Below are 57,671 nucleotides of genomic sequence, written 5' to 3' on the forward strand. Positions count from 1 at the left end.
CGAGCGCTTCGATAAACTCAGGATCGGTAAACTTCGCGCCTTGCTGTGCTGCTGCATTCTTGAACCATTCGGTGCCTGTCACACGGTCGGCAATAGAGCCGATAATGGTGGATTGAGCAACCCACGGAGCTTTGTTTCCGAGGGCGATTGGCGTTATGCCGTTATCGTTGAAGGTCTTAACCGCCGCCATCATTTCTTCCCAAGTCGTTGGGACTTTTACGTTATGTTTGTCAAACAAGGCTTTGTTGTAGTACAGAATCGAGGTTGCCGACATTCCCAGTGGAGCAGAGTAGATCTGGCCTTCCTCGAACTCGTATGGATCAAACGCTCCCGGCAGGAATTTATCCTTCCAATCCGAATGCGCATCTAACACTTCCGTAATCGGTTGAAGCAGCTTCGCTTGATGAAGCTCGGAAGACTGACTTCCTGCATAAACGAAGAACACGTCCGGCATCTCATTCGCAGCCGCAACGGTACTCAGACGTTGACGGTAGCCATCCGGTGGAATCGCTTGTGCATCGAGTGTAACTTCAGGATGGTCCTGAGCAAACTGATCGATAAAACTTCGGACTGATTTCGCACGCAGGTCATCACCGGCAAAGTTATGCCAGATGGTCAGCTTGACCTTTTCTTGATCACCTTCATTCCCTCCGGCCTGCTCTTTGCTTTGCCCGCCGCCGCATGCTGCAAGAACCAGTGTCATCATCAGCAGTACAAGACCTATTTTGCGTTTTGGTCTCATGGTCAATCCCCCTTTAATTTATACGAAAATGATGAAGCATCCTAAGATGATTAGTCCAAGTATAAAAGAGGATGTAACGCTTACATAGGGGATATAATTCAGTCCATAGAGGGACAAAATTCAGGATTTGCCCGATACTCCGACGGCGTCTGTCCCGTCCATTTCTTGAACAGGCGGTTAAAATACTTAATATCCTCATAGCCGATTTCATTTGCGATTTCACTGATTTTGGCCGGCGTTTCCCTCAGCAGAGTCATTGCTTTCCGCAGCTTCGCCTGGGTCACGAATTCAATGTAATTCTGCCCGGTCTCCTTCTTGAACATCTCGCTGAAATAATTGGGATTCATATGAACATGCTTGGCCACTTGCTGAAGCGACAGGCTCTGCCCCAGATGCTCATGAATGAAGGAGATCGCCCTGTGAACAGGACTGGTTGTCGACACCATGTCCCGGTACTGCTTCATGATGAGTCCAAGGGAATCGATCAGCACCTTCTCCGGCTTCTTCGTTAAATCGCGGATATCAAAGTTGTCCTCAATCTTCACCGGACTGGTGTAGCCGATGGACGTTGCAGCGCGTATCAGCCAGCGCTGTCCCGAGACGAGCAGGGAATGCAGATAAGCCTGAACCGAGCCGGGTGTCGCCTGGCTCTGACTTTGGATGCGTTCCAGCACATCCGCAACCCATGCCTCCAAATCGACGGATTGCCCTGAGCGCAGAAGGGAGGAGAGCTCGGTTTCTTCTTCCATCGAACAGACCGTCTCAATGCCTTTCCGCCCTTCGATGTCCTCATAACGGATATGCCGTTCCGAATGGAGCAGCCACTCGTAAGAGCTGGCCTCCACCGCCGTCTTCAGCGCGCGATCCAGCTCACGAACACTGGACACCGGTCGGCCGCTGGCTGCCTTAATGCGGCAGGCGTGAGTCGATTCCAGCTTTCGCAGCGCGGAATCCACGCGCCCCCAGCCATCGCCTGGCTCTGTGCGCACCAGCAGAAGCAGGGAACCATTCCACTCCAGCCAGGCACCATGCAGCCCTTCTGCCAGCTCCGTCCCGAGTAAGCTATGTCGTTCGCCAAGGGTCAAGTGCTCCAACTCATCCTGATGTAACGGATGAACCGACAGCATCCAGATCTGCAGAACGGAGCCGGGCGTTGTCAACCTCAATTCAGGATATCTCTCCCACAATTCATTCTCGGCATGCTCATCCAGTGAAACTCCCGATGCAAGCAGCCTCCTCAGGAACCCCCGGTTGACCACCATTTCCTGGGCCTTCCCCTTCGCTTGATGAAGTCTGTGCTGCAGGATTCGCTCTCTCGCTTGAACTGCAGCTTCGATAATTTCCCCGGGTCTGCTCGTCTTCAGCAAGTAGTCACTCACGCCTTCACGCATCGCCTGCTGTGCATACGTAAATTCATCAAAGCCCGATATGACAATGATTTCGATCTCGGGAAACCGCTGCTTAACTTGATGAGCCATGTCCAAACCGCTCAGGCCGGTCATGCGAATATCAGTAAATATAATTTCGGGCATATCGACGGGAATACGCTGAAGGGCTTCCTCTGCCGAAGCCGCGGGCGCCAGCACCGTAAAGCCGTTATCCGCCCAATTGATCACTGTACTCAGCCCATTTCGAATGATTACTTCATCATCAACGATCAGTACCTTCAAGGTCGTCATCCCCTTTGCTGGATATTTCAGTTTGTTGAATATCAGTTAGGTCCGGTATCGTAAACATAACCCGTGTTCCGGCCCCTTCCGTACTGTCCACACGCAATCCTGCATCCTTGCCGTAATGGAGGAGCAGCCGCTTATGGACATTTCGCAGCCCGTAGCTTCCGCCCGGGGTTTGTCCCTTCTCGTATTGCAATGGATTCTCTACCAGCTGATCCTGAAGCCATTTCAGACGATCGGGCGTCATCCCGATTCCATCATCCTCCACCACGAAGTGAATCCCCTCGCTGCCATGCCGACCTTGTATCGTAATCGTCCCCATTCCGTCACGGCTCAATATGCCGTGCAGCATGGAATTTTCGACGAGCGGCTGCAGCAGCAGCTTCAACATGGTGTGCTGATGAAGTGTCTCCTCGACATGAACCTCAAACGAGAATTTCTCCGGATACCGAATGGTTTGGATGTTCACATAGTGACGGACATGCATAATCTCCTGCTGGATCGTGCAGTATTCCTGGCCATTGTTCAAGCTGAACCGCAGGAAATCACTGAGTGATCCGACCATCTCGGCTATCTTCACATCCTGGTTCATCAGCGCCAGCCAATGAATCGAAGACAGCGTATTGTATAGGAAGTGGGGATTAATCTGCACCTGCAGTGCATGCATATCCGCCTCCTTTTTCAGCGACTCATTGAGTTTCACTTCATCGGTAAGTTTCACGATCCGGGAACTTAACCGGTTGTAACTGATAATAAGCTGTCCAACCTCATCAATTGTCTTCACCGGCAGCGCAGGCAGCGGCTCCTCCGGGCTCGAATTCTTGAGAAACTTCGTTAACACAGACAACGGATTCGTAATCTTCTGAATCAAGAAGAGAACCAGTATAATGGCGAGCAGGATGGCCACGGTTACGGCAACCGCCGTCAATTTGATGAAATACTGGTTCTGGGAACGGTATTCCTCTGAGGGAATGATGCCGACCAGCTTCCAGTTCACACTCGACATTTTCTTATAGAGAATGGTCTTCTTATTGCCGCCCTCTCCATAGTCCATATTTCCGCTAAGCCCCTCGAACTCTTCAATCGAAGGATAATAGTCTGCCAGGGTAAGATTCGTCTCCATATCCGGCGGACCGGCAATAATCCGGTTGTTCTCATCAAGCAGGAGGACAAAGCCGGTCTTCTCCAAGACGGCCTGCCTGAATTGATTGGCAATGACGCCTTGATCCAGGTTGATCTGCAGATTCCCGATCGGCTTGTATTTATCCGTGCTGCGAATCGGCCTGGCCAGCGTGATGACCTTTCTCATGCCTTCAAATGTCCACTGTCGGTGAACAAAAGACCACCATTTGGGATGATGCTCATAATAATCCGGGATCTCCTCGGTAATATTCCGGAACTCGGAACGCACTAATGACTTATGCGAGATCGGATCCTTGCTGCCGAGCGGTTCGACAATGATATTGGCGATATAATCCTTGGAGAAGGCCAGATTCGTCAGGAAGTTAATGACCGTTGTCTGCTGGACATAGTTGCTCTCCTCTGTCTTGAGGTAGGATTGGACCCCGGTGTGCCCGATGAGGAATAGCGAGATATTCTCGACGTCCTTCACCATCGTGTCCAAGTAAGCTTCCAGTTGGCGGAGCGTATTCATCCCCGTAATCTTGGCTTTCTCTTCCGTCAGGCTCTTGGCCATGTTAAAAGAGAAAATACCAAGAAATAACAGCGGCACCAGCGTAGCTATAATAATAAGCAACGATAATTTATGCTTTAGCGATTTCCCAAGCCATTGCTGCATAAATACACCCCGTTCGAGTCCATATGGTATGGGCTTGTTATATTACTTAACATTGAAGGCGTTTACTTCAAAAACATTCTCTTTCCGTTGCAAAAAGGTGTCAGGTTTATTAACTATCTTAGAGGAATCTTAAGACTCAAGTAAATGGTAATAAAGACCTATGAATAGAGATAAAACCATCTTTCATATAGGGTATACTCCCCATGGTCGCCGACCCGCTTCGGTGATGCAAACCGCGTTTACTCTTTATAAGCACAGCAAAAAAAGGGCGCTGCAGCGCCCTTTTAAATAGAAAAGCACATCACCCGATCCAAATTCCAACCTTCTAGTTCATGCTTATATCCTTCTGCTCGTATGCATATATATGTAGTTCTAAAGTTCCGCATCGATAAACGGTAATTTACCTCTGCTCTTCCAAACGATCATATTCCATGCGATCCACCACAAATCGATTCGACTCTTCATCATACCGGTAGGTTATTTGGAGATCACCCGCAAAACCGGCTGGACTTATGCTCCCAGCTGCGAGCGTAACAAGCCGCCCTTCTTCGATGCTGTGTCTGACCACAGCTCCAAAACCCAACTTGTCATTCAGATAGCTTTTATCCTCGGAGTCATCCTCAATTCTCTGAACGGTTTCCTTCCCGTCGATCACAATCTTCACGGCGATGTAATCCGCAAACTTCTCGATGCTGGACTCCACATGACCTGCTACCGCCTGATCCAACGATTCCATAGGAATTTCCTTCAGGGTTTCAGCGTCCACCACATGTGTCTTGCCAATATAAATACCCGTCCCAGTCCCATCCACATAGAACACAACCACTTCCGGCTTGCCATCACCCGTCATATCCCGATATTGAATGATCGGTTTACGCGTACCATCACCACCGTACCAATCCGCAAAAACTTGCCTTCTCCCTTCTACCTCTACCACCATTCCTTCATATCTTCCGTATTTCGTAGCGCTTACCGGGTACAACTTCACATCAGGGTTCTCCTCTGCTGTCGAAACGTCCACCTCCGGCGTATAGACGTAAATCATTCTTTCCTTCGAATCCCAGCCTACCTCTGCATTGTGCAGCTCCGCTATGAATCGAACCGGAACCATAATTCGGCCATCCTTTAAATACGCGGGAACGGACAGCGAATACGCCTTCCCTTGCCCCTTGGCCTCCCGGCTTCCCATCTTCAGCGTGACTTGATCTGTGCTTGTGCTGACGGTTACCGTCTTGGTCTTGTTGTTCCATTGAAGCTGCGTGGGCTTCAAGTATTCCTTAATCACGCGCAAGGGAACCAGCGCCGTCTGATTCACGATAACAGGATTGACATCGAGCGTAACCATCCAATGATTAATGTTCAATTCCATTTCCTTCTGCGGTGCGGCTTTGGCCTGTACCTGTGCCTGTACCATCGTACTCATCAGCATCGTGGACGCCATAGCGCCGATCACCGCCATTTTCGCCCATTTCCGGGTTGTCATGTTCTCTAATCTCCTTGGCTAATAATATATGAAATAATTCGTATATAACTAAGACGCAAGTTGACCGGTATTGGTTGTCCATGTCACGCAAAAAATAAGCCGCTCAAGCATATCATCACTTGAGCGGCTCACCCGGATTGGTCGGAGGAAATCTATGCGATCATGATCGGATAACTGTCAGGCCTACGGACGCGGCTTCCGATATTTCTCCGTGCGTTCATCCTCGATGACACCCTTCCAGTTTAAACCGAAGGCAAAATCATAGGTGTGATTCTCGGAGTCGGTATGGCATTCCATATCAAACGCCACATCCTCAAGTTGTTCCTCCACGGTCTTCATATTGGCCGGCATCTGCATGGGCAGCAGGCCTGACGGCTCCACTTCACCCGCAAGCACCTCCATGATGGCTTGATCCAGAACGCCGAAATTCACAAGAATCGCATCCACTTCGGCTTCAAACTCCTCAACCACAGTCGGATTGGACAACAGCATGGATACGATGACCGGTTTGCCGTTCAGCGCTTTCTTCGTTTCCAGTACCATGTCGAGATCGGCCGCATTCTGAGGCGTAACGGATTTGCCCCGATAGGAACGGTTCAGCACATCCGTTGTCCGTGTATCACCGGCCAGACTCACTTCACGGGCATGCTCTGCCGTATACGTCTTGTACTGCAGGCTCATCGGCACGTAGCCGTTGCCTCCCTGATCCTCATCTTCTTGGCTATACCCGGTTCCGGATTTCGGCGTACTGATAAAGACAAGCCCGAAATCCGCCTCGTCCGGATGCTCCGCGAGTTCGAAGTATTTGGCCACGATGTCCAGATTAACCGGATACTCCAGGCTTTCCGGCGTGGGGTTGCCAAACCAATCCTGTCCTGCAGCCATAAAGCGCTTCGGAATGTAGACCTTGCTCTTCCGCTCGACGGGAAGCACGCCATTTTTATTTTTCAGCATGACGATCGATTTTAGCTGGGCTTCATAACCTTCACGCATAAACTCCGGATTTCCGACCATACGGGAGCTCTCCAACGGATCAACATAAGGGTTCTCAAACAGCCCCAGTCGAAACATATTGCTCAGCAGGCGCACGGCCGATTGTTCGAAGCGTTCACGCATATACGTCTCGCCATGCTCCCGGACACCCATGTGATAGGCAGCCAGCACCGGTTCCATCTCATTGTTGCCGCCAAATTGGTCAACGCCTGCCATCAACAGCTTGTAATGCCGCTCTGCTACCGTCAATCCTTCGACACCCCACGGCTTCCCGCTTAGGAAAGAGTCACGGGGACCGGACTCATCGGCCGTAATCGCCCAGTCCGTGCAGACAACACCGTCGTAGCCGTATTTTTCCCGGAGCAGGTCCTTGATCAGATAGGAGTTATATGAATTGCCAACGTTCTCCCCGTTGACGGTATCCTGGTTCATCGAAATGGTGTAATACGGCATCACAGCGGAAGCCATTCCCGTCTTGCCCTCCAGCTTAAAAGCCCCGTCTACAAACGGAATGAAGTGCTCGTGAAAATTATTACCCGGATAAACCGCATATTTCCCGCTGCTGTAATGCGCGTCCCTGCCTGCCTCGCCGGAACCGCCGCCCGGCCAGTGCTTCACCATGGCGTTGACACTGTCGTACCCCCAGCCTTCGGATATCTCCCGGTCCCCCTCCGATGTCTGAAAGCCATCCACGTAGGCGCGGGCCATATCGGTTGTCAAACGTGAATCCTCGCCGAAGGTGCCGTTAAAGCGGAACCAGCGCGGCTCTGTTGCGATATCGATCTGTGGGGAGAGCGCCGTTGCAAGGCCCATGGCACGATATTCTTTGGAAGCCATCTCGCCAAATTTCTTCGTGATGTCCGGATCAAACGTAGCGGCCAGGCCCAGCGTCTCCGGCCACATGGAGATCCGTCCTCCCGAGCCGGCGTTAAACTCCGAGCTGGCATCCGTGCTGTGCCTTGGGTCCGAGCTGTTATTGGCAGGAATGCCAAGTCCCGTGCCTTCCGCGTATGCCTGCACCTTATTGTTCCAGCGTGCCGCCACTTCCGGACTCTCGACCGTGGTCACCAGCACATGACGCACATGGTCCTGGGCCAGAAAGGCCAGCTGCTCATCCGTCAGCTCCCATGGCTTTACGCCGCTCTCCTCGTAGGATTTACCGCCATAGGTAGCCGAGAACCAGCCCCCGCTGGCAGCCGGAATCGACTGATGCCTGCTGTACAGCATCAGGCCGGCGATTTGCTCTATGGTCATTTTGGAAGCCAAGTCCTTGGCACGCTCCTTAGGCGTCAACCGCCAATCCTCATATCGGTCCAGCCTACCGTCACGGCTCAAATCCTTGAAATACAGTCCATCCATCTCGATAATTGCCACACCTGATTCGGGCGAGTATCCCAGCTTAGGACCTCCCGGATTGTCGATATAGCGAATGTTGTCTCCATTGCCCGGGATCGTTTGGGTTGTCAGATTGATCTGATGGTTCATTGTGATTCCCTCCACTCCAAGTTTGTCTACTCTTTCGCTCTGCGCCAGCTATGGACTTCCCGTTATACGTTCTGTACGCTCGGTGCCGTGAGGTCAGGGGAAGGATTCATATCTCCTTCCGTTGCAACCGGCTCCCCGATTTCAGGCAGCGGCTTAATGGATATCATCCCGATCATCATGAATACGGAGAGGGCGATATAGAAGAAGGTCCAGTCCCCGATACCCATCATGGTGCCTGCACCCAGCAGGAACGGCGCGATCGCAGGCACGATGGATTGCGGCAGCGCATTCGCCACGTTCATGATGCCAAAGTCTTTTGCAGAATCCTCCTTGCGGGGCAGAATCCGCGCAACCAGCGCCATATCCACAGCTGAGAAGCATCCATAACCGAGACCCAGAACCGCGGAAGCGATAACATAGGCAAGATAATTCGGAACAAAAGCAAAGACCAGCGTGGCCAAAATCATAATGAAAGCCGACATGTACAGAAACGGTTTTTGCTTACGGAACTTATCCGACAGCATCCCGCCAAATATGCTGGTAACCGCCATTGCCACCATGGAGATGATGTTCACGGTTGCCACACTGGCTGTCGCCTGAGCTTCGGTATAGCCCATCCGGTTGACCAGCATAACGGTAAAATAAAGACTGCTGCAGTAACCCATCATCAGGAGAAACTTCGAAATAACCGCCCAGGTGAAAGCCGGATACCGGCGCGGGCTTGGGTAGACTTTGCTGAGCTTTTCGCCAAACGGGATTTTCTCTTGCTGCTTATGGACGATATCCACTTTGCCTTCCTGGATCAGGAACAGACTGAGGACTGGACCAACCACTCCGATCACCGCGAGCAAAGTCCACTTCGCTGCGGAAGAAACATCCGTCAGGAAGGTCATCATGACCATGCCGACCGCAATCGCTACCGGCAGCACCAATCCCAGAAGCCCGGATACCGTGCCTTGTTTCTCCTGCTTGACCTGATCCGGGATGAGCGCGGTGTACGCCGCCATTCCGAAGTTAAAGAACAATTGCGCAATCGCCCAGCCGATAATAATGAGCCACAACGAGGACGTCATGCCGATCATGAGAAGAGACGCGCAGCCGAACAAAGGACCGATCAGAATCCATGTACGCCGCCGTCCAAACGACAGGTTCGTACGGTCACTGATGGCGCCGCCGAGCGGATTGCCGATAAGAGCGAAGAATGCCCCGATACCTGCCACCAGACCATAGGAGGATGTATATCCGTTCGGGTCGATTTCAATCATTTTGAAAGTCAGCAACAAGGTTGCAGGTGTCATTAATGCCAGCATCATGCAGCCATAACCTAGCATAATACCGAAAGTCAGTCTGCCAAACGATGTTTGCACCTGCCCTTTCACCTTAGCTTCAGCCATTGATATAACCCCCTAATTATTATGAAAACGATTACAGTTTTATTATAAAAGAAACCGCCTTCATCAAGACAGGCGGCTGCTTACAGAGTTCTACGCTTATTTTTAACATCTTTTTGTAAACGTTTTCCTAACTTCAATAGAAGGAGATTAAGAATTGACACAATTCAATCATACGTAGGTGTCAGCTCTATGAGCGCTACCCCGTGGGGCTCAAGATTGAAGCAGACGGTTAGTGCTGCCCCGGGCTCTGCATCGACATATGACACGTGCCGGCGGGGACAGGAACTCGCCTTAAGATACTGCACGTCCTCCTTCGTTAGGGATTCCGGGGCTCCCATCGCGACCCAGGCATCATAACTGCTTCCTTGGTTGCGGTCGATCGTATGCTTCACCATTTTGAACCGGCCATCCGGAACGTTCATGAGGGCTATGTCTATTTTTAATGTCCGCTCATGCTTGAAGCCGTTATAACGATGCGTATGATCAATAAAAGAGATATCGCCCATGGCGTACAGGTCGTCGAAGTGGCAGTAATTATAGGTGAGAATCTGATACCCGCCGTCTCCGGCCGTCACGATATATCCCTCACCCTGAGCCAGTACGGTGTGACCCAGCTTCGATAACAGCTCATAGGCATGCATCGCAGCCTTCGGGATCCCATATTGCGCAATCAGGCCGAGGCCTCCATGGAACAGCTCCCGGGACGGAAAGGTCTCCTCAATGTTGTCGCTGAGGACCCAGTACCCGAATCCATGGATAACATCCAGATTATCGAGCAGATTCTTCACGATATAAGCGGCCTTGTACACCGTATCGTTCGTGAGCTCGCGGTGGTATGCCGTCGAATTCCATTCGGTAAGATAAATCTCGCAGCCCGACAATCCGTACGCTGCAAGCAGCTCAAGCTCAGCGTTCAGTCTCTCCTTCAAGAAATCAGGATTTGGCGATATCCCGCCAAATTCCTCAAGCAGCTGGTAATAGGGGTCGGTATCGAGCATTTGTCCGATAAACTCCGCGTTCACCATATCCTCGATGCGCTCGTGCGGATAGAAGTGAAGCGGAATAAAATCCGGCTGGCAGGCGTGATGTCGGCAAAACTCGAAAAAATCCTTAACGATGGAGACGGAATCCACCGTAATGATCCTTCCCGGAGCGCCGATCTGGAGCGACTGCGATATTCTTTTCACCGTCTGATAGGTCCTTAAATACAGCGCCCTGTATTCATCCTGTGAGGCAGGCCAGAATATATGGAACTCGGGCTCATTCCAGAATTCAAACTTCCAGCTCTCCACCTCCGCCGCTCCGTAACGGTTCATGCAGTGCCTAATCAACCGCTCCACAAGCTCACACCATCTATCCACGGATTTGGGAGGACTGGTGTAACTGGCCCGGTAGAATACCGTTTGGTCCGGATCGGAGGCCAGAGCGGAGGGCATGAATCCCAGCTCGATAAAAGGCTTCAGTCCAATGGACAGCAAGAAGTCAAACAGCTGGTCCACATAACGAAAATTATAACGGGACTGCCCTGCCTCGTCCTCATGATAGACCATCATCCCGTCATCAAAGATGCCGTGGAACCGCAAATACTGAAAAGGACTTCGCCGCTGCACATACTTCAGATGCTGCTGTACATCGGCATGCAGCCCCTCCTTGGCTTTTCCAATGGTAATCAGGCTCTTCCAGGTATGCTTAACGGTTGTTCCAACCCGTGCCGCATCGATTTCATAAGCTCTTGTTTCCAGGGTCTCCACCTTCCGGACCTCTCTGGACTTGCTTCGCTCCAGAAACTGGTGGATGATGCCCAGCGCACTCGAATGATTAAAATTCAGATAATGGGAGGAAATGTCCTCCTTCTTCCGGGGGGCCATCTCCGGACGATACTGCTTGCGGTACTCATGCGGCGTCATATGGTATCGGTTCTTAAAGGCGGTATAGAATGACTTGGCATTCGGAAAACCGTGATTCAAGGCCAGGTCCGCAATCGGAAGCTCCTCGCGTAACAGCAGGTCTTCGACCGCATGCTTCAGACGGATGCTGGTCAGATAGGATTGAAAATTCAATCCGATGTTCTCACTGAAAAATTTGGACAGATATGGCACCGAGAGAAATTCACGCTCCGCTAGGGACTGAAGCGATATGGCGTCTCTGTAGTGCTCATCGATATAAGTGATAATGCGCAGCATGCGCTCCATATACTTCTCGTTCATCGCGCCGCTGGAGCCGCTTGTCCGAAATTGCTTCATGAGGATGGAGAATACGGCCAGCATTCGAATGCCCATGTCCAGTTCGTAAGCTTCCCCCTTCTTATTGCTCAGCTGCACCATCTCGGCCAGCAATTGCAGAATTTGATCAAGCGCGCTGCGCTGCTCAGGTCGTACCGTTCCGGATTCGCATTGGAACGAAATACGCTCAATCCCCTTAATGTTCTCTTTGAGATAAGACAAGGGAATTAGAAACGTAGCGATAATGTTTTGATCGAGACCCATCACTTCATGAACGTGACACGGATTGATCAGGAACACATCGCCCTCTGCCAGCTTGTGCTGCTGACTCCCTACTGTGACCTCAAGATTCCCGCTCAGCACAAAAATAATCTCCACACTGTTATGCCAGTGGCTCGGTACATAATTCACCCTGTGCAGGGACACGTCAAAAGGCAGCTCGTCTCCCGTCTCCACCAATTCATAGATGGATGTCTTCAATTCATTTTCCTCCTTTTCTTTGCTTTAGCGGAAGTTATGTATTTTTGGCTTCATATGCAAATTTCATTACAACGTCCCCTGCATTATGTTAAAGTTAGATCGTATTGTTATATTCTGGAATGCGAAGCATGCTGAAATTGCCCTCTCTTCTAATCTTATAGGTATGTAGACCTATGATGCAAATACCAGGAGGATCCTATGAAAAAAATGTTTAGCCTTTACCGGAAAGTATTCACGATGAACCGAATGGGTTCCTCCTTAAGGCAGGCCTATGGCTCTTACCCGATACCTCTGGTGATCCATCGTTTGCTTGAGCTTAGCCAAGAATACACCGCAAAGGGCTTTGACATGAGCTGGATCGGCTTCCGGATGACCGGTTCCTATGCGCCGTATTCCATTACTCCTCCTGACTTGATTCCCTTCGCAGAAACCGGCGGGGGTGGCATTCATTTTGGCTTCTTGACCGATTTCGGCAAGGTAAAGAATCTTGAGTCTGCCGCCATCGTCTGCGTTACCCCAACCAACGATCCCCCGATTCGTTTGATTGCGCGCAATATGGCGGAATTTCTGGATCTGGTGGTCTCTGTTCCGCATGCAGAGCATCTGGAATCGTGGTGGGCGTCTACGGATGAAGAAATGAAGCGTCAGGAAGAAGCACAATTCGAGGCGGAATCTCCCGTTCCAATTACCCAAACCCGGAAGGAGATTTTCGAGCGTCTGAGATCTGAATTCGGGGCCAAACCCAGAGCCGTTCTCCCTTATTTACGGGAGGTCCTTCGGGAAAGAGAGTCGAGCTGTTCCCTGTTAACATTAGATGGATTAGGCGTTATGGACGAAGATGCGCCATCGGAACGCTTCGACTTCGATGCAAGCAGAGCCGAGACGAAGAGGGAGCTAAGCCGGATGCGCACCTACCTGTCGAATGCATCCAGCACGGCAGCGAAACTGGCGTTCATCCGTGACGCCAACTATTGGTATGTCCTGGACCGCGATCAACCGTCGCCTGTATTCAAGCTGCTTCGGGAGACCATGCTGTCGCTTGATCTTCAGGATGAGGCAGCAAGACTGTTTGATATCGACTTGTAAAAAACACCTTGAGGGGAGGTGAGTTTATGGAATTTGGCGGGATGTCCATGTTTGGCATATGGTCGATGTTGATCATTATCGTTTACGGACTTTTTATACTCCTTGGATTATGCGCGTTGTATCTGCTCATCAAGCTGATGATGCGGGCCATAACCGCACTTGAACTCTACATCGATGAGAAAAGAAACCGACGGCTGTAAAGGTGGAGCTTCGGAGTATGCTGTCATAAAGTCCAGGAAACCAGAAATGAAAGGATAAGCCAAAAAGCCAATGCTCTATGCATTCTGTCCCTGCACTAGGTAATACTTCGATATGGGGTGCTTCGGGATAGGGTTTCTGCGGTTTTTTAGATGTGGCACGGATGCTTGAGTTTTTTGATTCCTTAGGCCGCCAAATTCTGCTTCTGCCCACACCAGCCTCCTATTCCGATAATCTCGGAGAGGGGGCTTTTTTATGCCGCTTTTTTACATGGATGGATCATCCATGACAGGGCCTAATCCAAGGCAACCTTACCTGCTTCCAGGGAACCGAACGTACATTTCATCAATAAAACAATGACACAGCCTAGCATTATTGTGGATTACTCCTGCTGCGATGCCATCACGAACGAATCCTTGGATTGAGCAAGTAATTTCACACCAGTGCCCTTGAGAAGCCCGTACAGCTGTGGACGGGCTTCTCAGCAAGAAGAAATTCCCCGCTGGTTTCTTCATCTATAGGAATGTGATAGATTTAATGGATAACTTAGAATGATTTCTCTTAGGAGACCGCCTTATTATGAACCCAAACCTAACGTTAGATGATATACAGTGGCAGACGCTCATTCAGCAGACAGCCGGTTATTTCAGCGACCTGACCCTCAAACGGGGATTTCAATACTACAAGCAGGGCCGTGTCCATGCAAGCGAGCTGACAGACTCTTCCGGGATTATAGAAGCCGCTGTGGACGGGACGGAAACCTACCGTACCCGGCTTCATATTCATTCCCTGAATGACAGCGAGTGCAGCTGTCCCGTTAAGGAAGGCTGCAAGCATATGGTGGCCGTTCTCCTTGACTATGCCCAGCTTCAGGGGAGGTCTGTTCATGCTCTGGTAAACGCGCATTCCACCTCGTATGCCCCCGCCGCTTCTTATGCTCAGAACGAAGCTCGCTCCGGTCACATACAAGGACGCCCTGCCGCCAGTACCTCGAAATGGCGAGTGCAGGCAGACCATTTGCCCGAGCTGCCGATCTCCGCATGGCATGAGCTGTTTGAATTGTGCACGGCATCCCTGGGAGCTAACACGCAGAATTCGTTTTACGCCAAAAATGCGCTGGCCTCCCTGCACCATATCAAACCGCCGATGCCGGCGGATATGGATCCATTATACGAGCTCCATGCCCATCTCTTTATTCTGGAGAAGCTGGTCAAGCAGCCCGCCAGTGCCTGGAATGCCTCAGGCTCTTACATTGGCTATCATACGCAGATCGCTGCAGATCATATTCAGGCTCGAATGGAACACATCTTCAAGGAAGGTCTTGAGGGCATCGAGCCCAAAGAGGCGTTCGGACAGCGATTGACCGAGACCAATGCCTATGTCCGGCAGAGCATGCTGAGCGAACCGAGGAACCGTAAATTTTATGCCCAGGTCTACATGCAGCTCTGGATTCACTGGATCTATCCGCTTGCGAAACATAATGCCAGCTTGATCCAAGCGGAGCTGGAGCAGCTTCAGACAGCCGAAGCGGAATTCGGCAGCACGCTCTCACGGGCCTCATGGTTTACGGCGCAGGGCTTAATGTCCTTCTATCTTAGAGAAGATGAAACGTCCTGGAATCTGCTCCGGGAAGCAGACAAGATCAGCAGCCTTCCCCCGGCTGCAGTCCTCGGCTTCTTTGACATGCTGCACGCCGCCCAGGAATGGGACAGGCTGGCCCAGTGGCTCCCCGAGATCGGCCCCCTGCTCGGCAGTCACCGAAACGAGCACCTCAGCAGTTATCAATATTACTGGGATGCCGTTATTCAGCATCTGCCCGAGAAGGCTGAGCGGATGTGGAACAGTCTCGCGGCTATGCTGCCTTACTCGAAGGACATCTACCAGAATGCCTTAATCACGCATGGCAGATGGCGGGAATGGATCGACTACCAATTAAGCACAGGTCGGGAACCGCTGGAGCTTCGGGTCAGCGAGCTTGTCCCGATTGAGAAGAATGCGCCCGAATTGCTGCTGCCTTTTTACCATCAGGCGGTCGAACGGTACATCCTTCACAAGAACCGCGCCGGCTATAAAGCAGCCGTCAAGCTGCTCAAGCGATTAGCCAAGCTATATAAGAAGCTCAAGCAGCAGGAGCGCTGGGATCTGTTCATTGTCGCCTTGTCGGTGCGTAACAGCAGGCTGCGCGCATTTCAGGAAGAGCTTCGGAGAGGAAAGCTGATATCATGAGCAGACACACGGAAACCATCACAGTCCATATGGCATTAAGCGAATACGGAGATGCCGTGATATACGGCTCTACCGTCATGCGTGGTTACGTGTCCGGGACATATTTGAAGCATCGATTATTCGCATGGCATGAAGTCTCCTTCTATGGTACAGAGCTTACCGTTCAAGCCGTTCAGGATATGGAAGTGGTCATTCTGCCTTCCGAGCAGGTAATCCCCTTCTTCGCGGACGGGCGGCTGCTCGAACATATTGAATGGGTATGGGATGAGGCGTGCCTCCCCTTCGTTGAGCTTGCGCCTTCGCTTGCGAATTGCATCCAAGACAAGAAATACGCGCCAAGCTTGAGCGCCTTCAAGTCAGGCAAGCTGCAATGGGTGTGGGATGCGGAGGCTTTTACACCGGAAGAACTGAACCGTATCTCCCTGCTCCACGAGGACGAGATGTGGGATGAGGGCTTGCGAGCCACGTTCTCTGCCGCTGTTCAAGATCAGTGCTATGGCAGTGAAGAGGCGGCGGCTGACCTGCGCAGGGAATATCCCCTCCTCTTCTCGCAAAACCGCACAGCAGCCGAAGGTATGGATGACAAGCAATGGCTGATTGCAATCGGTTGGCGACCGGATACCGCTCCATTCCGACCGCTTCTTCAACTGTTGGAGCCGGACGAAGAAGCCCCCGAGTGGCGGCTTAAGCTCGTACTGCAAGATAAGCAGGACGCCGCAGGGCTTGCAGCCGTTCGCCTGGTTGAAGACGGCCAGGCATTCGGCTCCTGGCCGGAGACATGGACGGCGCATATCAAGGAGCGATCCCCCGGCTGGCTCCAAGGTCTGCAAGCAGCACTGCCGGCAAGGGTGCTTCATGCACCGGAAGATGATGTGCTCGGAAAGCCTCTGTCCGACGAAGCCGCCTGGCAGTTCCTGACTGTAGACAGTCAGCGGCTACTGCAGTCGGGCTGGCTTGTGCTGCTGCCTGCCTGGTGGGAAGCAGCCAGCCGGAAGAAGCCCAAGCTGCGGGCAAAGGTACGCTCCGGCGAAGGCGAGAACGCGGAGCGAAGCAGCGGCGGCTCCCTGTTCGGTCTGGATGCACTGGTGAATTTCGATTGGCGCATCGCCATCGGGGAAGCAACCCTGTCCGAGGACGAATTCGCGGAGCTGGTTGCCCGGAACGAACGGCTTGTCCGGTTCCGGGGCCAATGGATTCCGCTGGACCCGGCTCTGGTCGCTCAGATCCGCCAGATGATGGCAGGGGTGGACCGCGAGGATGGTCTGTCCTTTCAGGATATTCTGCATCTCCATCTGCTTAGCAACAGCGATGATACGGAGCCGACCCCGCAGAACGGAGAGGAAGCGCAGGACCCGGAACGGATCAAGCTCGAGGTTGAGCTGAACGAGCATCTCGTGAAGCTCATCGGCCAGCTCGGCCGGCAAAACGAATGGCCGAGCCTGCCCGTCCCGGATGGGCTGAAGGCTGAGCTTCGGACTTACCAGCATGACGGCTTCGCTTGGCTTGCCTTCTTGCGGCGATACGGCCTTGGAGCCTGTCTTGCCGATGACATGGGCCTTGGTAAAACGGTACAGTTTATTGCCTACCTGCTGCATGTAAAAGAGATGACGATGCAGCGGGAAGAGAGACGGCTCCCTTCCCTGCTGATCTGTCCTACCTCGGTGCTCGGCAACTGGCAGAAGGAGCTGGAACGGTTTGCACCTTCACTTCAGGTCATGCTCCACTATGGCGGCAAAAGAAGCACCAGCGAGGATTTCTATAAGGAGGCCTACCAGGCCGACATTATCCTGACTTCATATGCTACAGCGACGCTCGACCAAGAAATGTTACGGGATATGAAATGGGAAACAATCGGCATCGACGAAGCGCAAAACATCAAGAATGCAGACACCAAACAATCCGCCGCCGTGCGAAGCCTCCCGGCAAGACACCGTGTTGCCTTAACCGGCACGCCGATTGAGAACCGGCTGTCGGAGCTGTGGTCCATCTATGACTTCATCAATCCCGGCTATCTTGGAAGCCTGCGCGCGTTCAACGCCCGGTTCATTCAAGCAATCGAGAAGGACAGGAACGAACAACGCACGGCGGATCTTCAGAAGCTGATCAAACCGTTCATGCTTCGCCGCAAGAAAAAAGATCCCGCAATCCAGCTCGATCTGCCGGACAAAAACGAGATGAAGACCTATATCCATCTGACCGCCGAGCAAGGAGCGCTCTATGATCAGACGGTGAACAGCCTTCTGGAGCGCATGCAGAAGCTCGAGGGCATCGAGCGCAAAGGCGCCATCCTGGCTGCCCTGACGCAGTTCAAGCAGCTCTGCGATCATCCCGCTCTGCTTACAAAGGAACCGCTCCCGGAGGTGCCCGGGGGCGGCGGCTTGCTGGATACCGAAGCCGTTGTTGGCCGTTCGGCCAAGCTGGAGCGGCTTCTGTCCATGGTCAAGGAGCTACGCGACGAAGGGGAGCGTTGCCTGATCTTCACCCAGTATATCGGCATGGGCGAGATGATGCGGCAGGTGCTGCATCAAGAGCTTGGAGAGCCTGTACTGTACTTGAACGGCAGCACGCCCAAGCGGACGCGCGACCGCATGATCGAGCAGTTCCAGTCCCAGACGCTTCCGGCCGATGAGCAGCCGAATGTTATGATTCTCTCGATCAAAGCCGGCGGAGTCGGCCTGAATCTGACCGCCGCGAATCACGTGTTCCACTTCGACCGCTGGTGGAACCCGGCGGTCGAGAATCAGGCAACGGACCGCGCCTATCGGATGGGTCAGACCAAGGATGTCCAGGTGTACAAATTCATCTCCATGGGCACGCTCGAAGAGCGGATCGATGAGATGCTGGAGAGCAAGCAGCAGCTCAGCGATCAGGTCATCGCAAGCAGCGAGGGCTGGATCACCGAGCTGTCCACCGATGAGCTGAAAGACCTGTTCACGCTGCGGCGTGACTGGGCGTAATCTCAGCTGTTAAGGCGAACCCATATACAGCAAAGAGATAGCCAAAAAGCCCCGTGTGCTAACACGGGGCTTTTTCGATTAAACAACTTAAGAGCTTAACCGGCTCCTTGCTTGTTTGCTTCATGAATTTGGTGGGTGTGGGCACTTAACTAACGGACTGAGCAGACGTTATTTTGCATAAACTCGGCAATTTTGAAATCTAACGGACATGAAATACGCTAATTACGGTAAAAGACAGTAGACTCATCAGATACTGGCCCCTTAACGTCTCTCCTGTCCGTTACGTTTAAAATAATGCCGTTATTGTCAGAATAACGGCGTTGAGGTCCGTTGCACGGTAGTTTGTGGAGTTGCCAGAGTACCGGGAGTAGCAGAGTAATAGAGTGCTTAGGTTACCGGAGTTACAGAGACTGGGAGTTACGGGGTTCTGGGGTTCTGGGGTTCTGGGGTTACTGGGGTTACTGGGGTTACTGGGGTTACTGAGCTAACGGGTTATTGGAGTTATTGGAGTTTCCGCAGCCCGGGATTACTGTGCTAACGGAGCTATCAGAGATACCGGAGTTACTGGACAAAACTGGAGTTATTGGAGTTACCGTAGCCCAGGATTACTGAGCTAACGGAGCTATCAGAGATACCGGAGTTACTGGACAAAACTGGAGTTATTGAAGTTACCGTAGCCCAGGATTACTGAGCTAACGGAGCTATCAGAGATACCGGAGCTTTTTTTGCCTTACGTGTGACTTTTGGTAGGTGTTGACACTCAACTAACGGACTGAGCAGACGTTATTTTGCATAAACTAGGCAATTTTGAAATCTAACGGACATGAAATGCACTAATTACGGTAAAAGACAGTAGAATCATCAGATACCGCCCACTTAACGTCTCTCCTGTCCGTTACGTTTAAAATAATGCCGTTATTGTCAGAATAACGGCGTTGAGGTCCGTTGCACGGTATTTTGTGGAGTTGCCAGAGTACCGGGAGTAGCAGAGTAATGGAGTGCTTAGGTGTTACCGGAGAAACAGAGACCGGGAGTTACGGGGTTACCATGGTTACCATGGTTTCCAGAGTTACTGGAGTTACTGGGTTTCCGGAGTTACTGAGTTACTGAGTTACTGAGTTACTAAGTTACCGGAGTTGCAGGGGTTACTGGAGTTACTAGTGTTACCGAAGTAACTGAGCTACCGTAGTTAATGGAGTATTGGGAGCTACCAGAGTTACTGGAGCTGCCGTAGCTTCCAAAGTTACCGATGTTACTGGCGTTACCAAAGTTACTTGGCGTTACTGGAGTTACAGGATTCCCAGGGTACGGGGGTGCGGGGTTACGGAGTTATTCGAGTTGCCCGGGTTTCCAAAGCCACCAGAGTTACCGAGGTTAGGAGGTTCCGGAGCTACTGGTGCTACCGGAGCCACCAGATCTACCGAAGTTACCGGCGTTACCACAGCAACCTCACACCAACAATGGCCCCGCTGGACAATCACCAGCCAGCCAGACCACCACCCCCTCCGCTCACTTCTCCTCCATCAGCTGCCGCAGCTTCGCTTCCGTGGTCGTATCCGGCGCGGGTGTGTAGATGCTGCATCGCAGATCATCATTGCCGTACACCTTCAGCGACGTGAGTTCGTATACCATCTTCCCGGCTTTGGCATGCCGGAATTCCAGATGCACCTCCGGAGCGTAGCTGACTTGGCTCTGCTCCCACATCCGGTTGAAGTCCGGGTGCCCCTTCTTCATCTCCTCCAGAAAACGGTCATACCACTCATCCTCCACGTACTGCCCGTAATAGGTTCGGAACATGGAGAGGAAGCCGCTGGCGAACTGCTCCCAGTTCACCGCCAGCCGCTGGAACTCCCTGCGGGTGAAGAGCAGCCGGATCATGTTCCGCTCCTCGGGAGGAATGCGGTCAAAATCAAGGAATACATACGCGGCCGCCCGGTTCCAGCCCACGATGTTGCACATGCGATCCGATATCATGACCGGGCAGTACTTCAGCTCGGTGATGATTTTTTGCAGGGACGGGCTGATATGCACGGCCTCCTGCTTGACGGAGTAGGGCTCTGCCCCGCTCTCGAACGCAAGCGAATACAGGTATCTCCGCTCATCAGCATTCAGCAACAGCGCACTGGCAACACAGTCCAGCACAGACGAGGATACCTGAATATCGCGCCCTTGCTCCAGCCAGGTATACCATGTCGTGCTGACACCTGCCAGCTGGGCAACCTCCTCCCGGCGCAGGCCCGGTGTTCTCCTTCGGGTGCCGGAAGGCAATCCAACAGACTCGGGGGAGATTTTGGCACGCTGACCTTTCAGAAAAGCCGACAAGGCTTGAAGCCTGACTTGGGAATTCATAGGGTACGCCTCCTTCATCCAACTCAGGATAGCAGTATTTATACTAGGATAAACGATATCTTGTAATAGGATACTCTACGTGACATTATAACCTTAAGATTGACAAGTTATAAAGGCTTGCCGTTAGTAAAGTCTTAAAGGAGGCTGTTATTCCATGGAAAGAGTCGTTATTACCGGCATGGGTGTCATCTCACCGCTGGGAAATGATGTTGAGACGTTCTGGTCCCGGCTTGTTCGGGGAGAATCCGGTATTACACATATAGATGCATTTGACACATCAAGGCAAAAAGTAAAAATAGCAGGTGTCGTAAAGGAGTTTGATCCAAACTCGATGTTCGGTGTAAAAGAAGCCCGGCGTATGGACCGCTTCTGCCAGTTTGCACTGGCTGCGGCAGATCAGGCCTTGCATAACACCGGACTTGATCTTGACCAGATCAACCGGGAGCGCATGGGGGTATACGTCGGCTCCGGCATCGGCGGTATCCAAACCTTGATGAATCAGAGCGAAACGCTGGCTTCACGAGGACCTGAGCGAGTCAGTCCTACTCTGGTGCCGATGATGATTCCCAATATGGCGGCTGCCCTCATCAGTATCAAATACGGTGCGCTGGGCTCTACGCTGGCTCCGGTTACAGCGTGCTCGATCGGCAATACGGCGATTGGCGAAGCTTTCTTTAATATCCAGGCGGGACGGTCCGATGTCATTATCGCGGGAGGCTCCGAAGCGGCCGTGACCGATATCTCGCTGGCCAGCTTCTCGAATGCAACCGCCCTCTCCACCCGCAATGATGATCCCGGCCGAGCCAGCCGGCCGTTTGATGCGGCCCGGGACGGATTCGTGATGGCGGAAGGGGCCGGTATCCTCGTGCTGGAGTCGCTCTCCCATGCCCTGCGCAGAGGGGCCGGCATTTTGGGTGAAGTAATCGGGTATGGGGCCGGCTCGGATGCCTACCATATGGTGGCAACCCCGGAAGACGGCAACGGTGCAGCCCGGGCGATGAAGCTGGCACTGACGGAAGCGAACCTCTCCCCTTCCGATATCGATGTCATCAGTGCCCATGCCACAAGCACAGTGATTGGCGACCGGTCCGAGACGGCTGCAATCAAGTCTGTATTCGGTGAAGCTGCCTACCGCATACCCGTGACCGCCAACAAATCGATGACCGGACATATGCTGGGCGCATCGGGCGGCGTCGAGGCGATTGCCCTCGTGAAATCGTTGCAGGAAGACGTCATACCGCCAACCATCAATCTGGATGCAGCCGATCCCGGATGCGATCTGGATTATGTGCCTAACGAGGCGAGATCAGCTGCGCTTCGGATCGGCATGTCCAACTCCTTCGGCTTCGGTGGACACAACTCGGCGATTGTTATCAGAAAATATGAGCATGAATAACAGCAAAAACCGAAGACCCCCGTATTGGGGATATTCGATCTCATCTTAAACTCCCTGCAGAAAACGGGGAGTTTCGCGAAACTCTGAGGCCCCAGTGAAACTGGGGTCTTTTTCTTGTTGCGACGGCTGAAGGGTTCGCTGAATAATGAGGCAGACGCTGTTTTTAAATTTTTTATGGAAAATCAAACTTTTTGAAGGACTTGCACGTCATGCATCCGTAAGTCAATTGCAATTGATGGTTACCCGCGCGGGCCCAAAGGAGTGTCATATTTACATGAGAGGCGGACGGAAGCTGGAGAAGCTTCTTATACAGTGCATAACCGAAAATCAGGATAGCGCCTATCGACTGGCATACAGCTACGTTAGAAACAAAGAGGATGCCCTCGATATCGTTCAGGACGCCATCCACAAAGCATTTTTATCCATAGAAAAACTGAAGCAAACGGGTTCATTAAAAAGCTGGTTTTTCCGGATTATTGTAACAACCTCCCTGGATCTCATAAGAAAACAGAAAAAAGTCCGCGTCATGGACGACGAGAACCTGGAGTTTGTATTACCCAGCAGCCATGATCATTATCCCAATCTGGATCTGGCCCAGTCCCTGGAGGAACTTCCCGACAAATATCGAGCCGTGATCATTCTCCGGTATTTTGAAGATATGAAAATCGAAGAAATCGCCGAAGTGCTTCATGAGAATGTCAGCACGGTGAAAACACGGTTATACCAAGGACTGCAGAAGCTGCGCGTGAATTTAAGTGAGAAAGATCAAGAGGAGGAACAACGATAATGCATGACAAGCTGAATAGGATGAAAGAACAGTACGAGAGCACTCCTATTCCTGATGAATTGAGCTCGCTGGTTAACAGGACCATTGCAGCCAGGCGAAAAAAAAATAAAACCCTGCCCTGGCTCGCCAGCGCGGCGGCAGCATGCATTCTGCTGTTTGCCGGTGTGAACACCAGCCCAGTCCTCGCCCAAGCCATGTCGGATGTGCCGGTTCTAGGCAATATCATCAAGGTCATCACCATAAGGGAATATACCGAGCAGGATGACCAGACGAACCTGCATATGGAAACGCCGGGCATAACCAATCTGGGTAATGCAGAGCTGGAGCAAACCTTGAATAACAAATACCTGGAAGAGAACAAAAAGCTGTATGACAACTTCAAAGACGAAGTGGCCCAGCTTCATAAGGAAGGCGGCGCGCATCTGGGACTCGACAGCGGCTATGAGGTTATCACTGATAATGAACAGCTGTTGATCCTTTCGCGCTATGTCGTCGAAACGGCCGGCAGTTCGGTCGAATCCAGACAATACGATACGATCGACAAAATCAATCAGATGGTGATCACGCTGCCAAGCCTGTTCAAGGATGACCGTTACATCCAAACCATCAGCGACAATATCAAGGAACAGATGCGCCAGCAGATGCAGGATAACCCGGATATCGTCTACTGGGTAGAGCAGCCGGGCGTGGAGCCTGAAATACCGGAGGATATTTTCCAGTCCATCGCTAAAGACCAAAACTTCTACATTAATCAGGACGGAAAACTGGTTATCAGCTTCAGTGCGACACGTTACTCTATAAGTGCCTAATGGCATGAAAAGAGTGGGTTCTTTTCAAATAAAAAGAATAACAACTGATTATTCGAAGGAAGGAATGAAAGCCTTCATGTTGAGCTTAAACTTCCTACCTAATACTCCTACAAGCAGAAACAAGAGATAGCTTGTCTCTGTTTGAAGCTAGGTGAAGTCGGCTGAATCGGGCCTAAGTTTCACTTTGAGAAATATGGTCTGAAATAGGTCGGGGTGCTGAAAAGCGCGTCATGGTGAGAATGTTACACAAGTAACTGACCAAGCGATGAATGTACGGGTCTAGAGGTATAACAATTCGAAAGAATTGTGCTGCACTAGCAGCGTAAACTACCGAAAAGTAAGATTTGAAGTTATGAAATTCGGGATACCTAACAAAGAGGGTATAAGGTTTACAGGCTTATAGTCGCCACCTAAAACGCGCATGGATAGCTAGAATAATCGGAACGTGGAAAGCAAGAGACATTTATACAACTCCGTTGTTAAACCTCTATCAAGGGAATGGTTCATGGCAACATGATTTACTCTTGTGAGAGTAGGGGCACAGTACCTATGAAAGAATGGAAACATTCCGGAGGGATAGCCCCAAGCCTTATAAATCTAAGTTAAATTACTCAAGTTGCAGATGATCGGTCAGGTAAGAAAGTGGGAAACAACTTTTCAAGGAGTTGTCCACAATCATCACATATTTGCGATACGCTGAATACTACGGGATGCAATCGACCTTTGATACTCTTTACCTTAAAAGTAAAGAAGGTTGCTCGTTTAACAGGCTATATGAACTGATTACTTCTGATAATAATATACTTCTAGCCTATCGAATGATTAAAAGCAACAAAGGATCAAAGACTCAAGGCACTGATCAATTTAGCATTGATGATTTCAAAAGCTACAGTCAGGATGAATTCATCAATACGATTCGTAAAACACTTGATCACTATAAACCGAAACTAGTCAGACGTGTCTTCATCCCGAAACCCAATGGCGATAAACGACCATTAGGTATTCCTAGTATGCTGGACAGATTAATACAGCAAATGGTCAAGCAAGTTTTAGAACCTATCTGTGAAGCAAAGTTTTATAAGCATAGTTATGGGTTCAGGCCTCTAAGAAGCACGCATCATGCAAAGTCAAGATGCGATACATTAATTAACAACGCCCAACTCCACTTTGTTGTTGATATCGATATAAAAGGCTTCTTTGATAACGTAAACCATACACTGCTTCTTAAACAACTTTGGAATATAGGGATTAAAGACCGGAGAGTACTGGCCATTATAGGAAAAATGTTGAAGGCACCCATTGAAAAGGAAGGAATACCTCGTAAAGGTACACCGCAAGGTGGAATTCTCTCTCCCTTATTATCCAACATAGTACTTAATGACTTGGATCACTGGGTTGCAGGGCAATGGGAAAATTTTAAAACCAAACATCCTTACACACAAAGAAATAAATATGCCGCCCTGAAGAGGACAAAACTCAAAGAGGGCTTTATCGTAAGGTATGCTGATGACTTTAAGATCTTTGCCAGAACCTCACAAGACGCCTATAAATGGTACCATGCAGTAAAACAATACCTTAAAGAACGACTTAAACTAGATGTCTCTCCAGAGAAATCAATGGTCATAAATCTGCGCAAGAAATCATCCAATTTCTTGGGCTTTAAGTTTAAGGCCGTTCCTAAAGGCAAAAAGCATGTTGCTCATAGTTTCATCTCTGATAAGAAGAAGGATCAGATCAAGAAACGAATAAATAAATTGATCACTGAAATTAAGCTATCTCCTACTCCAAAAACGATCTCACAATGGAATAGCTTTGTCCTAGGCCTACATAACTATTTCAAATTCGCATCACATGTAAGCATGGACTTTCAGGAAATTGCCTTTCGCAAAAGTCGATTTATGTTCAATCGTCTCAAATCCATCAGTAGATACGGAAGACCAAAACGGCCGCCTCCAACATACTCTAAGTTTTATAAAAATAATAATAAAACTTGGGAGGTTGCAGGAACGCTACTCTTCCCTTTACAGGACATTTCTAAAAGTAAACCACTAAACTTCAGCCAGGAATCAACCCCATATAATGCTGAAGCCAGAGAAAGCATTCACGTAAATCTCAAGTTTCACGTCCAAGTAGAGTTATCGAAACTAATTCGATCGGACGTCTGGGATAGGACTCTTGAATATTCCGACAATCGGCTTTCAAGGTACTCAGGAGTTCAGGGATTATGCGAAGTCACGGGTTTATTCTTACAGGCAGAAGAGGTTCATTGTCATCACTACGAACCTCTATCCCTGGGTGGCACAGATAAGTACAATAACCTACGCATTATTCACAGCGATGTACACAGGTTAGTACATGCCACAGAAGATAAAACGATTGAATATTACAAAAGTATCCTACAACTTACCGACGCTATGATTGATAAAATCAATCTCTATCGCAAAGCATGTAAACTTGTGAGCATATAACTTTAGCATATAAGGTGGAACGCCGTGTGCGGTGAAAATTGCATGCACGGTGTGGAGGAGGGGAAAAGGTGGAGATAATATCAAACCCTTACCTATTCCAATATGAATACGATGTCGCACCCGGCTATCTGGGCGTTGTGGAATTTACGATTCCAACGGAAGCCATCGCAGCCGAGCTTGTCAGCAACGAGTACATCCGGTAGATCACACATGGTAGATATCCATTATAAAACTGGAGGTAATAACGATGAAAACAATGAAACATACAACGACCCCGTTGACCAGAACCTTGGCGGCTGCCGGATTAGCAGGCATTCTCATGATATCCGCTTCAGGGCTGCCGTCCAGCCACGTCCATGCCGAAACCCGGACTGCAGCGAGTACGGATCAAGCAGAAACGCCGGCCATAACCCCACCACTCGTGACATCCAAAACGCTGCAATCCAAGGAAAAGTGGCTGGAAACCGACATCAAAATCCCTGTATTTCAGGGTCTGGCCGACACCAAATATCAGGAGCAGCTGAACGACATCATCGAATCCCACGCTTCCAAGGATATGGCCAAATGGGAGAAGGAAGCGGCAGAAACAGCCGCCAGTGCTCAGAAGAACGGCTATACCATGCGCCCTTATCAGCTGACGATCACCTATGAGCTGACTTCGGATGGCACGGATGGCGACTTGATCTCCCTCAAAGTCATTACAGAGGGCATGGGAATGAACAATGGTGTCCCCCGCGTGGATACGTACAACTTCCGAAACGAAGCCGAAGCACAGCGCGTGACGCTGGAAGACCTGTTCGGAAGGGATTACAAAGCCATTGTGGATCAAGCGGTCAAAACAGCAATTGCGGCAGATCAAGAGAATTATTTCCAGCATGAGGACGGGTTCCAGGGCATCGATGCCGGGCAAGCCTTCTATGTTTCAGGCGGAACCGCCTATATCGTGTTCCAGAAATACAGCAGCGCACCCGGGGCTGCAGGCATGCCGGAATTTGCCGTGAAGCTGCCTGGTCAAGGTCAAGCAACGGAGGAACAAGCAGCTGCAGCTGTGATGAAATCAGGCGTTTATTATAAGGATAACAACGGCAAAATCATGGTTCCGGCAGCTCAAGTGCTGCGCCAGCTGCACTTCGACGTCAAGTGGAACGGCAAGAACAAAACCGCCGAGATTTCCAAGGGAGCCGTCTGGAGTGCGGTGACTCTGAACAAGGATGCTTACTCTTTTGGCAAAATGGCCCCGCGCCCGCTCGGCTCTGCTCCTGAAATGAAAGGCGGCCATGTGTATGTTCCGCTGGCCTTCCTGACGGATATTTTGCATCTACAAGCCAAGCAAGACAAGCACGGCGACATTACGGTGACAGCAGCGCAATAACTTTTTATGCTGATCTTATGTCATTAATTTCCATCCAACTGCACGGCTGCTCCTCAGCCAGAACACCATGCCACAGCACATACAGAGGCCCTCTCAATCCCTTGAGGTGGGCCTCTTTTCGCGCTGTGCGATGGGCGGATGGGCGGGTAGCCCTGCGACCTGCCAGCATGACATCCTGGTGATTGTGCAGAAGCTCAACCATGCGTTTTTTTACGAAAGCGTCATAAGCAATAAGCATTCAGAGGTATTCCTTCACCTGTATACCGGCTTGTCATCTCTGCATAAAAGGTCGATAATGGAAGCAGATTTCTATCGTACTATGGGATTGAGGAGGGTATGGGATGGAATATGTCTATTTGGGAAGAACCGGACTTGAGGTATCCCGCTTTTGCCTGGGAACCATGACTTACGGAGACTGGGATTTGGACGAGAAAACCTCGCTCGGCATCATCGACCGTGTGCTGGATTCCGGCATTAATTTTATCGATACTGCGGATACCTATGGCAAAGGTACGAGTGAAGAAATTATAGGCAAAGCCATTCAAGGACGCAGAGACGATGTTATCATCGCGACCAAATTCAAGGTGCGGACCGCCGAAGGACCGAACGGAGAAGGCGCAAGCCGCTACCGTATCATGAAACAGGTTGAGGCAAGCCTGAAGCGACTGAATACGGACTATATTGACCTGTACCAAGTACATCGGCCCGATCCGCATACCCCGCTGGACGAGACGCTGCGTGCGCTCGATGATCTGGTTACCCAAGGGAAGGTAAGATATATCGGCTGCTCGAATTTCGAGGCTTGGCGAATCCTTGAATCCCTATGGACCAGCGAAAAAATGAACCTGGAGCGTTTTGTCACCAATCAGCCTTCGTACAGTATCTTCAACCGCTACATCGAGCAGGAAATCCTGCCGGCTTCACAGCGTCACGGGTTGGCTACACTGGCCTATTCCCCGCTGGATGGCGGCTGGCTCTCCGGTAAATACCGGGCCGGGCAGCCGCTCCCGGACAACTCGCGCGGTGAGCGCATGGACATGGATTCACCTGATAACCGCGCCAAGTTAGAGAAGGTCGAGCTGCTTGCCCAGCGGGCGGGGGAGAAGGGAGTCAAGCTGGGACAGTTTGCACTGGCATGGCTTCTGCAGCGCAACATTGTTCCTGTTGTCGGTATCCGTAACGAGCAGCAGCTTGCAGATAACCTCGGTGCGCTGAAGGTGCAGCTGACCGAGGAGGATTTGAAGCTGGTCGACCAGGTGTCACCAAGTCCATACCGGGACTTCTCCCAGGACGGCAGCTTCTGGTTTACCGAGCCTCGGGCCTACCGGTTTAAGTAAGCCTGTCCATCCAAAAATCGGCAAACATATGAAAAGCCGCAATCGCACGTAATTCTGCGATTGCGGCTTTTTGAGTTACAGCCTCATGCTATAGATCATCAACAAACTCCAGCTTCCCGAACCGGGCAGGAATATGGTAATTCACCTCTCCAGTTGGACTCCATGCCTGATATTCCCGGATGCCTTGAGGGTCTTCGTCGATCCGGTAAAAATTCACGTTCCAGCTCCGCCCCCTCTGTGGAGGATTACCGAAGTTCACGGCAGGAATTGTAATCTCACAAACCCAATTCCCCTGCTCGTCATGATCGACCGAGGTCACAAGACCGGTTAGATCCCACTTGATATCGCTGGTCGTAATCGTCTTCCCGCCGTCGTTGCGGATAAGGGCATCAAATACAACATTGTTCGGGCTAACCTCAAGCTCTATGTATTCCTTTCCACTCCCGGCATCATCCACGAACAATTCCACAACATCCTGTTCATATAGCGGCTCATCCCTGTGAAGATACTCGGATACCATGTAGGAATCCTGACAAACAAATTGCACATGAAAATATTCAGGACTCCAGCAGGCACGGACCTCGGTCGCTTCTTTTACGGCATGCCCGGTCACCGTATCGTGGAGAACAACCGCTTCATAGCGACTCCAATCGATCTGTTCCCGTTCCTCTCCCTGCCGGGTGAATGAAGCCGGCCTGCATGGATAAACGGCGGCATTGTGCATGATAACCCCTCCACAAAATTCAATTGCAACTCATCTCTCTATGATAATTCATACCCGTTGGGTTCACCATGCCATGCCAGGAATAAAAAACTTCGGAAAATCCCAGCTTTTGCTCTATATCCCCATAGTGAAAAAAAGCGCATGCTGTGCTACAATATTAAAATTGCAAACTCTAGGGAGGGTTATGGATTCGCCATGCTCATAATTGGTATTGCCGGCGGCACCGGATCGGGCAAAACGACGGTTGCCCGCTCTGTCATTGACCGTCTTGGTTCAGATAAAGTGACTTTCATTTCGCAAGATAACTATTACAAGGATCATAAAGAGCTCAGCTTTGCGGAACGCGAAGCGATCAACTATGATCACCCGTTCGCCTTCGACAACGAGCTGCTTATCGAGCATCTCGGCATCTTGAAGGGCGGGGAGCCCGCTTATGCACCGGTCTATGATTTTACTGCACATGCCCGCTTCACGGATCAGACCCTTGAGCTCAAGCCAAACAACATCGTTATCATTGAAGGACTTCATGTGCTGTCAGACGAGAATCTGCGCAAGCTGCTTCACATTAAGGTGTTTGTGGATACCGATCCCGATGTGCGCCTGCTTCGCCGGGTCGTTCGTGATATTGAGGACCGCGGCCGGACCATCCAGTCGATTCACAATCAATATCTGACAACGGTCAAGCCTATGCACGAGGCGTTTATCGAACCCTCGAAGAAATACGCCGACCTGATCATTCCGGAAGGTGGAGAGAATGAGGTTGGCATTCGCCTGCTCTCCATACTGACCGAGAAATATTTGACCGGCGATCACACATTGTCAGGAGAATAGCCCTGGCACGCGCGCCCTATAAATCTCCCCGTAGGGAGACGTCAATAACGCCCGCATTCCTGTTGCTTACAGGTTTGTGGGCGTTTTGGCGTTTATGTTTTTCATAAGCGATTAATTCCCTGACGGTTTGGGCTCGTTCGTGCACGGATCATAATCGGCAACCACCAGCACATCCATATGCCTTGCATATCTCAGCAGGCTTCGGATCGATTTCCGCTCGGCGTACAGCTTCCATCCCGTGATCTTCGGCTGACCGATGATCAATTGGGTAGCCTTCGCCTTATCAGCCGCCGCGACCCATTGGGATGCAACTTCACGCGCCTTCCCTCTTCTTACAGGCAGTACGCCGAATGTTCCTCCAAGTCGTTCTGTCAGCGTTTGAAGAGCCGTTAAGCGTTTGGAGTCAGCACGGGATGAATGCGCACGCCCCTCCTGAAGGAGCGTCACATACCAGGCCGCCTTCAGCCGATGGGCAATCCGGAAGCCGCGGCGGATGAGCCGCTCCCCCTGAGGTCCGCTGCCAACCATAACATAGATAACCTCCTCGCGCCGCCACGGTCCCCGAAGCGAGCTGCTTCGCTGCCATGACTCCAGCCTCTCATCCACATCATCTGCAATTTCCCTCAGGGCCAGTTCCCTTAGAGCAATCAGATTTCCCGTCTTGAAAAAATGGCTGAGCGCCTGGTGGATCTTCTCCGGCGCATAGATTTTGCCATCCTTCATCCGCTGCTGCAGTGACTCCGGCGTGACATCGATGAGCTGAACCTCGTCCGCCAATTGCAGAATATGGTCCGGAACCGTCTCGCGGACACGCACACCGGTAATTTGCTCCATCGCGTCATTCAAGCTCTCCAGATGCTGCACATTCACGGTCGTAATAACAGAGATGCCAGCCGACAGTATATCCAGCACATCCTCATATCGCTTCCTGTGCTTGCTTCCGGGAACGTTTGTATGCGCCAGTTCATCCACCAAAACCACATCGGGCCTTTGGCGGATGATCTCATCGGTATCCATCTCTTCAAGGCGTGAGCCCCGGTAATCCATCACTCTTCGTGGAAGAACTTCCAGTTCACCGACCTGTAAAAGCGTATCCTTCCGCCCGTGCGTTTCCAGCAGTCCGGTAAGAACCGTCAGTCCCTTTTTCAGCAGATCATTGCCCTCCCGCAGCATCGTATACGTCTTGCCTACACCCGGGGCTGCACCGATATAGACTTTGAACCGCCCCCGCTTGACCTGCTCGATCTTCTGATCCAGCTCCTGTTCATTCAAGCGATGAAACGATTCGGACGAACGCTGCGGTGGATGAATCTGAGCCGGGATGATTCGTTCTCCGTCATGCGCTGCCCGGTCCGCTACGATAAAAATATCAATCCCGCGCGTTTTCTTAAGCAGCTCCTGAATCATCGATCCCTGCCGCAGCTCCTGCCAGGGGGTCTGCTTCGAGTGACCCAGCACAATACGGGTGACATGATGCTCAAGTGCATATTGAACGAGTTCACCTGGCAGCTCCCTTCGTGAATGAAGGGGCAGTTCTTCCAGCTTGGCGCCAATCCGTTCCGCAAGCTTCAGCATGGAGCGCTTAAAAGCCGCCTGTTCCTTCGTAAGCTCCTGCTTCTGATTCACAAACGTTACCGCCAACAGTTCGCCGTTCAGTCTCTTCGCAATCTGCTGACCGCGGCGCATATAGATGGACCCGTTCCAATGGTACTGTGTGGACACCAGTATCCGCTCATCGGCCCCCGATGGGCCGATGAGTCCCTGTTCCTTGCGGTACCGCGCAAGCGAGTTGTTCACGCCCTCTGCAACAAGACGGAGGGTAAGCTCCCGAAGCACGGCCAGATTGCCCTGCTTCCATATGCCTCCCCCCGCAAGCAGGCCTTCCTGTGCCCGATCCAGCATCGTTTCAGGTGTTACATCAATGAGCACCACCTCATCGGCGGTCTCAAGGGTATCGGCGGGCACCGTATAACTGGCCTTGATGCCCGTCAGCTTGGTGGCAATGCCGTGCACATCCTCAAGCTCATACACATTCACCGTTGTGATGACACTGATCCCCCGGCTTAACAGGAACTTTATGTCCTCCAGCCGTGTGGCATGCCTTGCCCCTCTCCGGTTCCGGTGGGAAAGGCCATCCACAAGCACGACCTCCGGATTGCGCTTCAGCAGCAGATCCAGATCGAGATCCTTCTTCTCTATGCCGTCCTGAACCCAATGAATGCTCGGCACCCGTTCCAGATCCTGTGCCTGCTCCACCGTCTCCGGACGCTGCATTGTGGATACGGCACAGATGACAACATCAATGCCTTGCTGTCTCAAGGTCTGCCCCTCGCGAAGCATATGATAGGTTTTTCCCGAGCCGCTCACGGCCCCGATATACACTTTGAGCCGCCCCTGGTGGAGCTTCGAGATGGACCTTAAAATTTCCTCCGGCGATTTTCTCCGAAAGTGATCCATCGTCAGCTAAGAAGCTCTCTGAGAGCCAAGTTCAGCTTCAACACATTCACGCGCGGTTCACCGAATACACCTAAATCCCGTCCTTCCGTATGCTTCTCCACCAGCTGCTGAAGCTCTGCTTCCGGAATTTCGGTCAGCTTGCTGATCCGTGGAATTTGAATATCCGCTGCTTGCGGCGAAATGTGAGGATCCAGTCCAGAGCCGGAATTCGTTACCAGGTCCATCGGGAGCTCGCTTACCGGAACGTCCGGATTATTCTCCTTCCATGCCTCAATCGACGCCTTTGTTCGATCGATCATCTCGGGATTGGAAGGTGCATAGTTATTGCTGCCTGAGCCAGCTGCGTTGTATTCGATGCTGGACACCCTCCCATGGAAAAATTGCGGGTCCGTAAAGTTCTGGCCGATCAGTTCCGAGCCTACCACCTTGCCGCTCTCATCCGTAATCAGGCTGCCGCCGGCTTGCTTCGGCATCAGCAGCTGCGCTGCACCTGTAGTGACCAGAGGATACAGAACTCCGCACAGCACAATGAATACAAGACTTGCTCTAAGCGCAATGCCTACGGAGACGCGAGCGTTGCCCGCCTCAGCATGAGGCGTGGACGTTGACGATGTTTGCACAGGATTATTCATTATTCTTCGACCCTTTCTTTCATATCTACCTTGTATAATCAACCTTTGGTTTATCTCTATATACCCGGTTTAACCAACACGCCTAAATCCATAGGTGGACAATCATGTCAATCAGCTTAATCCCGATGAACGGCACGATCACGCCGCCTAATCCGTAGACAAGTACATTACGCTGCAGCAGCTTCGATGAGCTCATCGGCTTATAGGCGACACCCTTCATCGCAAGCGGAATGAGCAGCGGAATAATGATCGCATTGAAGATCAGCGCGGACAGGATGGCCGACATAGGGGAACCGAGTCCCATGACATTCAATACGTTCATGCTTGGAATAGCAGCTGCAAACATGGCGGGAATGATGGCAAAATATTTGGCGACATCGTTCGCAACGCTGAACGTGGTCAGCGCGCCTCTTGTCATCAGCAATTGCTTCCCGATGGCAACGACCTCGATAATCTTGGATGGATCTGAATCCAGATCCACCATATTGGCCGCCTCCTTCGCGGCGGTGGTACCGCTGTTCATCGCAAGCCCGACATCGGCCTGTGCAAGGGCCGGCGCATCGTTCGTTCCGTCACCGGTCATGGCCACCAGCTTGCCTTCGGCCTGTTCTTTTCGAATGACGGCGATCTTATCCTCCGGCTTGCTCTCTGCGATGAAATCATCCACTCCCGCTTCGCGGGCAATCGTCGCTGCAGTCAGCGGATTATCGCCTGTACACATAATGGTCTTAATGCCCATCCGGCGCAGCTGTTCAAACCGTTCCTTCATTCCCGGTTTCACAGTGTCCTTCAGGTAGATCAATCCATAGATGCGGTGATCCACAGCCACAGCCAGCGGGGTTCCTCCCTCCGTAGCAATTGCATCACTGTTTGGCGTCAAGTCCGGAGGTATGGAGCCTCCTTGAGACAGCACCCAAGCCTTGACGGCATCCACTGCACCCTTGCGAACTTTTCGGCCATCCTTCAGGTCCATGCCGCTCATTCGGGTCTCTGCCTTAAATTCGATGAATTCGGCTCCCGCCGTCATACTCTCATCCACCTCAAGGCCTTCCTTCTTCAACAGCTCCAGAACGGAGCGGCCTTCCGGTGTTTCGTCCAGCAGCGAGCTGACCGCTGCCCACTGGGCAACCGATGCCAGCGTTTCGCCACGGGCCGGGATCAGTTGACTTGCCATCCGGTTGCCAAACGTAATGGTTCCGGTCTTATCCAGGATCATTGTATTAATATCTCCGGCCGCTTCCACCGCTTTACCCGACATCGCCAACACATTGAACTGGGTCACCCGGTCCATGCCTGCAATCCCGATGGCCGACAGCAGCCCGCCGATCGTGGTCGGAATCAAACATACCAGCAGCGAGATCAATACCGGGACAGACAGCTCGATGCCAAGATACTTGGCAATCGGAGCGAGTGTAACCACAACGATCAGGAAGATCAGGGTCAACACAATCAGCAGTGTGTTCAGCGCTATTTCATTCGGCGTCTTCTGCCGCGAAGCTCCTTCAACCAGTGAGATCATTCGGTCAATAAACGATTCGCCGGGATCGCTGGTAATCCGAATTTTGATTGTATCGCTGACCACCCGGGTTCCCCCGGTGACCGAGCTGAAATCGCCGCCTGCTTCTTTGATCACCGGCGCGGATTCTCCCGTAATGGCAGATTCGTCGACAGATGCCAGACCGGCGATGACCTCTCCGTCACCAGGGATCATCTCGCCCTGCGTAACCACCACGATATCCCCTTTGCGAAGATCGGTAGACGGCACGGACTGAACCCCTCCGCCTTCCATCACTTTATGGGCGGTCATTTCTTTCTTGGATTGCTTAAGAGAATCGGCCTGAGCTTTACCCCTGCCCTCGGCAAGGGCCTCGGCAAAGTTCGCGAACAGCAGCGTAAACAGCAGAATCACAAACACCGTCAGATTGAATCCGGTACTGCCTTCTGTACCGAAATAGGATGGAAACAGTGTCATGAGCAGAACCACCAAGGTTCCGGCCTCCACAACAAACATCACGGGATTTCTCATCATGAAAGCTGGATTCAGCTTGATGAAGCTGTCCTTCAGCGCTTGATTGACCATTTCTTTGGACATCACTTTGGTTCTCGTATTATTCATGGTAATAGGCCACCTTTTCTAATTAACGGATCGTCAGATGCTCAGCAATCGGGCCGAGCACCAGCACAGGCAGGAAAGTCAATGCGCCGATGATCAGAACCACCGCGAGGAGAATGCCGGCAAACAGCTTATTGTCTGTTCGGAACGTCCCGAGTGTCTCCGGTACCCATTGCTTCCGCATCAGTGAACCGCCGACCGCCAGCAGAGCGATCATCGAGATATAACGGCCGAACAGCATGACGAGCCCGGTTGTGATGTTCCAGAACGGCGTGTTATCTGCAAGTCCTTCAAACCCGGAACCGTTATTGGCTGCGGATGACGTGTATTCGTACAACACCTGTGAGATGCCATGGAAGCCGGCATTGGTAATGCCCGCCTGCCCGGCATCCGTCATCAGGGCAAGCGCCGTCGGAGCCAGAATGATAAATGGGTGCACCAGAATGACGATGGCGATCAGCTTCATTTCCCGCGCTTCTATTTTTCTGCCCAGAAATTCAGGCGTTCGCCCAACCATAAGCCCGGCCAGGAACACAGCCAGTATCGCATACATGAGCATATTCATCAGCCCGACGCCTTTTCCGCCAAAAACAGAGTTCAGCATCATCAGGGACAGCGGCGTAATTCCGCCAAGCGGCGTGAGTGTATCATGCATGTTGTTAACTGAACCGGTCGTAGCCGCCGTCGTCACTGTAGTAAACAGCGAGGACTGGGCGATCCCGAACCGGACTTCCTTACCTTCCATGCTGCCTTGGGATGCATCAATCCCCAGTCGGTTCAGTGCCGGATTGCCGTTTGATTCAGCGGCATAGTTCAGAGACAAGAAGCCGATGAACAAGGTCATCATCACAGAGAATATAATCCAGCCCTGCTTGCGGCTCTTGGCAAACAAACCAAATGTATACGGAAGCGCAGCCCCGAGACTCCACATGCACAGGATCTCAATCACATTGGTCAGAGGGGACGGATTCTCAAACGGATGGGACGAATTGACCCCCATATATCCGCCGCCGTTGGTACCCAGATGCTTGATCGATTCAAGAGCAGCCACCGGACCTACCGCAATTTGCTGCTCGCTTCCTTCCATCGTGGTCACGCTGAGCGCAGGCTTCAGGGTCTGAGGCACCTGCAGGGCGACCAGCACCATTGCAATGATGAAGGCCGCCGGAATGAATACCCGGATATGAGCCTTCACAAAGTCCTCGAAGAAGTTGCCGACGGTTGTCCCCTTACTGGTCACTGCCCGGATAAAAGCGATGGCCACGCACAGCCCGGTCGCCGCCGATGTAAACATCATCATCGTAATGACAGCCATCTGCGCAAAATAGGATAGCCCCGACTCTCCGCTGTAATGCTGCAGATTCGTATTGGTCATAAAGCTGATGATCGTATTGAATGACAAGGTTGATTCCATATTATCGATTCCGTTCGGGTTGAACGGCAGTACCTTTTGCAGCCGCAGAATCAGGTAGCCTGAAGCTACCAGTATGATATTCGTAATGACAAAGCTGAGAGCATACCCTTTCCAGGTCATCCCCTTGCGGTCTTTCAAGCCAATCAGTGCAAATATCGGCTTCTCTGCCCAGGAGAACCATTTATCGGTTCGGTTATCTTCATTGCGAAATACCTGATATAGATAGGTTCCGAGCGGCTTAACCAGCAGCAGCAGAACCAGAATAACGATGGCAATTTGTATAATGCCCATGACGAGTGCCTTCCTCCTTCAGCGGTTCCCCTAGAATTTTTCAGGGTGAACCAGCGCATAAATCAAATACAGAAAAATAAAGAGCGTACATACCAATAATATGATCACAGCTGATCAGCCTCCGGTTCTGAAACCACGCGTCCACACCAGGACATAAACAGCATGAACAGTCCGTAGGTCCCTCCTAATATGAGCACCATATAAAAATCCTGCATAATCCAATCCTCCACGAACCGTATTTGGCATTAAATCTGCAACTAGCTGACAATGGACGAAATCAGGAAAGATACCTGATGATGGTTCGTATGAAGCACCACATCGGCGCCCAGTCCCTTATATATCAACCGCGGATTGCTGGAGTGGGTAATGACGTAAATCGACTTTGTTGTCCATGTCCGGCAAATCCGCAAATAGCGGCAGCACAGATTCAAGCTGCTTTCGAACAGAAACACCTTGCTGACGGGAAACTCGGGAATGATCCAGGTTGACTCGTCTCTGGTATCAATCAGAATAATGTCTTTGCAGCCCAGTTCCATCATCCTCTCCTGCTCGGCCCGATTGTTGGCTATAGCTGCAAACGAAATATGTTTGTACATCAACTGGCGGATAAATTCCTCCCCGGCCTTATTCGGGGCGGATACCAAGATGAAATCCTGCGGTTTCTCCATGTGTTTCTCCTCCTAAGTTTCAGAAAGAGAAGGCAACAAAAAGAAGCCTGCGGGAGGAGAAGAACTCTTCCCGCAGGCTTCTTATTCATCCACGGTGAAATACACCGTGGCTAAAGTCCACGACAATCGTTGCCTCTCTCGATACGCTTACGAGGTTAGCTGACGGATTCGGGCGTGAGAGTCGCCCTACCCATAGACCGTTATCTTGTCTATGGGATTCACCCCTGAGAGATCAAGTTCATCTCCCGACTGGTTCCCCCGTTCCTTTTCCATTCAAGGACTCAGCGAAAATTGAAAACGAGTAGCATGTTATTCAATTAGCTATTGACTTATATTCCAAGCCTGGCAGAACTGTACAGCCGTCAGAGTCAAGCCGTGAGAGTCGCTTGACCCTGAGCCTCTGGAAGACCCATGGTGCCTTCGCCGAGGTTCTCATTCATAAAGGAGAACCGCAGCTCTCACACTGCCTTGTATCCTTATGAATCTTATCGACCGGCTGCCGCTGTGCCCTGCTCTTGGAATCATCCGTCAATTCATAGTTCGTATCATACGTCCGGCCGTGCGGGATGTAAATGAGCTCAGAAACACGTGTGGCTGAATGTGGAACAAGATCTAACCAGTATGTCTTCATTATCTCTCGAATACTGCTCCATACTATGTATTTCTCTTGTTTTCTCGAATTTATCGCAATCCATCGAGATACTGAGATTTTGCCATGATAATAGATGACAATACCAAATGTACACGTTTTCTTTTACGGATTTCATCGATTTTCGGAATGTATGCGTCAAATACGGTCATTTACTTTTGGCTGCCTCCGGCGTATGATTCATCCATCTATTCGCAACACACGTTATACGCTGAGCTCCCGACAGATCGGGAGACGGGGGAACCAATATCACCGATAGGACTTCTGTTGGTGAATGGGGTGAATCCGCGATGCCTGACCAGGCATTGTGGTAGGGCGCTCTCAAGCCCGAATCCGACAGCTAACCTCGTAGGCGTATTGAGAGAGAACACGATCCAGCCAAGCTAAAGCGGCCGCTTCATCGGCTGCTAACCGGAAAAAGGCCTGGAGAGCGGGGTTTCTCTGCTCACCAGGCCTTTTTGTCTTGCATATAACATCTTATAAGGGAGCGTAGATCATGACGAAACTCATCGAATTCGAAGCACAGGCAACAGCCATCCAAACAGCGCCAACAATATGTGAAGAGCCCATCCGCTATATGGAGATGTTCCGTTTCGACTGGGGCTCGGCTGAACGCTTTATCCCCTGGAGTGATCGAAGCTGGAACTGCGGCTTGTTCAAAATCAGCTGCGGAGAAGCAGCCGGTTATGCGGAATATGCCCTGCCGAGCACGAGAGAATTCGCAGATCTGGTCCGCTGGGCATCTGTATTTGCAAGGCTGCGGGGCATGCCCGTGACTGAGGCCATACGCTATGCTCAGAAGCAGCAGCAATGGGGATCCACTCGGATGCTGCTCGCCGTATCGGCGTTAGCCGATCTGGAGGCGGACCTGCACCAGCATGTAACTCGCGAACGGTTAGGCAGCCTCCCGCTGGAGCGGTCCTTCCTGATGGATTGCTCGCAAGCTTATTATTTCTTTTAAGGTAAGGGCGGTGTTCACACCCCTCACTTGAACATATTTTTCAGCACCATCATGAGGTTAGCCGGCTTCTCCGCCAGCCGCCGGGTGAAGTACGGGTACCACATCGTCCCGTAGGGCATATAACAACGGATGCGATAGCCATCCTCTGCAAGCGCAGCCTGATCGTTCATTCGCAGCCCGTACAGCATCTGAAATTCGAAATCCTCTTTCTCTATGCGGCTCTGCTCGGCAAACACCTTGACCCAGTCGATGATATTGTCATCGTGCGTGGCAATCGCAGTGTACGCTCCCTGATCGAAATGCATTTTGATCAATTTTTTATAGTTATCGATCACTTCGCGTTTCTGCTGAAAGGCAATGGTTCCGGGCTCTTTATATGCCCCCTTTACCAGGCGCAGATTGACCCCCGCCTCCATCAGGCTTCGCACGTCTTCCTCCGTGCGGAACAAGTAGGCCTGCATCACGGTGCCCACATTGGGCAGCCCCTCCTTATGGAGCCGCAGCGTCATATCGATTGTCGCCTGGGTATATGGCGAATCCTCCATATCCAGACGCACGAAATTGCGAAACTCTTTCGCCTTTTTCACCACCGACTTGATATTCTCGTAAGCCTTCTCAAGGTCCAGTGCCATGCCCATCTGCGTCGGTTTCAATGACACATTTGACTGCACTCCCCGCTGTGCGATTCCCTCCACAAGCTTCAAATATTCCTCGCGGTATTCGGCCGCTTCGTCCTGCGTCGTAATGCCCTCCCCCAGATGATCCAGCGTGACGAGAATGCCCTTCGCATTGAGCCTCTCGATTTCATCCAAGGCCTCATCCAGCGTATTGCCGGCAATGAATCGGCCTGCCAATTTCCTTCCGTATTTGATCGACAGCCACTTCACGAGTTTATTGCCGGACACCGTCAGGATCACTTTACGGTAAAACTCGGTTCCGTCCATGCATGCGCCCCCTTTGTAAGGTAAACCAAATGCACCCTCTACCTTAACTCATATGCAAAAATCATGACGGCATGCAGGAAGACATACATATCACGCAGGCAATGGCCGTGTCGGAGCGATTCTGGCTTTCCGGCATGCAAAGAAACCTCTCCATTACGATAGTGGAGAGGTTTCTTTGCATGCCGAAGATTCTTTTATTGAGCATTTTAAAATCATTATAGTTCCGATTGATTTTTCGATTTGCAGACAATTGAAGTAGAAAAGTTCGCCATATGTAAAAGAGATAACTGTAAATATTATAATATACCATTTTTACTATTATAAATTCATAATCACACTATTTTTTTAGAGAAAACACAACTTTTTTCATTTGTTAAATTTTAGGATTTTAATATATATTATTCGTGTTAATTACAAAAAATAACAGTAAGGGGTTGATTTTTTGAGTTTTTGGGGAGTAATTAAAAAAGTAGCCGCTTTTTTGGCTTTGGTAATGTTATTAAATACGGTATTTGCAGCAATTACTGTATCCGCGCTTCCTGCACATAGCGAACTGCAAAAGACTCAAGAGGAATTAAAACTATCAGAAAGCGAGATTCAAGAACTTCTATTATTTATTCAAGAACATTCTACAAGCATAGAGGAAGCAATCCAAACAGACAACAATTTAAAATTAAAAATGGAGGAATACGACGAGTACAGCAAAGAATTTGCCTTGATACTTGCTTTTGCAGATATAGCAAATAGTCAGACCTCAACGATTAGTCACTTGTCAGATCCCAGTATTCAGAGTGAAATTTCACCGGCGATTTGGCCTATTGTTTGGGCGGTTGTTGCTGCTATAGTAAAAGCAGCTGTAAAAAAGAAGATGGGAAAGAAAATCCAGCAGCAACTCGGTGATCGTTTCGATAGAGAAGTTTGGCCTCAAATAGAGCCAGGAATTAAAGCGCAATATGAAAGATATGGTTATACTAGAAACAAAGGACCTGAGTTACCTTCCGCACCGAACGGGATTAATCAGGGCGAGCAAATTATTTCTTTATTTGGTCAAGATGGTACAGAATATTTGAGACTAGATGTCTTTACTTCCCAATCAAGAAATCATACTCGGTGGCACTATCATACAAAAGATGATTGGCCTGATCATAAAGGAAATATTGATTTATACCATAATTCACTTCCAAAGTGGGGTTCAGAGTAAAGTTGCATAAGAGACGATTTCTATTAACGTTTGGTCGAAATTTAGACCATAGTAATATCGACTACTTGGTAAAAAGCCGATTATCCAGGTATAAGGGCGGAATCCAGAAAGATTATTTTAATACCGTTCTTAAAAAGGGCGCCGAAGTTATTCTAAACTACCAGATTATCGATACGAATTTTGATCGAATATCGTCCAGGTATTATTTGGACGACTTTCATTTGACGGAAGCTCAAAAGAACGGCTTCCTGCTTTCATTAAGCAAGCTGAAAGGCACCCATGTCTGGTGCGATCCTAGGATTCAAGGTCATGCGTTCTGTGTAGTGGGTGATATTGAGTTCAGTTTTTATGTGTATCGGTCACTTGAAGGCCAGGAATACCGCTTTCCTCAATACTACAATCATGACGGTAACGCTGATATTATTGTACATTCTCAGCTGCCTAAAATGCCCGAAGAAGAACAATATTTGTGCTTTCCGACTGATTGGAGCCTAGAGGTCAAAGATGAAATAACGATCAAATGGATACAGAAGCTGATTAATTGTAGTTAACGATACTCTAAACCCAGCCGACTCGAACCAAGAAGGTATAAGAATATACTGAAAAAGCTGAACTAGCATCATCTAGTTCAGCTTTTTACATAATTTCAGTCTGTAAAAGGCCAGGTTGATTAAACTTTAGCCCATTGGTCTGATGACGACCACATCATATCCGTTTGGAGAAAAGCAAAAATCACATGTTCTACGCCTTGGCCTTGCCGTTAATCTCCCGGACCACTTTGCCCTGAAACGATTGGTTCATCCAGTAAGCGAGATGAATCCCCTCCTCATTGAAGGTACAATCCGTGGTTAAATAGAACGGCGTCTCCGTCAACCGGATCGTCAGTCTCAGCGTCTGGTCGTTCCAGGTCATGGAGGCGGCATAGTCGTTATCCTCGAGCATAATCAACTTCGTGGTTCCTGACTTCCACTCATTGCGGCCAAAGGCAATCGAATTCGTGCCGTCTTCCCCCGCAAGCTCCATTACAGCGCCATCTTCTTCGAACCGAATGGAGATCGAATGCAGCTTATCCTCATTCTCCTCCAGCTCATACACAATTCCGGTAATGTCCTGCTCGATCGGGGAACGCGCTTCTTCCCTTGGGGGATCCAGCTTGAGCTCTTGCAGCACTCCGGCAAGAGAGGACTCGGCCCCCGTGTCAGCCGGCAGCTTATCAGGTCCCATGGCAGGCAGCAGATGCTCCCATACCACGTCCAGCACTTCCTGCATGTCCCCAAGGCCGGAGGTAATGGCGATGATCGCATCCTGCTCCGGCAGCACGACGCAGAACTGGCCGAATGCGCCATCACCTCGATATCCTCCATGACGGCACATCCAGAATTGATAACCGTAGCCTTCGGTCCAATCCGATGTGGAGTCCGCAGGTCCGTTGGATATCTGCTTCGAGGTTGCCTCTTCGATCCAGTCTTCCGGAATCAGGCGGCGGCCTTCCCACACCCCCTTCTGAAGGTAGAGCTGGCCAAACTTGGCGATGTCCTCGGTCTTCACCTTAAGCCCCCATCCACCGGTATTGATTCCCTTCGGACAGCTTTCCCAGGTGGCTCCATGTATGCCAAGCGGTTCGAACAGACGGGGCTGCAGATAATCCAGCAGCGTGATGCCGGTTACCTTCTGCAGAATAGCCGAGAGCATGTAAGTCGCTGCGCTGTTATAGACAAAATGAGTTCCAGGTTCATGCTCGACTGCTTGTTTGAAAAAATCATCTACCCAGATATCGGACTGCATGGCAGGCTCCTGGGCATGCCCCGTTCCCATAATAAGCAAATCGCGTATCGTCATGGCGGACAGATTTGAAGAAGGTTCCTCCGGCGTATTTTCCGGAAAGAATCCGATCACCTGATCCTCCAGCGTGACCCGGCCTTCCTGGGCCAGAAGTCCAATCGCGGTAGAGGTGAAACTTTTGCTTAACGAGAAGAGCATGTGCGGCTTGTCCGCCTGATACGGCTTCCACCAGCCTTCCGCTGCGACATGCCCGTGCCGCACCAGCATGAAGCTGTGCAGCTCAAGCTCCTTCTCCTGAATCGATGCGATAAAACGTTCAATAGACTGTGATGAGATTCCTTGGTTTTCGGGGGTACTTCTTGGCAATAACGGAACCGTATTCATATTCATCTTCCTTTCGCCTCTCCCTGTATTAACAAGATACATTCATCCGTACGCTTCCATTATACACCGGATAATGGAACCGCTTCATCATATCGAATCGCACGAAAGCCCCGTCGTTCGCTAATCTCATTCAAGTCCTCCCGTGCAAGAAAGGAAGCCTCCTCATTACGCCCGCGCGCCAGTTCCTCCCCATCCACTTGAGCATTGCCGCACTGCACCATTTCCTCCGAATACAGTGCCGGATGGGACAGGAAGAAGTACTGGTCTTCCGTCAGACCGCTAAGCACCCTTTCAAACGAATCGGCGCCGTCCGGGACACCACCCGGGAAGAAGTTGTAGTAATCGCGATGGTTGATAAGCCCCTTCGCTTCAATCCAGCGGTCCAGCTCTTCCTGCAGCCCGGGTATAAAGCGTTCCGGCAGCATATGAGAGTCCGCGTAAGAAATCTTGAACCCTGCTGCGGTCAGTTTATCAAGCTGTGCTTCGCATTCCACGATAATCTCCTGCAGTGAAGGCGGATGATCCCGGAACAAGATCGGGTCCTGATAGAAATATCCGGCCCGATCGACAAGCGAAGGAACCTGTTCCTTCGCGGCAACAGGTCCCCAGCGTACGTTATCCCACTCTGCATTCAGCGTCATATGAAACCCGAAGCAGATGTCCTTGCGATGCGCCAGCAGCTGCGCGGCCTCGGCTAGATAGGGGCCGGGCGCCATAATGGACACATTTTTAATAAAACCGGCATCCACACTTCGGGCAATCGCAGCATTGGCTGAACGGCTGGAAGCGTAATCGTCCGCTCTCGTGATGATCCGCCTCATTTTACCGCACCTGCTGCAATCCCCTTGATGATGTATTTCTGCGCAAAAATATAGAATATAACCACCGGGATAATGGTCAGTGTCAGACCTGCCATCGCCTGGTTCCACACAATCGTGAATTCCCCGAAGAAGTAGAAGGTGGAGAGCGGAATGGTCCGCAGCCCTTTGTCGGACAATGTCAGCGATGGAAGCAGATAGTCATTCCACAGGGCAATGACATTCAGGATGGCAATCGTCACACTGATGTTCTTCAGCAGCGGAAACACAATTCTCCAGAATACACCCAGTTTGGAGCAGCCATCGAGCGTTGCCGCTTCCTCCAGCGCCACCGGCACGGATTTAATGAAGCCGTGGTAGAGAAAGACCGCCATGCTCGAAGTAAAACCGATATTCATATAAATCAGACCCTCATGGGTATTAAGCATCGGAATGTGAAGATTGCTGCGAATCCAGTCCATGACCTGCATCAGCGGCATCATCAGCGTCTGGAACGGAATCAGCATCGTTGCCACAAATGTGAAGAAAATGACTTTGCTCAGCTTGTTATCCGTACGCACCAGCATCCAGGCCGTCATGGAGGCGAGCACGATGACAATGACAACCGAGATGATGGTGACATAGAGCGAGTTGCCCAAAGCGGTGAAGAAATTCATCTTCTCCATCGCCGATTTATAATACTCGAAGCTGAAGGAGGAAGGCAGCGCAAGCGCATTCTCATACAGCTCTGCACGATCCTTGAACGAGTTAATCAGCATGAGGAAGACCGGGGACAAGAAGACCAGCGCAAAGAGGAACAGCAGAATGTCGAGCAGCCATTTACCTGATTTCTTCATTACATCTGCACCTCTTTTCTCTTCGTGATGATGACTTGCGTCAGCGTGAGTCCAGCAACAATCAGGAAGAAGATGATCGCTTTTGCCTGACCTAAGCCATAATTGCCGTAAGCAAAGATCTCATTGAAGATATTCATCGCAAACATCTCTGTCGCATTGCTCGGTCCGCCCTTGGTCAGGGACAGATTGACATCATAGATTTTGAACGCACCCGACAAGGTCAGGAACAGACAGATCGTGAAGGAAGGCATCAACAGCGGGAACACAATGCTCTTCAGACGCTGCCACAGACTGGCGCCATCCACCTTGGCCGCTTCCATCAGCTCATCCGGAATCCCCTGGATTCCCGCGATATAGATGATCATCGTATAACCTGCCAGCTGCCAGGTGAACACCGCAACGATGGCATACAACGCAAACTGCGGATGCAGCAGCCAGTTAAAGAACACACTGCCGAGCCCTGTTTTCTCTCCCAAGAAACTGAAGGCATCCGTAAAAATAAACTGCCAGATGTAACCCAGGATCAGACCGCCGATCAGGTTCGGCATGAAAAACATCGTCCGCGCCGCGTTTCTTGAGCGGAGTTTTGTCGTAACGAGCAGTGCAAACCCAAGCCCCAAAATATTGACGCAGACCAGCGCAAGCAGCGTGAATTGAACCGTATGCCAAGCCGATGACAGGAATCGGTCGTCCTGGAACAGCTGAACGTAATTGTCAAACCCTACGAATACTTTCGGATTGGCCGGAATACCGTCCCAATTCACAAAAGAGTACACAATACCGATAATGAACGGGATGATGACGACCGTCGTGAAAATAAACAGAAGCGGCACCGTAAACAGGGCAAACCAGGCTTTGTCCTTTCTTTTGCTCATAATCCATACCTTCTTTCCGTTCCGGATGATTCCCGCGCGGGCGGCATCAAACCTTGAATTCGTGTTAGAAAAAAAACAAAAGCCTAACGCTCTTGGATCATAAGAACGTCGGAGGCTAGGCTTTCGTTTTCATGGAATTGTTATTTCACTTCAGCGGCTTTGCCTGCTTCTTACTTGGATGCTTTCGCCCATACCTCATCAAGTTTCTGCAGGAACTGTTCACCTGTCATGCCCGGATTCATGAAGTACTCCTGCGTCGCCGGAGCCAGGTCATTCGTGATGATGCCCGACGGGAAGTAGTTCAGTGCCCAAGTAATCGTCTCGCCTTTCGTTGTTGCCTCATGCACCGCTTGGGACAATGGATCCAGGTCGCCTGCTTCAATATTCGTTAAAGCCGGAATGAATTTGAAATCGTCCACGATGGCTTTCTTGCCTGTGTCGCTGGTAAACAGCCAATTCAGGAAAGCGTTCGCAGCTTTGACTTCATCAGCATCAGCCTGATTGTTGACGACCCAGTAGCTCGCCACGCCAACGGCGATTTTATCGTTGCCCGCAAGCGGGAACGGCATCATGCCGACCTTGGAGCCGAAATCACCGAAGTCCGCAAGCATGGAGTAACTCCAGTTGCCTTGATGCACCATAGCCGTTTTTTCTGTTGCAAAGTCACCCATCTGGCTGTCGTATTTTACTTCCAGCGGATTCTTGGCATTGGCTTTGATCACATCCATGAATTTGGCCCACTCCTGGAACTCTTTCGTGTCGGCCATCTTCACTTCGCCTTTATTCAGCTGTTCAATATAAGCCAGCGGATCCGCTTGAAGCGCAAATGGTGTATTGAGAATGTGTCCGATCAGGAAGTATGCCTCCTGGGACAGGCTCAAACCGTTCTTGCCATCAGCCTTCAATTGCTCCATCGTCTTGGTGAAGGAGTCCAGGTCTTTCACATTCGCCGGATCTACCAGGTCCTTGTTGTATACAAGTCCGAAGCCCTCTACACCGTATGGAACGCCAACAGTTTTATCGTCGACCTTCAATTCCATGTCAGGCGCAATGTTCTTAACATACTCTTCACCGCTCAAGTCGGAGAAATAGGATTTCAGCTTCTCGGACTCGGGTCCCTGTGCTACGCTGAATATCGTCGGTCCCTGATTGCTGCCGAGCTTTGCTACCAGCTGCTGCGAATAGGCATCGCCCGCTGCACCCCATACTTCAACCTCGTTGCCGGTTTCTTCTTTATAAGTTTTAACCAAGGCTTCAAGTGGTTCTGTAATTTCAACTTTAGATTGGAAGAGCGTAATTTTCTTTAGCTTATCTCCCCCGGATGCTGCTCCAGACTCTTTGTCAGATGTACCGCCACAGGCCGCAAGTGTCGCAACCAAAGCGGTTGCCGTCAGTATGCTTAATACCTTTTTTACTTTTTTCAAGTGACACGCCTCCCCCTAAGGACTCTATAAAGTAAAACGTTTACAAACCCATCATATGGCGGTTTATCTAGATTGTCAATAAAAATTGTACGCGTTTTCATAAAAATATTAAGTAAAAAAACTAGTAAAATATTAGATATTTTACTAGTTAAATTCCCTGCGTTTTATTTTACTGTTTTCCGCCACTGGATGGTGGCATTCAGTTTAAAGGGTTCCCTGCCCGTGGTGCCCTTGATCATTTCCAACAGTTCCTTCGCCGCTAAATAACCGCTTTCATAACGGGGGATGGCAATCGTGGTCAATCCGGCCATGGCCGCCGCATCCGAATTGTCGAATCCGGTGATCGAGATATCCTCCGGTACCCGCAATCCATTCTCCTCCAGCGCTTTAATCGCGCCCAGAGCCATGTTGTCATTCGCGCAGACCAGCACTTCTGGCAAGGCGTTACTCAGTACCAGGATTTTGGCAGCCTGATATCCGCTTTCCTCGCTGTAGTCGCCATGAAAGTAATTGCGGCGATCAAAGACGATCCCGTTCTTCGCAAGCGTATCTATAAATCCGGCGTACCGCTCCTTATGGTCCAAAGTAAACTCCAGCCCGCCGATGTATCCAAATGTTTTGAACCCCTTATCCACCAAAGCCTGAACCATCTCACACATCACAGGGTAATTGTCAACGATCACGCTCTTGGTGTTGGCATACTCGTTATCGATAATCCGGTCCATGAGAACAACGGGAAATTGAGGCGTAGCTACAGAGACCAAATATTCGTCCGTCATATTCCGGTCCAGACTTATGGTACCGCTTGCAAATTTGCTGCGCATGAAATTCGTGCTGGATTTATTCGTGCAGATGATGAGGTCATACCCGTTCTCCGTCAGGCAATGGCTGATGCCCTTGATGATTTTTAAATAATAATCGCGATCAAAGTCGCTGAATACGAATATAATCGTGTTGCTTTTATCGGATTTGGTCCCCTTATGTGGAAAATAGCCATGTTCCGAGCATAATCTCAGCACCCGCTCCCTCGTATCCTGGCCCACGTTCTTGCGTCCGTTAAGTACATTCGACACTGTAGACACCGAGACATCCGCGAGCCTTGCAATTTCCTTCAAACCACTCATGCGTCCTATCCCCTCTCCAAAGGCGTTAGTAAATTTAATATAACATGGTTTTATTTTTAATAAAATTTACTTATTTTGTTTGGACGAGTTTTGGCATGGAAAATAATTGATGGGGATCATCGCTTAAGCAGGAAATTCTTTGCTTATACAAGCCAAGAAGCAGGCCATACGATGACATCGCCGTGACCTGCTTATCCGTATGTACCGGGAATCAGAGCTGGCTTAAGGACAATCACCGGCCCTGCCTCACTCAATATCCGCAGATGGCAACGCACTTGCGGCTGGCCATTTCCCAAAATTTCTACGATGTCGCTGACCGATCTCGATTCTTGCTTTTAGAGTTCAACAATGTTAGATCGGTTCGGTTACCTGTTCCCTTTGCTTATGCTGGTTCTCTTAGAGAACCAACAAAGAGGCCGCCCAATGGCGGCCTCTCTCACTATAAACTCCTCTGTAGATCAAAACCGGTCAAAACTATGAAAATTTCATAAAACCACTATGGTTGAATTGACACATTATGCAGCTGCATAATACCGTTTGGATGTCTCCAGAAGCCCTCGACCTTGCTGCTGACTCCGTTTAAATACTCCTGGTGGTGGATATACAACATCGGGGCCAGCTCAACCAGCTTCTCTTGCGCCTGTTTGTAGATTGCCTTGCGCTGTTCAGGATCGTTCTCCTTGCGACCTGCATCCAGCAGTTTATCCAGTTCAGGATTCTTCGTAAAGGTACGGTTGCCCGGCTCCCCTACATTTTTGGAATGGAACAGCTCATACATGCCGTAGTCGGCATCAGCCGTTACCGTAGACCAGCCCAAGATGAACATATCATGCTTGCCTTCTGCTGTCTGGGCCAGATAAGCGCCCCACTCCACCACTTCGATTTTGACATCGACATTCAATTCCTTCAACTTGGACTGTACATACTCGGCAACCTTGATGCGCTCCGGATTATCGTTGGTCCAGATGGTTGTGGAGAAACCTCCCTCGTACCCGGCCTCCTTCAGCAGTTCCTTTGCTTTGTCTATGTTATATTCGATCGGCTTTACGGTGGCATCATAGCCGTTTACGTCCGGTGCCAGCGGACCCACGGCAGGAATTCCCGTCCCTTCATAAATACCCGAAATGATCTCATCCTTGTTGATGGCCATGGACAAGGCTTGCCTTACCTTCACATCATTAAACGGCTTCTTATCGTTATTAAATCCAATATAAGACAAGCTCAGCGAGGCTTGACGGTTCAACGACATGCCGTCTGTGCTTTCAACGCGGCTGATGCTGCTTGGCGACACCGGATCTATAATGTGCGCATATCCCGTTTCGATCTCGGCGATCCGCGTCCCTTCTTCACTTACGACCTTGAACGTCACCCGATCCACCTTCGCTTTATCCCCCCAGTAATCGGCATTTGCGACAAGTTTCACTTCCTGCCCGGGGTTCCAGCTCTCTAACTTGAAGACGCCCGTACCTACTGGATTCTGTGCAAGGTACGTGCCGGCTTTCTCACCTGCCTTCAGCTTGTCATAATCCAGCTTGATGGCCTCTGCACTCACCATGCTGACCGCGGAATGGGCAAGATGCGCAAGCAGCGGCGAGAAGGCATACTCGGTCACGAACTGCACCGTATACTCGTCAATAACCTTGACCTCTTTAATCATGGCGACAAGCGAGGCTCGCGGAGAGGCTACGTCCGGATCCTGCATGCGCTCTATGTTCGCTTTTACGACCTCGGCATTGAATGGGGAGCCGTCTGTATACTTTACTCCCTGTCTCAGCTTGAACTCCCATGTCAGCTCATCGATTGCTTTCCAGCTCTCGGCCAGCCCGGGCTGAATGTTCAGGTCCTTATCATGAATCACCAGTGTGTTATAGATATGTGTTGTCATTACACTCGTTTGCTGGTCCGTCGACATATGAGGGTCCATGGATGGCGGATCAGAAAGCCAGGCAATCACAAGCTCATTCGCACCGGCTTCGGTCGTCCCCTCGGCGGGATCTTTGCTGCCTGTCTCCGGAGCCGGTGTATTGCTGTTATTTGACGGCGTTTCGGGATTACTGCTCTTGCTTGAACTATTGCACGCTGAGAGCACTACGGTAAGTATGACCAAGATACAGACAAGCCACCTTAATCTTCTATTACCTGCCATGTGAAACAAACTCCCCCTTCTCAATCAAAATAGGAAAATATTTTATACACAGTTAACATATATTTTACTATTTGATATTTATACCAGAAGAAGCCAGATTTACTTGCCGTTTCTACGACACCAATTCTGATATCCATACTCTGAGAAAGGATGATTTCACGTGCATAACATGACCGCTGATGCCAGACCACAAGAATCCGGTAATCATGGAACCCGCCTCGTACAATGGAAATCTTTCTACCACCGTCTGAGGAAAAACAAAGCGGCCTTATGGGGGGGTTATTTTCTCCTGCTGATGATTATTGTCGCTGTCATCGGCCCCTTGCTCACCCAGTATGATCCGACCAAAGTAGACTATTCTACGAAACTGCTCAAACCCTCTGCTGCCCATTGGTTCGGTACGGATCACAACGGAAGAGATATATTCACACGAATTATCCACGGCATGCGCCTCACACTCTCGGTCGGTTTTATCTCCGTCATCATCGGAGCTGCTTTTGGTGTCGTACTCGGAATCATATCAGGCTATTACGGCGGCAAATGGGATACTCTCATTATGAGAATTACTGATGTCATGCTGGCATTTCCAGGCATTCTGCTAGCATTGGCGGTTGTAAGCGTTCTTGGAAAAAACCTGTTTAACGTGATCATTGCAGTCAGCATCTTCTCGATTCCCACTTTTGCCAGAGTCGTCCGAGGCTCCACGCTTGCCGTCCGCAAGCTCGAATATATCGATGCCATGCGTTCGCTTGGCGCGAGCGACGGCCGCATCATCTTCGGACATATTCTGCCGAATATTACATCCCCCATCATCGTGCAAGCTACGCTGCGGATTGCGGTTGCCATCCTGACCGCCAGCGGTCTCTCCTTCCTCGGTCTTGGCGCCCAGCCTCCGACACCGGAATGGGGAGCCATGCTGAATGATGGGCGCAACTATATTATGGATCACCCTCATGTCGCCCTGTTCCCCGGCCTGTCGATCGTTGTCGTGGTCATCGCATTTAATCTGCTGGGTGACGGCTTGCGAGATGTCCTTGACCCGAAAATGAAAAAATAATGAAGGGAGCTGCCGGGCCATGCTCATCTATTCCATTCGAAGGCTTATTCAGACGATACCTGTCGTCATTGGCGTCACCATTGTTGTCTTTCTGCTGATGCACCTCATCCCGGGGGATGCGGCGCAGGTCATTATTGGGGAAGGGGCACCTAAAGAGCAGGTTGAGAAAATCCGCGAAAATCTGGGATTGAACGATCCGCTGCCACTGCAGTATTGGAACTATGTCAGCGGTTTGCTGCAAGGAGATCTCGGCGATTCAATCCGCAGCAACCGTCCCATCGCCGATGAAATATTCAAAAGCCGGTTCTGGATCACCGTCGAGCTGGCCATCTACAGTACGATCCTGGCCGTATTTCTTGGCATTCTGGCAGGCATCATCTCCGCCGTTAAAAAAAGCTCGCCTGCCGACATCGGCGTCATGTTCATCGCCCTGTTCGGGCTGTCGATGCCGAACTTCTGGCTGGGGCTCATGTTGATTCAGTATTTTGCCGTAGATTTGGGCTGGTTCCGCCCTTCCGGCTGGGGCACCTGGTCGCAGACGGTCCTTCCCGTGATCACGCTCGGGACAGGCGGCGCTGCGATTATCGCCAGAATGACCCGCTCCAGCATGCTGGAGGTTATCGGTCAGGATTACATCCGCACCGCCCGTGCCAAGGGTGTCCGGGAGCGCATCATTGTCTACCGGCATGCCTTGAAAAATGCCATGATTCCCGTCATTACGGTCATCGGCCTTGAATTTGGAGGCCTGCTCGGCGGGGCGGTGCTGACCGAGTCCGTCTTTGCCGTGAACGGCATGGGACGCTATGTGATCGACTCGATCAGGGCGAGGGATTTTCCCGTTGTGCAGGCCACGGTACTGGTGCTCTCGGTCATGTTCGTGCTTGTCAATCTGCTCGTGGACATATCCTACCGATACTTCAACAAGCGCATCGATTTCGATTGATTGATCTGGTTAGGATTCCAATTGACCCCCTACTCGCTGCCTGCCGGACTTGATCTATTTCTGGGGTGCTGTGCGGACATAGTATCCGCTGTTTGCTGAGGAATGGCCTGTTTCTGGGGTGCTGCGCAGACGCATGATCCGCTATTTGCTCTGAATCGCCCTATTCTCGAGCCCTTGCGGACATACGATCCGTTATTTGCTCAAAACCGTGGATTAATCCCGGAATATCTCGCAATAGCGGATCTGGTGTCTCATACTGCTACTCATTAATTTGTTTCGGGACTTTGTTACTTTTAATCCAGCATCGGACACACGATCCGTTATTTGCCGAGAATCGACCTATTCTCAAGCCCTTGCGGACACACGATCCGTTAATCTACTCAAAACCGTGGATTAATCCCGGAATATCTCGCATTAGCGGATCTGGTGTCCTCATACTGCTACTAAATGGCTAAAAACAAACAAATAGCGGAACCACGGTCCGAAAGCTACCCTATTGAGACAAACTGAGCTATTGGGAAGACTTTTGCACACCAACATTAGATACCAAATCCTCATTAACCTAACGAAGGAGCCGCATTTACTGAAATTACTTTGTTTCGGGACTTCGGGACATATACTCATGAGTAGCCCAACATCGTACTGTTTCGGGACTTGGGAACATACACCCCTGGTTAGTTGAATTAGTTGTTTTGGAACTTTGGGGCATTTAATCCAACACCGGACACACGATCCGAGGAGCGAGCCTGTTCTTGATTTCCTGCGGACACACGATCCGCTATTTGCCGAGAATCGACCTATTTTCGAGCCCCTGCGGACACACGATCCGTTAATCTACTCAAAACCACGGATTAATCCCGGAATATCTCGCAATAGCGGATCTGGTGTCCTCATACTGCTACTAAATGGCTAAAAACCAACAAATAGCGGAACCACGGTCCACAGCTACCCCTAATTGAGACAAACTGAGCTATTGGGAAGCCTTTTGCACACCAACATTAGATACCAAATCCTCATTAACCTAACGAAGGAGCCGCATTTACTGAAATTACTTTGTTTCGGGATTTTGGGACATACAATCATGATTAGCCCAACATCGTGCCGCTCCGAGCCAACATCGCAAATACCGTTAGATCAATTGAAAGCGAAGGGAGCTTAGACCATGATGAAGATGGAACAGCACGCATCAAATCTGCTTACGATCAAGAACCTGCAGACCTCTTTTTTCACCGACCTGGGAGAAGTCAAAGCGGTGGATGATATCAGCCTGAGCGTACGTAAGGGGAAGACACTCGGGATCGTTGGCGAATCCGGCTCAGGCAAAAGCATATTGTCCTTGTCCATCCTGCGGCTGATCCTTCATCCGGGACGAATCGTTGGAGGACAAATCCTATATAACGGAGAGAATCTGCTCGATAAATCGGACCGGCAGATGCGCAAATTAAGGGGCAACCAAATCTCGATGATCTTCCAGGAGCCGATGACCTCGCTCAATCCGGTCTTCACCGTTGGCGATCAGATTGCAGAGGCGTATCAGATTCATGAGAATCTGAGCAAAAAACAAGCCATGGACAAAGCCGTCGACATGTTACGGCTGGTGGGCATTCCCTCCCCGGAAAAAAGAGTGCGCCAGTATCCCTTCCAGCTGTCCGGCGGTATGCGCCAACGTGTCATGATTGCCATGGCGCTGGCCTGCAACCCCGATCTGCTGATCGCAGACGAGCCGACCACGGCGCTTGACGTGACCATCCAGGCTCAAATACTGGAGCTGATGAAGGAACTGCAGCAGAAGCTGCAAATGTCGATTATTTTTATCACACATGATCTGGGCATTGTAGCTGAAACCTGTGATGACGTAGCGGTCATGTACTGCGGAAAAGTGGTGGAATATACCGATGTGCGGACCCTGTTCAAGCACCCGAAGCACCCCTACACCGTCGGCCTGATGAACTCGCTGCCGCGGCATGATGTCGATAAAGAAACGCTTGAGCCGATTAAAGGCTCCGTCCCAAGCCCTTATGATCCGCAGGATGGCTGCCGGTTTGCGCCGCGCTGTCCGCACGCCGCCCAGCTGTGCTATGACAAGCTGCCTGACCTCCAGGCACTGGATGACCATCAGCAGGTAAGGTGCTGGATATACACGGATCAATGGCAGACCGAAAGCGAGGTGAACGTTCTCCCATGAGCAAAGAGCTGTTAACCGTCAAGAATCTCAAGCAGTATTTCCCGATCAAGGGCGGCGTCCTTGGCCGCACCGTCAATGTCGTAAAGGCCGTGGATGACATTTCGTTCTCTGTGCATGAGGGGGAAACCGTCAGTATCGTGGGCGAATCCGGCTGCGGCAAATCCACCACGGGCCGGGCCATCCTAAGGCTGGATGAACCGACCTCCGGCGAGGTGCTGTTCGAAGGGACGGATCTGCTCTCCCTGAACAAAACGCAGATGACCCGAAGGCGCAAAGACTTGCAGATGATTTTTCAAGATCCCTACGCGTCGCTGAATCCCAGAAAAACCGCGCTGCAGGTACTGGAAGAAGCGATGGACATTCAGAATGTCGTGCCGAAGAAGGACCGCCGGTCCCGTGCCATCGAACTTCTGGAGACGGTCGGGCTGGCTTCCTATCAAGCCAATCGTTATCCCCATGAATTCAGCGGCGGGCAGCGACAGCGGATCGGGATCGCCCGTGCCCTGTCCGTGAATCCCAAGCTGATCATCAGCGATGAAGCGGTCTCAGCGCTCGACGTCTCGATCCAGGCACAGGTACTCAATCTGATGAAATCGCTGCAAACCGAGTTCAAGCTCACCTACCTGTTCATCTCCCATGATCTCGGGGTTGTACGCCATATCTCCGACCGGATCATCGTGATGTACCTGGGAAAAATTGTGGAAATCGCGGATAAGCGCGCGCTCTTCCAGCAGCCGCAGCACCCCTACACCCGCGCCCTGCTATCCGCCATCCCGACGCTGGATCCCGAGCGCAAGAAGGAACGAATCATCGTGAAAGGGGATGTTCCATCCCCAATCAATCCGCCTGACGGCTGCCGGTTCCACACTCGCTGCATGTATGCCAGGGACCTATGCAGATCCGAAGCCCCAGCGCTTCGGGAAGTGCTTCAGCAGAACAGCGGCCATCAAGCAGCCTGCCACTATATCGAGGAGATTGCCGCCGGTGCGCTGGAAATGGTGTAGCCCTGTTCACCACTTCGGGCCGAATGACGGAAGTGTGCAGGATGCGCGTGGTCCAGAGCATGCTTGAATGGCTGTCCAGACACCACACGATAAATGCGCCACGAAAAAAGCGAGAGAACCATCATCTCGCTTTTTTTAATGCACGGAGCTATTAACCGGCCCCGGAATGAAGCGTAAATACCGAGATTTCCGGCGGATTGCCCAGCCTGATTTTAAAGCGTGTTGTGCCGATGCCCCGGTTCACATATAACCGTGCTTCCCGCTCTGAGCCGGATAAGTCGTACATCCCGCTTATATACTTGTCCGCCAGCGAAGTCCTGATCCATGCTCCCAGCACAGGCACATTCACTTGACCGCCATGGCTGTGACCAGACAGAATCAGGTCAATCGGATACCCAAGCAAGCGATCCGCTACGTCAGGCTCATGCACAAGCAGCATATTGAAGTGATCTTCGCTCAGGTCGGATAGTGTACCTTCAGCGTCCGGCCGACCCAGAAGATAATCGTCCAGGCCCGCAACGGTCATCGTCTCTCCGCTGCCGAGCGTTAAGTTTGCCGTATCGTTGACAAGCACGCGGAACCCTGCCTTTTTCATATATTCCTGGTACACGCGGCTCCCCCCGCCACCGCGGTCGTGATTGCCATAAACGGCGAATTTGCCTAGCGGCGCCTCGATCTCGGACAGAATATCCGGTACTTCCTTGATGCTCGCCGGACTTCGCCATACCGAATCAAATAAGTCGCCCGTAAATACGACCAAATCCGGCTTCTCCCGATTCAATCGCTGAACGAGTTGGCGCAGCTGGCGGTTCGAATAGCTTTCGCCAAGATGAGTATCACTGAACTGGGCGATTTTGATCCCATGAAAAGATTGCGACAGGTTCGGCGATTCCACCGTATGATGGGTCACCGTCAGTCGGCTCGGTTCTATTTGCGTAGCATAATAATAAGTC

Annotated in this window: 44 protein-coding genes, 1 pseudogene and 2 riboswitches (2 of these 47 cut by a window edge); of the genes and pseudogenes, 19 read left to right on the forward strand and 26 right to left on the reverse strand. The window is 50.9% G+C overall.

The genetic code is table 11. From position 1 onward, the window contains the following. From WDY75_RS28425 to WDY75_RS28455, 7 genes are all read right to left on the reverse strand, one after another. Positions 1–742 carry the 5' portion of an extracellular solute-binding protein gene (locus WDY75_RS28425; RefSeq protein WP_006207819.1) on the reverse strand. The gene continues 584 nt to the left of window position 1, outside the view, so 742 of the gene's 1,326 nt are visible here — the first part of the coding sequence; it begins with the start codon at positions 740–742; its stop codon lies beyond the left edge, outside the window. 98 nt (positions 743–840) lie between these two features. Beyond that, on the reverse strand, positions 841–2,412 hold the full coding sequence (locus WDY75_RS28430; protein ID WP_006207818.1) for a helix-turn-helix domain-containing protein: 1,572 nt from the start codon (positions 2,410–2,412) through the stop codon (positions 841–843). Next, the gene (locus WDY75_RS28435; RefSeq protein WP_063478414.1) at positions 2,393–4,213 is read right to left on the reverse strand and encodes a sensor histidine kinase; all 1,821 of its coding nucleotides are present in this window, start codon (positions 4,211–4,213) and stop codon (positions 2,393–2,395) included. The genes WDY75_RS28430 and WDY75_RS28435 overlap by 20 nt, the downstream gene beginning before the upstream one ends. A 400-nt stretch (positions 4,214–4,613) precedes the next feature. Beyond that, positions 4,614–5,696, reverse strand: coding sequence for a copper amine oxidase N-terminal domain-containing protein (locus WDY75_RS28440; protein ID WP_063478413.1), 1,083 nt, complete (start codon positions 5,694–5,696; stop codon positions 4,614–4,616). 183 nt (positions 5,697–5,879) lie between these two features. Then, positions 5,880–8,174 (reverse strand): glycoside hydrolase family 3 protein, encoded by a 2,295-nt coding sequence (locus WDY75_RS28445; protein ID WP_063478412.1) that lies wholly within the window; start codon positions 8,172–8,174, stop codon positions 5,880–5,882. A gap of 62 nt (positions 8,175–8,236) precedes the next feature. Next, positions 8,237–9,568, reverse strand: coding sequence for an MFS transporter (locus WDY75_RS28450; protein ID WP_063478411.1), 1,332 nt, complete (start codon positions 9,566–9,568; stop codon positions 8,237–8,239). A 164-nt stretch (positions 9,569–9,732) separates the two neighbouring features. Next, entirely contained in the window at positions 9,733–12,270 is a 2,538-nt protein-coding gene (locus WDY75_RS28455) for a GH39 family glycosyl hydrolase (RefSeq protein ID WP_063478410.1), read from the reverse strand. A gap of 198 nt (positions 12,271–12,468) precedes the next feature. Here WDY75_RS28455 and WDY75_RS28460 point away from each other — a divergent pair, with 198 nt between their 5' ends. From WDY75_RS28460 to WDY75_RS28475, 4 genes are all read left to right on the forward strand, one after another. Further along, the gene (locus tag WDY75_RS28460; RefSeq protein ID WP_063478409.1) at positions 12,469–13,356 is read left to right on the forward strand and encodes a hypothetical protein; all 888 of its coding nucleotides are present in this window, start codon (positions 12,469–12,471) and stop codon (positions 13,354–13,356) included. A 26-nt stretch (positions 13,357–13,382) separates the two neighbouring features. Further along, positions 13,383–13,556: a hypothetical protein gene (locus WDY75_RS28465; RefSeq protein WP_164481469.1), complete on the forward strand. Its 174-nt coding sequence runs from the start codon at positions 13,383–13,385 to the stop codon at positions 13,554–13,556. 577 nt (positions 13,557–14,133) lie between these two features. Next, positions 14,134–15,780, forward strand: a complete 1,647-nt coding sequence (locus WDY75_RS28470; protein ID WP_063478408.1) for an SWIM zinc finger domain-containing protein — start codon at positions 14,134–14,136, stop codon at positions 15,778–15,780. After that, positions 15,777–18,737, forward strand: a complete 2,961-nt coding sequence (locus tag WDY75_RS28475) for a DEAD/DEAH box helicase (RefSeq protein WP_063478407.1) — start codon at positions 15,777–15,779, stop codon at positions 18,735–18,737. The genes WDY75_RS28470 and WDY75_RS28475 overlap by 4 nt, the downstream gene beginning before the upstream one ends. Positions 18,738–20,246: 1,509 nt before the next feature. Here the strand turns inward: WDY75_RS28475 and WDY75_RS28480 are convergent. Continuing rightward, positions 20,247–21,086 (reverse strand): helix-turn-helix transcriptional regulator, encoded by an 840-nt coding sequence (locus tag WDY75_RS28480; RefSeq protein WP_006207808.1) that lies wholly within the window; start codon positions 21,084–21,086, stop codon positions 20,247–20,249. Positions 21,087–21,240: 154 nt separating this feature from the next. On the opposite strand from WDY75_RS28480, the gene fabF reads away from it, so the two are divergent. The 6 genes and pseudogenes from fabF (at position 21,241) to WDY75_RS28510 (ending at position 27,918) form a co-directional block, all read left to right on the forward strand. After that, positions 21,241–22,482, forward strand: coding sequence for a beta-ketoacyl-ACP synthase II (gene fabF, locus WDY75_RS28485; RefSeq protein WP_063478406.1), 1,242 nt, complete (start codon positions 21,241–21,243; stop codon positions 22,480–22,482). Between the two features lie 274 nt (positions 22,483–22,756). Beyond that, positions 22,757–23,269 carry a sigma-70 family RNA polymerase sigma factor gene (locus WDY75_RS28490; RefSeq protein WP_063478405.1) on the forward strand — a complete coding sequence of 171 codons (513 nt, stop codon included), beginning with the start codon at positions 22,757–22,759 and terminating at the stop codon, positions 23,267–23,269. Further along, on the forward strand, positions 23,269–24,078 hold the full coding sequence (locus WDY75_RS28495) for a DUF3298 domain-containing protein (protein ID WP_338841451.1): 810 nt from the start codon (positions 23,269–23,271) through the stop codon (positions 24,076–24,078). Before WDY75_RS28490 ends, WDY75_RS28495 begins: the two co-directional genes overlap by 1 nt. 710 nt (positions 24,079–24,788) lie before the next feature. Then, positions 24,789–26,546, forward strand: coding sequence for a group II intron reverse transcriptase/maturase (gene ltrA / locus WDY75_RS28500; RefSeq protein ID WP_338841453.1), 1,758 nt, complete (start codon positions 24,789–24,791; stop codon positions 26,544–26,546). Positions 26,547–26,650: 104 nt separating this feature from the next. Beyond that, positions 26,651–26,749: pseudogene (locus tag WDY75_RS28505) on the forward strand (anti-sigma factor); the annotation flags it as partial. 44 nt (positions 26,750–26,793) lie between these two features. After that, positions 26,794–27,918, forward strand: coding sequence for a stalk domain-containing protein (locus WDY75_RS28510; protein ID WP_063478403.1), 1,125 nt, complete (start codon positions 26,794–26,796; stop codon positions 27,916–27,918). Positions 27,919–27,922: 4 nt separating this feature from the next. Here WDY75_RS28510 and WDY75_RS28515 read toward each other — a convergent pair whose 3' ends face one another. Beyond that, complete coding sequence (locus WDY75_RS28515) at positions 27,923–28,156, reverse strand: hypothetical protein (protein WP_063478402.1); 234 nt, start codon at positions 28,154–28,156, stop codon at positions 27,923–27,925. Positions 28,157–28,259: 103 nt separating this feature from the next. Here WDY75_RS28515 and WDY75_RS28520 point away from each other — a divergent pair, with 103 nt between their 5' ends. Further along, positions 28,260–29,255 (forward strand): aldo/keto reductase, encoded by a 996-nt coding sequence (locus WDY75_RS28520; protein ID WP_063478401.1) that lies wholly within the window; start codon positions 28,260–28,262, stop codon positions 29,253–29,255. An 88-nt stretch (positions 29,256–29,343) separates the two neighbouring features. Here WDY75_RS28520 and WDY75_RS28525 read toward each other — a convergent pair whose 3' ends face one another. Next, the gene (locus WDY75_RS28525) at positions 29,344–29,979 is read right to left on the reverse strand and encodes a carbohydrate-binding family 9-like protein (protein WP_063478400.1); all 636 of its coding nucleotides are present in this window, start codon (positions 29,977–29,979) and stop codon (positions 29,344–29,346) included. Between the two features lie 195 nt (positions 29,980–30,174). On the opposite strand from WDY75_RS28525, the gene udk reads away from it, so the two are divergent. Further along, the gene (gene udk / locus WDY75_RS28530; protein WP_006207800.1) at positions 30,175–30,810 is read left to right on the forward strand and encodes a uridine kinase; all 636 of its coding nucleotides are present in this window, start codon (positions 30,175–30,177) and stop codon (positions 30,808–30,810) included. Positions 30,811–30,921: 111 nt separating this feature from the next. Here udk and WDY75_RS28535 read toward each other — a convergent pair whose 3' ends face one another. The 6 genes from WDY75_RS28535 to WDY75_RS28555 form a co-directional block, all read right to left on the reverse strand. Next, complete coding sequence (locus WDY75_RS28535; RefSeq protein WP_063478399.1) at positions 30,922–33,267, reverse strand: histidine kinase; 2,346 nt, start codon at positions 33,265–33,267, stop codon at positions 30,922–30,924. A 2-nt stretch (positions 33,268–33,269) separates the two neighbouring features. Further along, positions 33,270–33,899, reverse strand: a complete 630-nt coding sequence (gene kdpC / locus WDY75_RS28540; protein ID WP_006207799.1) for a potassium-transporting ATPase subunit KdpC — start codon at positions 33,897–33,899, stop codon at positions 33,270–33,272. Between the two features lie 82 nt (positions 33,900–33,981). Beyond that, positions 33,982–36,015: a potassium-transporting ATPase subunit KdpB gene (gene kdpB / locus WDY75_RS28545; RefSeq protein WP_036644050.1), complete on the reverse strand. Its 2,034-nt coding sequence runs from the start codon at positions 36,013–36,015 to the stop codon at positions 33,982–33,984. A 22-nt stretch (positions 36,016–36,037) separates the two neighbouring features. Further along, entirely contained in the window at positions 36,038–37,717 is a 1,680-nt protein-coding gene (gene kdpA / locus WDY75_RS28550) for a potassium-transporting ATPase subunit KdpA (protein ID WP_063478398.1), read from the reverse strand. 30 nt (positions 37,718–37,747) lie between these two features. Beyond that, positions 37,748–37,825, reverse strand: a complete 78-nt coding sequence (locus WDY75_RS30830) for a potassium-transporting ATPase subunit F (RefSeq protein WP_076151255.1) — start codon at positions 37,823–37,825, stop codon at positions 37,748–37,750. Positions 37,826–37,974: 149 nt separating this feature from the next. Then, a complete protein-coding gene (locus WDY75_RS28555) occupies positions 37,975–38,385 on the reverse strand; it encodes a hypothetical protein (RefSeq protein WP_006207795.1) in 411 nt (136 codons plus the stop codon). A gap of 128 nt (positions 38,386–38,513) precedes the next feature. Continuing rightward, a riboswitch (cyclic di-AMP (ydaO/yuaA leader) is annotated at positions 38,514–38,682 on the reverse strand. Between the two features lie 551 nt (positions 38,683–39,233). After that, positions 39,234–39,405, forward strand: a riboswitch (cyclic di-AMP (ydaO/yuaA leader). Between the two features lie 125 nt (positions 39,406–39,530). Here WDY75_RS28555 and WDY75_RS28560 point away from each other — a divergent pair. After that, complete coding sequence (locus WDY75_RS28560) at positions 39,531–39,995, forward strand: hypothetical protein (protein WP_063478397.1); 465 nt, start codon at positions 39,531–39,533, stop codon at positions 39,993–39,995. Positions 39,996–40,018: 23 nt separating this feature from the next. On the opposite strand, the gene WDY75_RS28565 is transcribed toward WDY75_RS28560, so the two are convergent. Continuing rightward, positions 40,019–40,939 (reverse strand): proline dehydrogenase family protein, encoded by a 921-nt coding sequence (locus WDY75_RS28565; protein WP_338841456.1) that lies wholly within the window; start codon positions 40,937–40,939, stop codon positions 40,019–40,021. Between the two features lie 442 nt (positions 40,940–41,381). Here WDY75_RS28565 and WDY75_RS28570 point away from each other — a divergent pair, with 442 nt between their 5' ends. Both WDY75_RS28570 and WDY75_RS28575 read left to right on the forward strand, forming a co-directional pair. Beyond that, positions 41,382–42,140, forward strand: a complete 759-nt coding sequence (locus WDY75_RS28570) for a YpjP family protein (RefSeq protein ID WP_006207793.1) — start codon at positions 41,382–41,384, stop codon at positions 42,138–42,140. Positions 42,141–42,361: 221 nt separating this feature from the next. Beyond that, the gene (locus WDY75_RS28575) at positions 42,362–42,691 is read left to right on the forward strand and encodes a hypothetical protein (protein ID WP_228029893.1); all 330 of its coding nucleotides are present in this window, start codon (positions 42,362–42,364) and stop codon (positions 42,689–42,691) included. Between the two features lie 190 nt (positions 42,692–42,881). Here the strand turns inward: WDY75_RS28575 and WDY75_RS28580 are convergent, their stop codons facing one another. From WDY75_RS28580 to WDY75_RS28610, 8 genes are all read right to left on the reverse strand, one after another. Continuing rightward, the gene (locus WDY75_RS28580) at positions 42,882–44,312 is read right to left on the reverse strand and encodes a serine hydrolase domain-containing protein (RefSeq protein ID WP_063478395.1); all 1,431 of its coding nucleotides are present in this window, start codon (positions 44,310–44,312) and stop codon (positions 42,882–42,884) included. A 53-nt stretch (positions 44,313–44,365) separates the two neighbouring features. Continuing rightward, the gene (locus WDY75_RS28585; RefSeq protein WP_063478394.1) at positions 44,366–45,127 is read right to left on the reverse strand and encodes a polysaccharide deacetylase family protein; all 762 of its coding nucleotides are present in this window, start codon (positions 45,125–45,127) and stop codon (positions 44,366–44,368) included. Next, positions 45,124–45,960: a carbohydrate ABC transporter permease gene (locus tag WDY75_RS28590; protein WP_006207789.1), complete on the reverse strand. Its 837-nt coding sequence runs from the start codon at positions 45,958–45,960 to the stop codon at positions 45,124–45,126. The genes WDY75_RS28585 and WDY75_RS28590 overlap by 4 nt, the downstream gene beginning before the upstream one ends. Continuing rightward, entirely contained in the window at positions 45,960–46,835 is an 876-nt protein-coding gene (locus tag WDY75_RS28595; RefSeq protein ID WP_006207788.1) for a carbohydrate ABC transporter permease, read from the reverse strand. Before WDY75_RS28595 ends, WDY75_RS28590 begins: the two co-directional genes overlap by 1 nt. Before the next feature lie 170 nt (positions 46,836–47,005). Then, entirely contained in the window at positions 47,006–48,259 is a 1,254-nt protein-coding gene (locus WDY75_RS28600) for an ABC transporter substrate-binding protein (protein ID WP_036644063.1), read from the reverse strand. A gap of 164 nt (positions 48,260–48,423) precedes the next feature. Continuing rightward, a complete protein-coding gene (locus tag WDY75_RS28605) occupies positions 48,424–49,383 on the reverse strand; it encodes a LacI family DNA-binding transcriptional regulator (protein ID WP_036644065.1) in 960 nt (319 codons plus the stop codon). A gap of 191 nt (positions 49,384–49,574) precedes the next feature. After that, entirely contained in the window at positions 49,575–49,679 is a 105-nt protein-coding gene (locus WDY75_RS30835) for a hypothetical protein (RefSeq protein ID WP_231887984.1), read from the reverse strand. Between the two features lie 200 nt (positions 49,680–49,879). Continuing rightward, a complete protein-coding gene (locus tag WDY75_RS28610; protein ID WP_036644067.1) occupies positions 49,880–51,529 on the reverse strand; it encodes a glutathione ABC transporter substrate-binding protein in 1,650 nt (549 codons plus the stop codon). 160 nt (positions 51,530–51,689) lie between these two features. Here WDY75_RS28610 and nikC point away from each other — a divergent pair, with 160 nt between their 5' ends. The 4 genes from nikC to WDY75_RS28630 all read left to right on the forward strand — a co-directional run bounded on the left by nikC (position 51,690) and on the right by WDY75_RS28630 (position 56,718). After that, complete coding sequence (nikC, locus tag WDY75_RS28615; RefSeq protein WP_036644070.1) at positions 51,690–52,586, forward strand: nickel transporter permease; 897 nt, start codon at positions 51,690–51,692, stop codon at positions 52,584–52,586. Between the two features lie 19 nt (positions 52,587–52,605). Then, positions 52,606–53,529 carry an ABC transporter permease gene (locus WDY75_RS28620; RefSeq protein ID WP_006207784.1) on the forward strand — a complete coding sequence of 308 codons (924 nt, stop codon included), beginning with the start codon at positions 52,606–52,608 and terminating at the stop codon, positions 53,527–53,529. Positions 53,530–54,700: 1,171 nt separating this feature from the next. Further along, on the forward strand, positions 54,701–55,714 hold the full coding sequence (locus WDY75_RS28625) for an ABC transporter ATP-binding protein (RefSeq protein WP_036644147.1): 1,014 nt from the start codon (positions 54,701–54,703) through the stop codon (positions 55,712–55,714). Beyond that, positions 55,711–56,718 carry an ABC transporter ATP-binding protein gene (locus WDY75_RS28630; RefSeq protein WP_063478393.1) on the forward strand — a complete coding sequence of 336 codons (1,008 nt, stop codon included), beginning with the start codon at positions 55,711–55,713 and terminating at the stop codon, positions 56,716–56,718. The genes WDY75_RS28625 and WDY75_RS28630 overlap by 4 nt, the downstream gene beginning before the upstream one ends. Positions 56,719–56,869: 151 nt before the next feature. Here the strand turns inward: WDY75_RS28630 and WDY75_RS28635 are convergent, their stop codons facing one another. Next, positions 56,870–57,671, reverse strand: the 3' portion of a protein-coding gene (locus WDY75_RS28635; protein ID WP_331000338.1) for a metallophosphoesterase. 122 nt of this gene lie beyond the right edge of the window; 802 of the gene's 924 nt are visible here — the last part of the coding sequence; its start codon lies off the right edge, out of view; it ends in the stop codon at positions 56,870–56,872.

The organism is Paenibacillus glucanolyticus, assembly GCF_037333485.1.
Classification (GTDB): Bacteria; Bacillota; Bacilli; order Paenibacillales; family Paenibacillaceae; genus Paenibacillus_AQ; species Paenibacillus_AQ glucanolyticus.

Coding starts and splice junctions, on each gene's coding strand:
- WDY75_RS28435 (WP_063478414.1), bottom strand. CDS start 4,213: ATGCAGCAATGGCTTGGGAAATCGCTAAAGCATAAATTATCGTTGCTT.
- WDY75_RS28440 (WP_063478413.1), bottom strand. CDS start 5,696: ATGACAACCCGGAAATGGGCGAAAATGGCGGTGATCGGCGCTATGGCG.
- WDY75_RS28445 (WP_063478412.1), bottom strand. CDS start 8,174: ATGAACCATCAGATCAATCTGACAACCCAAACGATCCCGGGCAATGGA.
- WDY75_RS28450 (WP_063478411.1), bottom strand. CDS start 9,568: ATGGCTGAAGCTAAGGTGAAAGGGCAGGTGCAAACATCGTTTGGCAGA.
- WDY75_RS28460 (WP_063478409.1), top strand. CDS start 12,469: ATGAAAAAAATGTTTAGCCTTTACCGGAAAGTATTCACGATGAACCGA.
- WDY75_RS28465 (WP_164481469.1), top strand. CDS start 13,383: ATGGAATTTGGCGGGATGTCCATGTTTGGCATATGGTCGATGTTGATC.
- WDY75_RS28470 (WP_063478408.1), top strand. CDS start 14,134: ATGAACCCAAACCTAACGTTAGATGATATACAGTGGCAGACGCTCATT.
- WDY75_RS28475 (WP_063478407.1), top strand. CDS start 15,777: ATGAGCAGACACACGGAAACCATCACAGTCCATATGGCATTAAGCGAA.
- WDY75_RS28480 (WP_006207808.1), bottom strand. CDS start 21,086: ATGAATTCCCAAGTCAGGCTTCAAGCCTTGTCGGCTTTTCTGAAAGGT.
- fabF (WP_063478406.1), top strand. CDS start 21,241: ATGGAAAGAGTCGTTATTACCGGCATGGGTGTCATCTCACCGCTGGGA.
- WDY75_RS28490 (WP_063478405.1), top strand. CDS start 22,757: ATGAGAGGCGGACGGAAGCTGGAGAAGCTTCTTATACAGTGCATAACC.
- WDY75_RS28495 (WP_338841451.1), top strand. CDS start 23,269: ATGCATGACAAGCTGAATAGGATGAAAGAACAGTACGAGAGCACTCCT.
- ltrA (WP_338841453.1), top strand. CDS start 24,789: ATGCAATCGACCTTTGATACTCTTTACCTTAAAAGTAAAGAAGGTTGC.
- WDY75_RS28510 (WP_063478403.1), top strand. CDS start 26,794: ATGAAAACAATGAAACATACAACGACCCCGTTGACCAGAACCTTGGCG.
- WDY75_RS28515 (WP_063478402.1), bottom strand. CDS start 28,156: ATGCTTATTGCTTATGACGCTTTCGTAAAAAAACGCATGGTTGAGCTT.
- WDY75_RS28520 (WP_063478401.1), top strand. CDS start 28,260: ATGGAATATGTCTATTTGGGAAGAACCGGACTTGAGGTATCCCGCTTT.
- WDY75_RS28525 (WP_063478400.1), bottom strand. CDS start 29,979: ATGCACAATGCCGCCGTTTATCCATGCAGGCCGGCTTCATTCACCCGG.
- udk (WP_006207800.1), top strand. CDS start 30,175: ATGCTCATAATTGGTATTGCCGGCGGCACCGGATCGGGCAAAACGACG.
- WDY75_RS28535 (WP_063478399.1), bottom strand. CDS start 33,267: ATGGATCACTTTCGGAGAAAATCGCCGGAGGAAATTTTAAGGTCCATC.
- kdpC (WP_006207799.1), bottom strand. CDS start 33,899: ATGAATAATCCTGTGCAAACATCGTCAACGTCCACGCCTCATGCTGAG.
- kdpB (WP_036644050.1), bottom strand. CDS start 36,015: ATGAATAATACGAGAACCAAAGTGATGTCCAAAGAAATGGTCAATCAA.
- kdpA (WP_063478398.1), bottom strand. CDS start 37,717: ATGGGCATTATACAAATTGCCATCGTTATTCTGGTTCTGCTGCTGCTG.
- WDY75_RS28555 (WP_006207795.1), bottom strand. CDS start 38,385: ATGGAGAAACCGCAGGATTTCATCTTGGTATCCGCCCCGAATAAGGCC.
- WDY75_RS28560 (WP_063478397.1), top strand. CDS start 39,531: ATGACGAAACTCATCGAATTCGAAGCACAGGCAACAGCCATCCAAACA.
- WDY75_RS28565 (WP_338841456.1), bottom strand. CDS start 40,939: ATGGACGGAACCGAGTTTTACCGTAAAGTGATCCTGACGGTGTCCGGC.
- WDY75_RS28580 (WP_063478395.1), bottom strand. CDS start 44,312: ATGAATATGAATACGGTTCCGTTATTGCCAAGAAGTACCCCCGAAAAC.
- WDY75_RS28585 (WP_063478394.1), bottom strand. CDS start 45,127: ATGAGGCGGATCATCACGAGAGCGGACGATTACGCTTCCAGCCGTTCA.
- WDY75_RS28590 (WP_006207789.1), bottom strand. CDS start 45,960: ATGAAGAAATCAGGTAAATGGCTGCTCGACATTCTGCTGTTCCTCTTT.
- WDY75_RS28595 (WP_006207788.1), bottom strand. CDS start 46,835: ATGAGCAAAAGAAAGGACAAAGCCTGGTTTGCCCTGTTTACGGTGCCG.
- WDY75_RS28605 (WP_036644065.1), bottom strand. CDS start 49,383: ATGAGTGGTTTGAAGGAAATTGCAAGGCTCGCGGATGTCTCGGTGTCT.
- WDY75_RS28610 (WP_036644067.1), bottom strand. CDS start 51,529: ATGGCAGGTAATAGAAGATTAAGGTGGCTTGTCTGTATCTTGGTCATA.
- WDY75_RS28620 (WP_006207784.1), top strand. CDS start 52,606: ATGCTCATCTATTCCATTCGAAGGCTTATTCAGACGATACCTGTCGTC.
- WDY75_RS28625 (WP_036644147.1), top strand. CDS start 54,701: ATGGAACAGCACGCATCAAATCTGCTTACGATCAAGAACCTGCAGACC.
- WDY75_RS28630 (WP_063478393.1), top strand. CDS start 55,711: ATGAGCAAAGAGCTGTTAACCGTCAAGAATCTCAAGCAGTATTTCCCG.